The sequence below is a fragment of the Lysinibacillus sp. NPDC093197 genome (assembly GCF_044754025.1).
In the GTDB taxonomy this organism is placed as follows: Bacteria; Bacillota; Bacilli; order Bacillales_A; family Planococcaceae; genus Lysinibacillus.
This window is the reverse complement of record NZ_JBIVOH010000003.1, coordinates 230,686-288,356: the sequence shown is the minus strand read 5'-3', so window position 1 is coordinate 288,356 and position 57,671 is coordinate 230,686. Positions and strand designations below refer to the sequence as shown.

The 57,671-nt window shown below is 37.3% G+C and carries 54 protein-coding genes, 1 riboswitch and 1 other annotated feature (2 of these 56 only partly in view); of the genes, 41 read left to right on the top strand and 13 right to left on the bottom strand.

Annotation, left to right across the window (positions count from 1 at the left end):
* The 17 genes from ACIP9G_RS11350 to ACIP9G_RS11270 all read left to right on the top strand — a co-directional run.
* Window positions 1–309 carry the end of a TetR/AcrR family transcriptional regulator gene (locus ACIP9G_RS11350; protein WP_401019345.1) on the top strand. 342 nt of this gene lie to the left of the window's left edge, so the window shows 309 of its 651 coding nt (coding positions 343–651); its start codon lies off the left edge, out of view; the stop codon is at window positions 307–309.
* A gap of 87 nt (window positions 310–396) precedes the next feature.
* A complete protein-coding gene (locus ACIP9G_RS11345; protein ID WP_401010957.1) occupies window positions 397–1,539 on the top strand; it encodes an acyl-CoA dehydrogenase in 1,143 nt (380 codons plus the stop codon).
* A gap of 33 nt (window positions 1,540–1,572) precedes the next feature.
* Window positions 1,573–3,213 carry an AMP-binding protein gene (locus ACIP9G_RS11340; RefSeq protein WP_401019343.1) on the top strand — a complete coding sequence of 547 codons (1,641 nt, stop codon included), beginning with the start codon at window positions 1,573–1,575 and terminating at the stop codon, window positions 3,211–3,213.
* Window positions 3,214–3,228: 15 nt separating this feature from the next.
* Window positions 3,229–4,587: an acetyl-CoA carboxylase biotin carboxylase subunit gene (locus tag ACIP9G_RS11335; protein ID WP_401019340.1), complete on the top strand. Its 1,359-nt coding sequence runs from the start codon at window positions 3,229–3,231 to the stop codon at window positions 4,585–4,587.
* 202 nt (window positions 4,588–4,789) lie between these two features.
* Window positions 4,790–5,002: an acetyl-CoA carboxylase biotin carboxyl carrier protein subunit gene (locus tag ACIP9G_RS11330; protein WP_139860471.1), complete on the top strand. Its 213-nt coding sequence runs from the start codon at window positions 4,790–4,792 to the stop codon at window positions 5,000–5,002.
* Between the two features lie 12 nt (window positions 5,003–5,014).
* Window positions 5,015–5,932 carry a hydroxymethylglutaryl-CoA lyase gene (locus ACIP9G_RS11325; RefSeq protein WP_401019337.1) on the top strand — a complete coding sequence of 306 codons (918 nt, stop codon included), beginning with the start codon at window positions 5,015–5,017 and terminating at the stop codon, window positions 5,930–5,932.
* The gene (locus ACIP9G_RS11320; protein ID WP_401019334.1) at window positions 5,929–6,714 is read left to right on the top strand and encodes an enoyl-CoA hydratase; all 786 of its coding nucleotides are present in this window, start codon (window positions 5,929–5,931) and stop codon (window positions 6,712–6,714) included. Before ACIP9G_RS11325 ends, ACIP9G_RS11320 begins: the two co-directional genes overlap by 4 nt.
* A 24-nt stretch (window positions 6,715–6,738) precedes the next feature.
* The gene (locus ACIP9G_RS11315) at window positions 6,739–8,277 is read left to right on the top strand and encodes an acyl-CoA carboxylase subunit beta (RefSeq protein WP_401010947.1); all 1,539 of its coding nucleotides are present in this window, start codon (window positions 6,739–6,741) and stop codon (window positions 8,275–8,277) included.
* 132 nt (window positions 8,278–8,409) lie between these two features.
* Window positions 8,410–8,982: a VanZ family protein gene (locus tag ACIP9G_RS11310; protein ID WP_340821084.1), complete on the top strand. Its 573-nt coding sequence runs from the start codon at window positions 8,410–8,412 to the stop codon at window positions 8,980–8,982.
* A 348-nt stretch (window positions 8,983–9,330) separates the two neighbouring features.
* Complete coding sequence (locus tag ACIP9G_RS11305; protein ID WP_401019331.1) at window positions 9,331–10,122, top strand: putative metalloprotease CJM1_0395 family protein; 792 nt, start codon at window positions 9,331–9,333, stop codon at window positions 10,120–10,122.
* Window positions 10,123–10,146: 24 nt separating this feature from the next.
* The gene (ybaK, locus tag ACIP9G_RS11300) at window positions 10,147–10,641 is read left to right on the top strand and encodes a Cys-tRNA(Pro) deacylase (protein ID WP_401019329.1); all 495 of its coding nucleotides are present in this window, start codon (window positions 10,147–10,149) and stop codon (window positions 10,639–10,641) included.
* Window positions 10,642–10,773: 132 nt separating this feature from the next.
* Window positions 10,774–11,406 carry a YczE/YyaS/YitT family protein gene (locus ACIP9G_RS11295; protein WP_401019327.1) on the top strand — a complete coding sequence of 211 codons (633 nt, stop codon included), beginning with the start codon at window positions 10,774–10,776 and terminating at the stop codon, window positions 11,404–11,406.
* A 319-nt stretch (window positions 11,407–11,725) separates the two neighbouring features.
* The gene (locus ACIP9G_RS11290) at window positions 11,726–12,802 is read left to right on the top strand and encodes a nucleotide kinase (RefSeq protein ID WP_340821080.1); all 1,077 of its coding nucleotides are present in this window, start codon (window positions 11,726–11,728) and stop codon (window positions 12,800–12,802) included.
* A 233-nt stretch (window positions 12,803–13,035) separates the two neighbouring features.
* Entirely contained in the window at window positions 13,036–14,235 is a 1,200-nt protein-coding gene (locus ACIP9G_RS11285) for a glycine C-acetyltransferase (protein WP_340826371.1), read from the top strand.
* A gap of 248 nt (window positions 14,236–14,483) precedes the next feature.
* Window positions 14,484–15,494: a methionine ABC transporter ATP-binding protein gene (locus ACIP9G_RS11280; protein WP_401019324.1), complete on the top strand. Its 1,011-nt coding sequence runs from the start codon at window positions 14,484–14,486 to the stop codon at window positions 15,492–15,494.
* Window positions 15,487–16,155 (top strand): methionine ABC transporter permease, encoded by a 669-nt coding sequence (locus tag ACIP9G_RS11275; protein WP_340821078.1) that lies wholly within the window; start codon window positions 15,487–15,489, stop codon window positions 16,153–16,155. The genes ACIP9G_RS11280 and ACIP9G_RS11275 overlap by 8 nt, the downstream gene beginning before the upstream one ends.
* A gap of 20 nt (window positions 16,156–16,175) precedes the next feature.
* Window positions 16,176–17,027 (top strand): MetQ/NlpA family ABC transporter substrate-binding protein, encoded by an 852-nt coding sequence (locus ACIP9G_RS11270; RefSeq protein WP_401019322.1) that lies wholly within the window; start codon window positions 16,176–16,178, stop codon window positions 17,025–17,027.
* Window positions 17,028–17,084: 57 nt separating this feature from the next.
* Here the strand turns inward: ACIP9G_RS11270 and ACIP9G_RS11265 are convergent, their stop codons facing one another.
* From ACIP9G_RS11265 to ACIP9G_RS11250, 4 genes are all read right to left on the bottom strand, one after another.
* The gene (locus ACIP9G_RS11265; RefSeq protein WP_340821076.1) at window positions 17,085–18,254 is read right to left on the bottom strand and encodes a pyridoxal phosphate-dependent aminotransferase; all 1,170 of its coding nucleotides are present in this window, start codon (window positions 18,252–18,254) and stop codon (window positions 17,085–17,087) included.
* A gap of 147 nt (window positions 18,255–18,401) precedes the next feature.
* Complete coding sequence (locus tag ACIP9G_RS11260) at window positions 18,402–18,905, bottom strand: hypothetical protein (protein WP_401019319.1); 504 nt, start codon at window positions 18,903–18,905, stop codon at window positions 18,402–18,404.
* A gap of 53 nt (window positions 18,906–18,958) precedes the next feature.
* Window positions 18,959–19,156, bottom strand: a complete 198-nt coding sequence (locus ACIP9G_RS11255) for a hypothetical protein (protein WP_401019318.1) — start codon at window positions 19,154–19,156, stop codon at window positions 18,959–18,961.
* 74 nt (window positions 19,157–19,230) lie between these two features.
* The gene (locus ACIP9G_RS11250; RefSeq protein ID WP_401019315.1) at window positions 19,231–19,929 is read right to left on the bottom strand and encodes a polysaccharide deacetylase family protein; all 699 of its coding nucleotides are present in this window, start codon (window positions 19,927–19,929) and stop codon (window positions 19,231–19,233) included.
* A 647-nt stretch (window positions 19,930–20,576) separates the two neighbouring features.
* On the opposite strand from ACIP9G_RS11250, the gene ACIP9G_RS11245 reads away from it, so the two are divergent.
* The gene (locus tag ACIP9G_RS11245) at window positions 20,577–21,368 is read left to right on the top strand and encodes a carbon-nitrogen family hydrolase (protein WP_340821073.1); all 792 of its coding nucleotides are present in this window, start codon (window positions 20,577–20,579) and stop codon (window positions 21,366–21,368) included.
* 143 nt (window positions 21,369–21,511) lie between these two features.
* On the opposite strand, the gene ACIP9G_RS11240 is transcribed toward ACIP9G_RS11245, so the two are convergent.
* Complete coding sequence (locus ACIP9G_RS11240) at window positions 21,512–23,083, bottom strand: PucR family transcriptional regulator (protein WP_401019311.1); 1,572 nt, start codon at window positions 23,081–23,083, stop codon at window positions 21,512–21,514.
* A 460-nt stretch (window positions 23,084–23,543) separates the two neighbouring features.
* On the opposite strand from ACIP9G_RS11240, the gene ACIP9G_RS11235 reads away from it, so the two are divergent.
* From ACIP9G_RS11235 to ACIP9G_RS11180, 12 genes are all read left to right on the top strand, one after another.
* On the top strand, window positions 23,544–24,896 hold the full coding sequence (locus tag ACIP9G_RS11235; RefSeq protein WP_401019309.1) for an aspartate aminotransferase family protein: 1,353 nt from the start codon (window positions 23,544–23,546) through the stop codon (window positions 24,894–24,896).
* Window positions 24,897–25,379: 483 nt separating this feature from the next.
* Window positions 25,380–26,963 carry a glutathione ABC transporter substrate-binding protein gene (locus ACIP9G_RS11230; protein WP_340821070.1) on the top strand — a complete coding sequence of 528 codons (1,584 nt, stop codon included), beginning with the start codon at window positions 25,380–25,382 and terminating at the stop codon, window positions 26,961–26,963.
* A gap of 65 nt (window positions 26,964–27,028) precedes the next feature.
* Window positions 27,029–27,952, top strand: a complete 924-nt coding sequence (gene nikB / locus ACIP9G_RS11225; protein WP_340821069.1) for a nickel ABC transporter permease — start codon at window positions 27,029–27,031, stop codon at window positions 27,950–27,952.
* Between the two features lie 13 nt (window positions 27,953–27,965).
* Window positions 27,966–28,862, top strand: a complete 897-nt coding sequence (locus ACIP9G_RS11220; RefSeq protein ID WP_401019305.1) for an ABC transporter permease — start codon at window positions 27,966–27,968, stop codon at window positions 28,860–28,862.
* An 11-nt stretch (window positions 28,863–28,873) separates the two neighbouring features.
* Window positions 28,874–29,866 (top strand): ABC transporter ATP-binding protein, encoded by a 993-nt coding sequence (locus tag ACIP9G_RS11215; protein WP_340821067.1) that lies wholly within the window; start codon window positions 28,874–28,876, stop codon window positions 29,864–29,866.
* Entirely contained in the window at window positions 29,859–30,824 is a 966-nt protein-coding gene (locus ACIP9G_RS11210; protein WP_401019303.1) for an ABC transporter ATP-binding protein, read from the top strand. Before ACIP9G_RS11215 ends, ACIP9G_RS11210 begins: the two co-directional genes overlap by 8 nt.
* An 18-nt stretch (window positions 30,825–30,842) precedes the next feature.
* Window positions 30,843–31,721, top strand: a complete 879-nt coding sequence (locus ACIP9G_RS11205) for a sugar phosphate isomerase/epimerase family protein (RefSeq protein WP_340821065.1) — start codon at window positions 30,843–30,845, stop codon at window positions 31,719–31,721.
* A 12-nt stretch (window positions 31,722–31,733) separates the two neighbouring features.
* Window positions 31,734–32,792, top strand: coding sequence for a Gfo/Idh/MocA family protein (locus tag ACIP9G_RS11200; protein WP_401019299.1), 1,059 nt, complete (start codon window positions 31,734–31,736; stop codon window positions 32,790–32,792).
* Entirely contained in the window at window positions 32,793–33,674 is an 882-nt protein-coding gene (locus ACIP9G_RS11195; RefSeq protein WP_401019296.1) for a sugar phosphate isomerase/epimerase family protein, read from the top strand.
* A gap of 14 nt (window positions 33,675–33,688) precedes the next feature.
* Window positions 33,689–34,837, top strand: a complete 1,149-nt coding sequence (locus tag ACIP9G_RS11190; protein ID WP_401019294.1) for an ROK family transcriptional regulator — start codon at window positions 33,689–33,691, stop codon at window positions 34,835–34,837.
* Between the two features lie 18 nt (window positions 34,838–34,855).
* On the top strand, window positions 34,856–35,857 hold the full coding sequence (locus tag ACIP9G_RS11185) for an asparaginase (RefSeq protein WP_401019292.1): 1,002 nt from the start codon (window positions 34,856–34,858) through the stop codon (window positions 35,855–35,857).
* A 12-nt stretch (window positions 35,858–35,869) separates the two neighbouring features.
* A complete protein-coding gene (locus ACIP9G_RS11180; protein ID WP_401019290.1) occupies window positions 35,870–36,850 on the top strand; it encodes an N-acetylglucosamine kinase in 981 nt (326 codons plus the stop codon).
* Window positions 36,851–36,907: 57 nt separating this feature from the next.
* Here the strand turns inward: ACIP9G_RS11180 and ACIP9G_RS11175 are convergent, their stop codons facing one another.
* On the bottom strand, window positions 36,908–38,080 hold the full coding sequence (locus ACIP9G_RS11175) for an FtsW/RodA/SpoVE family cell cycle protein (RefSeq protein WP_401019287.1): 1,173 nt from the start codon (window positions 38,078–38,080) through the stop codon (window positions 36,908–36,910).
* A gap of 174 nt (window positions 38,081–38,254) precedes the next feature.
* On the opposite strand from ACIP9G_RS11175, the gene ACIP9G_RS11170 reads away from it, so the two are divergent.
* The 3 genes from ACIP9G_RS11170 to ACIP9G_RS11160 all read left to right on the top strand — a co-directional run bounded on the left by ACIP9G_RS11170 (window position 38,255) and on the right by ACIP9G_RS11160 (window position 43,109).
* Window positions 38,255–39,928, top strand: coding sequence for a HAMP domain-containing methyl-accepting chemotaxis protein (locus ACIP9G_RS11170; protein WP_401019284.1), 1,674 nt, complete (start codon window positions 38,255–38,257; stop codon window positions 39,926–39,928).
* 319 nt (window positions 39,929–40,247) lie between these two features.
* Window positions 40,248–41,201 carry an L-threonine 3-dehydrogenase gene (locus ACIP9G_RS11165; RefSeq protein ID WP_401019282.1) on the top strand — a complete coding sequence of 318 codons (954 nt, stop codon included), beginning with the start codon at window positions 40,248–40,250 and terminating at the stop codon, window positions 41,199–41,201.
* Between the two features lie 282 nt (window positions 41,202–41,483).
* The gene (locus ACIP9G_RS11160) at window positions 41,484–43,109 is read left to right on the top strand and encodes a long-chain fatty acid--CoA ligase (RefSeq protein WP_401019281.1); all 1,626 of its coding nucleotides are present in this window, start codon (window positions 41,484–41,486) and stop codon (window positions 43,107–43,109) included.
* Window positions 43,110–43,230: 121 nt separating this feature from the next.
* Here the strand turns inward: ACIP9G_RS11160 and trpB are convergent, their stop codons facing one another.
* On the bottom strand, window positions 43,231–44,394 hold the full coding sequence (trpB, locus tag ACIP9G_RS11155; protein ID WP_340821055.1) for a tryptophan synthase subunit beta: 1,164 nt from the start codon (window positions 44,392–44,394) through the stop codon (window positions 43,231–43,233).
* Window positions 44,395–44,453: 59 nt separating this feature from the next.
* Window positions 44,454–44,652, bottom strand: a binding site (T-box leader).
* Between the two features lie 129 nt (window positions 44,653–44,781).
* Window positions 44,782–45,264 (bottom strand): QueT transporter family protein, encoded by a 483-nt coding sequence (locus ACIP9G_RS11150; RefSeq protein WP_401019278.1) that lies wholly within the window; start codon window positions 45,262–45,264, stop codon window positions 44,782–44,784.
* Between the two features lie 6 nt (window positions 45,265–45,270).
* Window positions 45,271–45,315: riboswitch (PreQ1 riboswitch) on the bottom strand.
* A gap of 377 nt (window positions 45,316–45,692) precedes the next feature.
* Here ACIP9G_RS11150 and ACIP9G_RS11145 point away from each other — a divergent pair.
* The 5 genes from ACIP9G_RS11145 (at window position 45,693) to ACIP9G_RS11125 (ending at window position 51,187) form a co-directional block, all read left to right on the top strand.
* Complete coding sequence (locus ACIP9G_RS11145; protein ID WP_401019275.1) at window positions 45,693–46,214, top strand: hypothetical protein; 522 nt, start codon at window positions 45,693–45,695, stop codon at window positions 46,212–46,214.
* A gap of 356 nt (window positions 46,215–46,570) precedes the next feature.
* Entirely contained in the window at window positions 46,571–47,593 is a 1,023-nt protein-coding gene (locus ACIP9G_RS11140; RefSeq protein WP_401019273.1) for an ABC transporter substrate-binding protein, read from the top strand.
* Window positions 47,594–47,870: 277 nt separating this feature from the next.
* Window positions 47,871–48,899, top strand: a complete 1,029-nt coding sequence (locus tag ACIP9G_RS11135; protein WP_340821051.1) for an ABC transporter permease — start codon at window positions 47,871–47,873, stop codon at window positions 48,897–48,899.
* Window positions 48,892–49,686: an ABC transporter ATP-binding protein gene (locus tag ACIP9G_RS11130; protein ID WP_340821050.1), complete on the top strand. Its 795-nt coding sequence runs from the start codon at window positions 48,892–48,894 to the stop codon at window positions 49,684–49,686. Before ACIP9G_RS11135 ends, ACIP9G_RS11130 begins: the two co-directional genes overlap by 8 nt.
* Before the next feature lie 103 nt (window positions 49,687–49,789).
* Window positions 49,790–51,187, top strand: a complete 1,398-nt coding sequence (locus tag ACIP9G_RS11125) for a DUF1565 domain-containing protein (RefSeq protein WP_401019269.1) — start codon at window positions 49,790–49,792, stop codon at window positions 51,185–51,187.
* A gap of 272 nt (window positions 51,188–51,459) precedes the next feature.
* Here ACIP9G_RS11125 and ilvA read toward each other — a convergent pair whose 3' ends face one another.
* Window positions 51,460–52,722, bottom strand: coding sequence for a threonine ammonia-lyase IlvA (gene ilvA / locus ACIP9G_RS11120; protein ID WP_340821048.1), 1,263 nt, complete (start codon window positions 52,720–52,722; stop codon window positions 51,460–51,462).
* Window positions 52,723–53,009: 287 nt separating this feature from the next.
* On the opposite strand from ilvA, the gene ACIP9G_RS11115 reads away from it, so the two are divergent.
* On the top strand, window positions 53,010–53,756 hold the full coding sequence (locus ACIP9G_RS11115) for a TerC family protein (RefSeq protein WP_401019266.1): 747 nt from the start codon (window positions 53,010–53,012) through the stop codon (window positions 53,754–53,756).
* Between the two features lie 40 nt (window positions 53,757–53,796).
* Here ACIP9G_RS11115 and bshB2 read toward each other — a convergent pair whose 3' ends face one another.
* The 3 genes from bshB2 to ACIP9G_RS11100 form a co-directional block, all read right to left on the bottom strand.
* Entirely contained in the window at window positions 53,797–54,486 is a 690-nt protein-coding gene (bshB2, locus tag ACIP9G_RS11110; RefSeq protein ID WP_401019264.1) for a bacillithiol biosynthesis deacetylase BshB2, read from the bottom strand.
* Between the two features lie 13 nt (window positions 54,487–54,499).
* A complete protein-coding gene (locus tag ACIP9G_RS11105) occupies window positions 54,500–54,850 on the bottom strand; it encodes a YojF family protein (protein ID WP_340821045.1) in 351 nt (116 codons plus the stop codon).
* Between the two features lie 556 nt (window positions 54,851–55,406).
* Window positions 55,407–55,688 carry a hypothetical protein gene (locus tag ACIP9G_RS11100; RefSeq protein ID WP_340821044.1) on the bottom strand — a complete coding sequence of 94 codons (282 nt, stop codon included), beginning with the start codon at window positions 55,686–55,688 and terminating at the stop codon, window positions 55,407–55,409.
* Window positions 55,689–55,861: 173 nt separating this feature from the next.
* On the opposite strand from ACIP9G_RS11100, the gene ACIP9G_RS11095 reads away from it, so the two are divergent.
* The gene (locus tag ACIP9G_RS11095) at window positions 55,862–56,407 is read left to right on the top strand and encodes an acyl-CoA thioesterase (protein WP_337982127.1); all 546 of its coding nucleotides are present in this window, start codon (window positions 55,862–55,864) and stop codon (window positions 56,405–56,407) included.
* Between the two features lie 144 nt (window positions 56,408–56,551).
* Here the strand turns inward: ACIP9G_RS11095 and thiD are convergent, their stop codons facing one another.
* Window positions 56,552–57,382, bottom strand: a complete 831-nt coding sequence (thiD, locus tag ACIP9G_RS11090) for a bifunctional hydroxymethylpyrimidine kinase/phosphomethylpyrimidine kinase (RefSeq protein ID WP_340821043.1) — start codon at window positions 57,380–57,382, stop codon at window positions 56,552–56,554.
* A 174-nt stretch (window positions 57,383–57,556) separates the two neighbouring features.
* Here thiD and ACIP9G_RS11085 point away from each other — a divergent pair, with 174 nt between their 5' ends.
* Window positions 57,557–57,671: the 5' portion of a uracil-DNA glycosylase gene (locus ACIP9G_RS11085; protein ID WP_401019262.1), read on the top strand. The gene runs 563 nt beyond the window's last position; only the first 115 of its 678 coding nucleotides appear in the window; it begins with the start codon at window positions 57,557–57,559; its stop codon lies off the right edge, out of view.

The window sequence follows — 57,671 nt, the reverse complement described above, 5'->3', positions numbered from 1 at the left end:
AGTGCAATAATTCATAAAAAGCGGGACCAATATCGGGAAATATTACAAAAGGTGATTGAAGAAGGGCAGCAAACTAAGGATTTTCGTTCTGAATTACCTTGTACGATTGTAACAATGGCCATTGTGGGGATGATTAACTGGACATATATGTGGTTTAAACAAACCGGTCCGTTGACAATGGAGGAAATTACAGAAGTATTTACGGATATGATATTACGAGCAATTGTTACAGAGCAAGCTATGGAAGAAGCAACTCAATTTATGGTAAAGGTGAAGCCAGAAGAAAATGCTGGTTTTATTAATCTTTAATACAGACCGACTAGTCGGTCTAGATTTGTGTAACTGTCGTCTGAAAGAAATCCGCTATGGCAAATTGGATATTAGGGGGAAATGGGAATGAACTTTGAACTAACGAAAGAGCAAGCGATGATTCGAGACATGGTACGTGATTTTGCAGAGAAAGAGATTAAACCTTACGCTCGTGAAGTCGACGAGACATCAACAATGAGAATAGAAAGCTTTGAAAAAATGGCAGAGCTAGGCTTATTGGGTATCCCGTTTCCTGAGGAATATGGTGGTTCTGGAGGAGATACGGTTTCCTATGCAATTGCTGTTGAGGAAATTGGGCGTGCTTGCGGTGGTACAGGTTTAAGCTATGCAGCAGCAGTGAGCTTAGGCGCGGCTCCAATTTATAACTTTGGAACGGAAGAGCAAAAGCGTGAATGGCTTGTACCTTTGGCAAAGGGAGAAACATTAGGTGCCTTCGGTTTAACGGAGCCAAATGCAGGATCTGATGCTGGCGGAACACGTACAACAGCGGTAGTTGACGGTGATGATTACGTTATTAACGGTGAAAAATGCTGGATTACAAATGCAGGCCATGCACGCCAAATTATTGTTACGGCAGTAACAGGCAAACGTGAAGATGGCAAAAAAATCATCTCATCAATTATTGTGCCAACAAATACACCTGGTGTCACAATCAATTGTAATTACGACAAAATGGGTGTGCGTGGTTCCAATACATGTGAAATCATTTTGCAAAATGTTCGCGTTCCAAAAACGAATTTATTAGGGGACGAAAAACGTGGATTTAGCCAATTTTTAAATACGTTAGATGGAGGACGTATTTCCATAGCGGCTTTATCAGTCGGCATTGCACAGTCTGCTTATGAAAAAGCATTAAAGTTTGCGAACGAACGAGAGCAATTTGGAGCACCAATTTCCAAGTTACAAGCAATACAGTTTAAATTAGCAGATATGGCAATGGAAATAGAGCTTGCTCGTACACTTGTACATAAAGCAGCATGGCTTAAAGACCAGAAAAAACCATTTGCTAAGGAAGCTGCTATGGCGAAATTATTCGCATCTGAGATGGGCTTCCGAACTTGCAATCAAGCCATTCAAATTCATGGTGGTTCAGGTTATATGAAGGAATATGATGTAGAGCGTCATTTACGTGACATTAAATTAATGGAAATCGGTGAAGGTACATCTGAAATTCAACGTCTCGTTATTTCTCGTCTAATTGGCTGTTAAAAACATTATATAGCATATTTAAGGGGGATTTTCATGGCAGAACTTGTGTATCAAACAATTGGTCAATTGCTCGATGAACAGTCTAAAAAATATCCTAAAAATGAAGCGCTAGTGTATGCAGATAGAGACTTACGTATGACTTATGAGGAGTTAAATCATCAAAGTCGTTTAGTTGCGAGAGGATTAATGGCCCTTGGTATTGAAAAGGGAGATCATATCGCAGTGTGGACGACAAATGTTCCTGAATGGGTACAGTTACAGTTTGGCACAGGAAAGATGGGGGCGCCAATTGTTACTGTAAACACAAATTATCGTGCGCATGAATTGGAATATTTACTAAGACAATCCGATGCTAAAACGATAATTTTAATCGAAAATTATCGAGACCATTCTTTTATGAATACACTCCAAGAAATTTGCCCGGAGCTTGAAAATTGTGAACCTGGTAAATTGCAATCGGAGCGACTACCTCTATTGAAAAATGTTATTTTAATTGGCGAAACAAAATATCCGGGAGTACTTAACTGGTCTGATGTACTAGCAGCTGCTGAGCAAGTTACAGAGCAACAATTAGATCAAATACAGGCCTCACTCCATTATGATGATGTCATTAATATTCAATATACTTCTGGAACAACAGGGTTTCCTAAAGGGGTTATGTTAACACATTATAACTTAGTCAATAATGCGGTTAACATCGCGGAATGTATGCGCTTAACGTCGATAGATCGCTTATGTATTCCAGTGCCTTTCTTCCATTGCTTTGGCTGTGTCATCGGTACATTAGCTATTACTACAAGTGGTGGAACAATGGTACCTGTGCAAGAATTCTCCCCTGTGGAAGTGTTACGAACAGTAGAAAAAGAGAAGTGTACTGCATTACACGGAGTACCAACTATGTTTATAAGCGAGTTGAATTTACACAATTTTGCGTCATACGACTTATCGACATTACGTACTGGCGTAATGGCAGGTTCTAACTGTCCTATTGAAGTCATGAAAGCTGTGATCGAGAAAATGGGTATGACTGACGTAACAATTTGTTATGGTCAAACGGAATCTTCTCCTGTCATTACACAAACGAGAGCAGATGATCCATTCCATCTAAAAGTAGAGACTGTAGGTAGAGCATTACCGAATCTAGAAGTTAAAATTGTCGTTCCTGGTACAGATGTAGAAGCTGCAACAAATGAGCAAGGCGAGCTATGTACAAGAGGCTACCATGTGATGAAAGGTTACTATAACAATCCTGAGGAAACACAACTGGCAATCGATCACGATGGCTGGCTTCATACCGGTGATTTGGCAACGATGGATGAAGAGGGTTATGTGAGAGTAACAGGCCGATTGAAGGACATGATTATTCGCGGTGGTGAAAATTTATATCCTCGTGAAATTGAAGAGTTTTTATATACCTTTCCAAAAATCGCAGATGTACAGGTAGCGGGTGTCCCTGATCCTAAGTACGGTGAAGAAGCTGCAGCATGGATTATATTGCGAGAAGGGGAACAGGCGACAGAAGAGGAAATTCGAGCTTTTTGCCGAGATAAAATTTCTAAACATAAAATTCCGCGACATATTTTCTTTATCGATGGCTACCCAATGACTGCCTCAGGAAAAGTGCAGAAGTTTAAACTACGCGAAGATTTTGTGGCAGCAGTGAAGGTGAATTAGGGAGGGGGCAAGACAATGTTCAAGAAAGTATTAATTGCAAATCGTGGTGAAATTGCTAGACGTATTATTCGCACATGTAAGCGACTTAATATTCAAACGGTCGCGGTATATTCTGAGGCGGATGCTGAAAGTTTACATGTCAAAGATGCTGACGAGGCATACTGCGTTGGTAAGCCGCCTGTTGTTCAAAGCTATTTAAATATTGAGCGGATTCTTGAAATTGCAAAAGAAAGCGGGGCTGACGCTGTCCATCCGGGATATGGCTTGCTTTCAGAAAACGCTGATTTTGCAAAACGTTGTACGGAGGCTGGCCTAGTATTTATTGGACCTAGTGCTACAGTGATCGCGTCCATGGGCAGTAAATTAGAAGCGCGAAAGACGATGAAATCTGCAGGAGTACCGATTGTTGAAGGGGTTGAAGCGCCTGTCAAAGATGTTTCAGAAGCAGTTGAAATCGCTTCTCGTTTAGGTTATCCAATTATGCTAAAAGCCTCTGCTGGAGGTGGTGGCATCGGCATGCAACTTGTGTCAGATGCTGAGGAGTTAGAGAAAGCATTTGAAGGTAATCAGAAACGTGCACAATCATTTTTTGGTGATGGCACGATGTACATGGAACGATTCATAGCCAATCCACATCATGTCGAAGTACAGATTATCGCGGATTATGAGGGCAATGTAGTTCCGTTATTTGAACGAGAATGTTCAATTCAACGACGCAATCAAAAAGTGGTGGAAGAGGCCCCGTCTCCATTTATTTCTGAGGAAACGCGAGCGCGAATGCTAGAAGCTTCTGTGCAAGCGGTGAAGCATATCGGTTATGTAAACGCAGGAACGATTGAGTATTTAGTAGATGCAGAGCAAAACTTCTATTTTTTAGAGATGAACACGCGCTTACAAGTAGAGCATCCAGTAACGGAAGAAATAACGAAATTGGATCTTGTAGAAGAACAATTGAAAGTAGCAGCGAGACAGCCATTAAGCTTTACACGCGACAGCATTGACAAGCAGGGGCATGCCATTGAGGTACGAATTTATGCAGAAAACCCTACAACGTTTTTCCCGTCTCCAGGCAAAATTACAGATCTTGTATTGCCAACAGGTGAGGGTATTCGCCATGAATGTGGTGTAGAAGCGGGTTCAACTGTGACACCTTTCTATGATCCAATGATTAGTAAATTAGTAGTGTGGGGAGAAACGCGAGCAATTGCGTGTGAGCGCCTTATACAAGCATTGAAAGAATATAAAATTGAAGGTATTCAAACAAATATACCGATGCTTTTGAAAACGGTAACCCATGAGCAATTTTTAAAAGGGCATACAACAACGAAATTTGTCGAGGAATTTTATTTACCACAATTAACAGAAACAAAATAAGGATAAGTTCATATTATGGACATTCGTAGCAACGAGCTTATAAACAAATGGCTCGTGATTACTAACAGATGTTTTCATACTGAGGAGCTTATGCAAAGCATGTGCGAGTATGCATGCGTTACAAAGTGAAAATATGTGTGTTGTTTTGAGTGATACGTTTGTCACTTGAAACAAATACACCTAACTATTTGGAGGGATTTATATGGCAACAGTAAAAGCGAGCATGGCGGGAACAGTATGGAAAATCGTAGTGGCAGAAGGCGATAAAGTAACAGCAGGGCAAGACGTAGCAATTTTAGAGTCAATGAAAATGGAGATTCCGATTGCTGCAGAAGAGGACGGTGTTGTAACAAAAATTATTGCGAACGAAGGCGATTTCATTAACGTTGACGATGATATTTTAGAAATTGAATAGGGAGGCATTTCTATGCAATTACCAAAGCATGTTACGTTAAAGGAAGTTGGGCCTCGTGATGGTTTGCAAAATGAAAAGGTACACATCGCTACTGCAGATAAAGTAGAGCTAGTAAATTTACTTAGTCGGACGGGATTAAATTATATAGAAGTAACGTCTCTAGTGCATCCGAAGTGGATTCCTCAATTAGCAGATGCAGTAGAAGTGCTGCAAGCTATTAAGCGAGAAAAGGACATAACGTATGCGGCACTTGTGCCAAACATGCGAGGATTAGAACGTGCGTTGCTAGCGGGCATCGATGAAGCAAGCATTTTTATGTCTGCCAGTGAAAGTCATAATCAAAAAAATATCAATAAAACAATCCACGAAACATTTCCAATAATGAAGGAAGTAGTTGAGGGGGCAAAGGCCGCAAATAAGCATGTACGTGGTTATATCTCAACGGTAATCGGATGCCCTTATGAGGGTTACATACACCCAGAAAAAGTTTTACAAGTAACAGATAAATTATTGGAAATGGGCGTTGATGAAATATCGCTAGGAGATACAATCGGCGTTGGAGTTCCGACGCAGGTTGAGCATCTATTAGAAGAGCTGTTAAAGAGATATCCGGCTGAAAAATTTGCGATGCATTTCCATGATACGCGTGGTACAGCACTTGCCAATATTATGAAATCGTTAGAAATGGGTATTACGAAATTTGATAGTGCACTCGGTGGCCTAGGCGGTTGTCCTTATGCAAAAGGAGCAACAGGTAATGTAGCTACAGAGGATTTGTTGTATCTATTAGAAGGAATGGGCATTGAAACAGGCGTTAACATGCAAAGGCTGTTAGAAGCGGTACTATTTATCGAACAAAAGCTAGGGAAGGACGTTGCGTCTAAACAAATGGCCATTGTTCGTAATGAAGGGAGTGCTAATGTCACATGACACAACAACTCGTTCAATTTGATTTGTTACCAGGTAATATAGGGCTCATTACACTATCTAGACCGGAAGCTGCCAATGCCATGTCAGTACAATTATTAAACGACCTTAGTGCTACGCTAGATAAAATAAATGCTGATCCAGCAGTGCGTGTTGTTTTACTAACAGGTGCAGGGGAAAAGGCATTTTGTGCAGGAGCAGATTTAAAAGAGCGTAAAGGGATGTCCGATCAACAAGTAAAGCAAATTGTGCATTTAATCGGAGCAACGATTGCAAAAGTAGAGTCATTAGCTCAACCTGTTATTGCTGTTTTAAACGGCGTTGCATTTGGAGGCGGACTAGAACTCGCTTTAGCTTGCGATTTACGCATAGCAGCCACACATATCAAAGTAGGTCTTACTGAAACCTCACTTGGCATTATTCCAGGAGCAGGTGGAACACAACGCTTACCGCGACTGATTGGAATTGGTAAAGCGAAGGAACTAATTTATACAGCACGTCGAATCGATGCCGAGGAAGCGAAACACCTTGGTATTGTGGAATATGTATATGAAGGGCATGAAGTGCAAGAAAGAGCACAACAGCTTGCACTCGAAATGGCGAAAAATGCGCCGCTATCATTAATTCAGGCGAAAAATGCCATTAATAATGGTGTTGAAGTAGATTTAGCTACAGGCTTGAAAATCGAATCACTTGCATATAGTGCACTTATTCCAACGGAAGATCGCTTGGAGGGCTTACAAGCTTTCCAAGAAAAAAGAACACCGCAATATTCAGGAAAGTAATGGACTGCAAAGGGGGAATTGGACATGAGCAATATATCCACAGAAAATACATCAAATGCGATGAAGGAACAAATTTTAGCAGGGGGTCTGCCGAAATATCACGATAAAAATGCACAACAAGGCAAGCTATTTGTCCGAGAGCGACTAGAATTATTATTAGATGATGGTCTTCAATCGGAAGATGGACTGTATGCAAACTGTTTAGCAGGTGATTTACCAGCAGATGGCGTTATAACAGGTATCGGTAAAATCCATGGTCGTACAGTATGTGTTTTAGCCAATGATTCGACGATTAAAGCCGGGTCTTGGGGAAAACGTACAGTGGAGAAAATGATTCGTATTCAAGAAACGGCGGAGAAGCTAAATTGTCCATTATTTTATTTAGTTGATTCAGCAGGTGCACGTATAACAGATCAGTTAGAAATGTTCCCTGGACGTCGTGGAGCAGGACGTATTTTCTACAATCAAGTAAAACTTTCTGGTAAAGTACCGCAAATTTGCTTGTTGTTTGGTCCTTCTGCAGCGGGAGGCGCATATATTCCTGCATTTTCTGATATTGTGGTGATGGTGGAAGGCAACGCATCAATGTATTTAGGGTCACCACGTATGGCAGAAATGGTCATAGGTGAAAAGGTAGATCTAGAAACAATGGGTGGCGCTAAAATGCATTGTTCAGTATCTGGTTGTGGGGATGTGCTTGTAAAAACAGAGCAGGAAGCTATTGCCTATGCACGCAAATATTTGAGCTATTTCCCGAATAACTATGCTGAGCGTAGTAAAGTGGAAGCGCCAAAGCCACCAGCAACATTTGAAAAATCAATTGAAGAATTAATTCCTAAAAATCAAAACTCGCCTTTTGATATGTATCAATTAATTGATCGGTTGATTGATGAAGATTCTTTCTGTGAAGTAAAAAAATTATTTGCATCAGAATTAATAACTGGGCTTGGACGCATTAACGGACAATCAGTTGGGATTATAGCCAACCAACCACGTGTGAAGGGCGGCGTATTGTTCCACGATTCAGCTGACAAAGCGGCAAAATTTATTTCATTATGTGATGCTTTTAATATTCCACTTATTTTCCTTGTAGACGTTCCAGGCTTTATGATTGGAACACAAGTTGAGAAGGCGGGCATTATTCGCCATGGCGCGAAGATGATCTTTGCAATGAGCGAGGCAACTGTACCTAAACTAACTGTAATTGTACGTAAGGCGTATGGTGCAGGGCTTTATGCAATGGCAGGTCCGGCTTTTGAGCCTGATTGCTGTATTGCGTTATCAAACGCACAAATAGCCGTAATGGGTCCAGAGGCAGCTGTAAATGCAGTATATGCCAATAAAATTGCCGAACTACCAAAAGAAGAACAAGCAAGCTTTATTGCTGAAAAGCGAAAAGAATACCAAGAGGAAATTGACATTTATCGCTTAGCATCTGAGCTAATTATTGATGATGTCATTGAGCCGAATGATTTACGGAAGGCACTGGAAACACGTTTGGACTTGTATATGTCTAAATACTTGTTATTCTCTCAACGGAAGCATGGTGTAAATCCAGTATAAGAAGAAATATTTTATCCGAAAAATGCACCCAGTTTATGCTGGTGTGCATTTTTTGATATATTTCACCCCTTGCATGAGCACGGTCAGACATATTAAAATATGGGATGGATAAGAGGAAGTGGGTGAATTAGCATGGCAAAAAATAATATATCTAGTATCCAAGGTGATGCCAAGCTACCATTACCATTTCGAGCGTGGATTGATACGTATTATATGCAGCTAAAAGTAATAGGCTGGGTGTTTTTTAGTTTTTACACAATTATCGCCTTTTACAAATTAGTGATTAATCGTTTAGTGGATGTTTGTATTATGTTGTTCCGTGGCGATTATTCTTTAAGTGAGATTGGTTTGTTTGATTATAGTAGCTGGCGAGTAACGACTAATTTTATACCGTTTGAAACAATTTTACGTTATATCAATTACTCACAATATTTTAATTTAGATTTGATTGTCGTAAACTTATTAGGCAATTTGTTAATATTTACACCGATGGGCTTTTTGTTACCACTACTGTCAAAGAGGTTTCGAAAGGCATGGGTTATTATTTGTATAGGCTTTTTCTCTAGCCTTGCTGTTGAAACCGTGCAGTTTATTTTTACAGTTGGTTCTGCAGATATTGATGACTTGATTTTAAATACGCTAGGCGCATGGTTTGGATACTTAGCTTATAAATGTGTACTTATCATGCCGAAAAAACGTTCATAAAGTTCGATTATAGAAGAAACAGTCCATTTAATAATGGGCTGTTTTTTTTAGCTATAAACACTATTTTACAAGTGTTTAATGTGATAAATTTCAATGAAAATAAATGAAAAAGTAATAAAGAAATATAATAATAATAAAAACACTCTTATTAACAAGGTGTTTTTACCTATATAAAATTCGGGGTATTGTTTCTTTAGGAGGTTAGTAGTAATTATTGCTTGAATTTAAGAGAGAAAATTCCGATAATAAAAGTACAGAAACCATTCCGTTTGAATAAAAATAGTTAATAGAGAGTTGTTCATATTTACTACTAAACTTGCATATTAAAAAGAAAGTCGAGGTGATGATATGAAACTATCAAACATGATGGAGCAAGAAAGACAATCTGCTCATTATAACCGTAAGAAAATCCTTCAGCGTAAAGAGGCTGGTGATGCTTATCGAAAAAATGCACAGTACTTCCAACCAGAAAAAAATAAAATATTGCTAGAGCTCGAAAATTTATTATTAGGCCGCCAAGATCAAGATTTATATGAGCAACATAAAGAAGAATCTAAGGAAGTAACGCCACAGCAACAGGCTATGATTCAAGATTTACAACAAACTGAAAAAAGTGTAAGAGCTCATGAGCAAGCATATAAAACAATCGGCAGTGATATTGGAGAATCTCCTTCTTCATCACGGCTAAAAGCAACAGATGACCGATATCCAGCATTAGATGATTTGCCTGAAGCAGTAATGGATACGGATACTGAGGCCGCGGACACATTGCAAATTTTACAGCAGGTTCGAAGTGCTGCGCTAACACCAATAGTTCCATCTCCACAAGATTTACGTATAGCGGCTAGTGCAGATGCTCAAATGCAACATATTCAGAATGGTACAGAGCTAGATGAAACAGTGCTTAATGAGCTTGAACCACCTTATGTTACGGAAACAACTGATGTAAAGGTGCCAGAACGATTTTCGAAGGAATTGAATTTGGACCCATTTGCAGATACAATTTTCGGTAAGAGTTATGATGAGGCAATGAAAGCACGGACATTTAAAATAGCGTCTGCAAAATATGCTACGCATATTCAAATGGCAAAAAGCGGCTATCTATATGGAGACAACTCGACGTTTTCAATGACAGCTTAATGGTATAGATTGGGGATTTTAATTGTGGCAAAGGCGAAGCATACGAAAACAAATGCAATTAGACTATTAGAGCAACAAAAAATACAATTTGACGTTTTAGAATACGAGACAGGTGACGGTCAAGTAGATGGGGTGTCAGTAGCTGGGAAAATCGGGCATCCTGTATCATCTGTATTTAAAACATTAGTGGCAAAGGCGAGCGCCCAAAAGCTTTTTGTTTTTGTCATACCGGTTGCGGAAGAACTTGATTTAAAAGCTGCGGCTAAAGTCGTTGGTGAGAAAAAGATTGAGATGCTAGCAGTTAAGGAGCTACTTGGTTATACAGGCTATGTCCGTGGTGGATGCTCACCAGTCGGCATGAAAAAGCTGTATCCTACGGTTGTTGATGCATCTGCAAGTGCGCAAGGAAGTATTATTGTTAGTGCAGGGAAAATTGGTATGCAAATGCACATTCAACTTGATGATTTACTTGCAGTGACTAAGGCACAACTTGCTCCAATCACAACTATCCAAGAATAATCCTTGGGTAGTTTTTTATTTGGAGAAATTTTATGTTCAGATTATTTTAAATTATTAACGAAAACTGAGATTTCGGAGTAGAAATGATGATAAAGTTAGAGCAATATCATACATAGAGAGAAGGATAGTGAAATGCGAAAAGTCACAGGATGGCGCTGGGTGTTTTTTGTGGTGGGAATGATGATTATGTCATTAGGTATTACGATGTCAATCAAGGGGAAAATTATAGGAACAAGCCCATGGGATGTGTTACATGTAGGGTTATTTCAAAATTTCGGCTTAACAATAGGAACTTGGTCTATTTTAACAGGGTTTTTAATCGTCGTATCAACCTCGATTGTATTAAGGCAGTGGCCTAAAATAGGTACATGGCTAAATATGTTACTTATCGGCTCATTTATTGATGTGTTTAATTGGCTGTTGCCTTCAACTGATATTTATGGCTTACAAATAACCTATTTTGTATTAGGTTTATTTGTTTTAAGTTTCGGCTGTGGAATGTATATTGCACCAAATATGGGGGCAGGTCCACGTGATACTTTAATGATGATACTCGTTGAAAGGTTTGGAGGGACGATTAAAACAGCACGTATGGGCATTGAAGTTCTCGTAACCATTCTCGGATGGTTGCTCGGTGGCCCTGTTGGTGTTGGTACTGTCGTTATTGCACTAACATCCGGCTATATTGTGCAATTTTCCTTACCGTATTGTCGGAAAGTTTTAATGAAATGTATCGGAAGCATGGAAGGCATCAAACCATTTTAAGTTTTGGTGTCAGGCACTCAAACAATTCTGAAATTTTTAGTAATATATATCGAAGTAATATCCACGAAAATGCGTGCGGGAACGCCCGTAACTTAAGATGCAACAAACTGTGTTAGTGACAGATGGGGCTTACATTGTGCCTGCGGAGAGAGAAGTGGATTTTTACTACAATGCAGGGAGCCTGTATTATGTCAGGTGTCCATGCCAAGTGCCAGGTACGCACACAATTAGTGTCAGGCACTCAAACAATTTGCCCCCCTTTCATCTTTTGGTGTGATAGTTCATATAATGTCATGGCATAAAAAAAGGGGGAGCGACATTGAACGGAAATGTGACCTATTACTTTGGACACGCACTTACTGGGCAAGGAATTAAACATTTATATAAAGAAATGATGGATGAAGCGGAACTAGTTTACGTTCTGCAAGGCCCATCAACATATAAAGGATCAGAACTTCTGAAGGAGCTCGGCTATTATTATGTAAAACAGGGCTTTGCGGTAGAGTGGTTTCAACATGCATTGTTAGAGAACGTAATAGAGGGAGTATTTATTCGAGGCTGTAATCGACTCTATGTTTGGTCATCACAGTGGGGGATTGAACCAACTTTATTTGGTACGAAGCATCGTGTGCTGTCCTTTTATGATTGCTTAGAAGAAGACCGACTTGAAGAGATTGGCGAAAAGCTAGCCGTTGCAATAAAAGAGCGAGAATTGTGGCGCGAGAAGTGTATTACAATGCTTGAAATCGCAAAAAAAATACATGATGACTGGGAGATTGTTACACAAAGTTGCATGGACTGGCAAGCGTTAGATGAACAAGTTACCAACTTAAAGTCGAATATTTTTCAATCCATCGTTTTAAATAAAACAGGCAGACGGACACATCGACTATTAGGAACACTTACACCTCGTGGTGCAGAAAATACAGTAGATAGCATGACGAAAAATTTAGCGAAAAGATTGATGATAAAAGGCAAGCCAGGTACAGGGAAATCCTCATTAATGAAAGGATTAGCTGACGAGGCAAATGCAAGAGGGCTAGATGCGCAAATTGTTTGGTGTGGCTTAGATGCTGGTTCAGTGGATATGGTCATCGTTCCAGAATTAAACTTTTGCATATTTGATAGTACAGAACCACATGTATTTGAGCCACAGGATGGAAGATTAGGGGATGAAATTTTCGATATGGGGCAACATTGTATTTTGTCCGAGGAAGCGGAAGCTCAAATTGAAGAAATCCGCGTGAACTATAAAAGTGCAATGCAAGATGCAATCGGCTATACGACGCGTTATGCAGAAGCGGAGAAAACAATTCGCCAGCTAATGGATCAATGTTTATCGACTGCAATTTGGCGTGAAAAAACGGCTCCTTTATTTGAAAGATTAGCAAAGTAATTTATTCTAATTGGTTGCTTATGCTACACTATGAGTAGACTAGTCGATCTTTATTCAATAGCTACTTGCTAATGCGAAATTGATGCAAATGACCCCTTATTTGCATGAATGTCAAAAGCAAGCTGAATGAAGACAATGCCTCTGGCAGAAGCCGTGGATTTTGAATTGTAGGATGCATGCATAAATTAAAATCCGAATATTATGACGCCGAGACAAAACTAATCGTAGAAAGGATGATACTCTTGTCAAAAGTACTAAATGCATTTTTAGATGAAAACTTACAAGCCTTACGTGATCAAGGCTTATACAATGAAATTGACGCAGTAGAAGGCGCAAATGGGCCAGTTATTCAAGTTCGAGGTCAGAATCTTATTAATCTTTCCTCTAATAACTATCTTGGCTTAGCAACAAATGAGCAATTAAAGCAAATTGCTAAAGAAGCAACAGAAAAATATGGTGTAGGTGCAGGTGCTGTTCGTACAATTAACGGCACACTTGATTTGCATGTTAAATTAGAAGAAAAGCTTGCCGAATTTAAAGGAACAGAAGCAGCTATTTCCTATCAATCAGGTTTTAACTGTAATATGGCGGCTATTTCAGCTGTTATGGATAAAAACGATGCAATTTTATCAGACCAATTAAACCATGCATCCATTATTGATGGATGTCGCTTATCGCGTGCAAAAATCATTGCGTACAATCACTCAGATATGGACGATTTACGCGCAAAAGCAAAAGAAGCTACAGAATCAGGTTTGTATAATAAAGTGATGGTAATTACAGATGGTGTCTTCTCAATGGATGGGGATATCGCCAAACTACCGGAAATCGTCGAAATTGCGAAAGAGTTTGATTTAATTACTTATGTCGATGATGCACATGGATCAGGTGTTACAGGTAAAGGGAAGGGCACTGTAAAACATTTCGGTCTAGAAAAAGAAATCGACTTCCAAATCGGTACACTTTCAAAGGCAATTGGTGTAGTCGGTGGTTATGTTGCCGGCAAGAAAAATCTAATTGACTGGTTGAAAGTCCGTTCTCGTCCATTTTTATTCTCAACAGCGTTGCCGCCAGGTGATGTAGCTGCTATTACTGCAGCAGTACAAATGCTTATTGATTCAACAGAACTACATGATAAGCTATGGGACAATGGCGATTACTTAAAAGCAGGGTTAGCGAAATTAGGCTTTAATATCGGTGAATCTGAAACACCTATTACACCATGTATTATTGGTGATGAAAAGCTGACACAAGCGTTTTCCCGTCGCTTATTTGAGGAAGGCGTTTATGCAAAATCAATCGTTTTCCCAACAGTACCAAAAGGCACTGGCCGTGTTCGTAATATGCCAACAGCAGCTCATACAAAGGAAATGCTAGATAATGCATTGGCGATTTATGAAAAAGTAGGTCGTGAATTAGGCGTAATTCAATAAGGAATATAAGGCACTTTTTGTTCAATTTGAACAGAAAGTGCCTTCTTTTATTTTTATATTACGTATAGTTTTACTGCGAAAATTCGAGATATTGCTAAAGTTATAACCATTTAATCGGAATTTAAATAATCGGTGATATGATAGATTGTCAAAAGAGATTGACAAATAACATAATTCGAACTATTCTATAAAGCATATTGAAATAGTAGGTTATAATTGTTATTGAATAATTGATTAAGGAGAACAAAATGCTCGAATTTCGTAATGTATCAAAAGTTTATAGCTCAAAGAAAAAAGAGGTTATTGGTGTAGATGATGTATCCTTAACAATTAATCGTGGCGATATTTTCGGAATAGTAGGTTATTCGGGAGCTGGCAAAAGCTCGCTTTTACGTTGTATAAATTTACTCGAACGACCTACTAGCGGTGAAATATTAATTAATGGTAAGGATTTAACAAAGCTATCACGAAATGAACTACGTTTAGCTCGCTTAAAAATTGGAATGATATTTCAACACTTCTATTTAATAAGCCAAAAAACAGTAGGCGAAAATATAGCCTTTGCCCTAAAGGCAGCGAATATGCCAGCAGCTGATATTCCTGCAAGAGTGGATGAATTGCTTAAAATGGTCGATTTAGCAGAAAAAAGGGATGTTTATCCTGCGCAGCTAAGTGGTGGTCAAAAGCAAAGAGTAGGAATTGCAAGAGCTTTAGCAAACAATCCAGCGATGTTGCTCTGTGATGAAGCTACATCCGCACTCGATCCTAAAACAACCGTGTCAATTTTACGACTGTTAAAGGAAATTAATATTAAGTTAGGTATTACGATTGTTCTAATTACACATGAAATGGATGTAGTGAAGGAAATTTGCAATCGTATGGCTGTTATGCAAGATGGTAAAGTCATAGAGGAAGGCGAAGTATATGATATTTTCGCTAGCCCTCAAAAAGTATTAACGCAGGAATTTATTAGTAGTGTTGTATCGTTTGATATTCCGGAAACGATTTTAAAAGATGTACATGGTCAAATCGTCAAAATTTTATTTAAAGGAAATGTAGCAGGTGAAGGCGTTATTGCAGACACAATGCAACGTTTTTACGTTAAAGGGAATTTCCTTCATGGCACAATCGAATACATACAAGAACGACCACTTGGTATTTTTTTAATGGAGCTACAAGGTGAGCAGAGTGAGTTACAGAAAGCTGTTGCTTATATGACCGAACGTGGTGCGATTGTGGAGGTGGTTCAGCATGTTTGATGTAACGCATTTTATGGAGATGATTCCGGATATATTGAAAGCCTTTCAGGAGACAATTATTATGATTGGCATCTCGCTAACTGTGTCAATCGTGGTAGGTTTACCGCTTGGTATTTTATTATTTGTCACGGATAAGGGGCTATTTTGGGAAAATCGTTTAATTAAAAGTGTGTTCGGCTTTGCGGTGAACTTTATTCGATCGATTCCATACATCATTTTATTAGTCGCGTTATTCCCATTAACGAAATTACTTGTTGGACAAACAATTGGGCCGATTGCTGCGAGTGTATCCTTATCGGTTGCAGCCATTCCATTTTTTGCACGATTAGTGGAAACGTCATTACGTGAAATTGATAAAGGTGTTATTGAAGCGTCAATAGCGGTAGGAGCTACACCGTGGATGATTATTAAAGATGTTTTAATTCCCGAAGCAAAATCAAGCATCATTCAAGCAATGACAGTTACGGTAATTAGTTTAGTTGCTTTCTCTGCGATGGCAGGTGTAGTAGGTGGCGGAGGGATCGGTGATTTAGCTATCCGATTCGGCTACTATCGTTATGATAATACAATTATGATTGCTACCGTTGCGATATTAATTTTGCTCGTGCAAGCGATACAAATTGCTGGCGACTGGTTTGCAAAATCAATTGATAAAAGATAAGAAGAGGAGAGAAAGAAAAGATGAGAAAATCATTACTGGCATTTTTAACAATCATTCTTGCTGTCGTTTTAGCAGCATGTGGTTCAAGCGACAAAGGATCCGATTCAAAAAAGGGTTCAGATGCAGCAGGGGAAAGCAAATCTATTAAACTAGGTGCAACAGCAGGTCCTTATAGTGATATGCTTAAAAAAGCAATTATTCCACAGCTTGAAGAAAAAGGTTACAAAGTTGAATTAGTAGAATTCAGTGATTATGTGCAACCAAACAAAGCTTTAGATAATGGCGATATTGATGCAAACTTATTCCAGCATACGAAATACTTAGAAAACTTCGAAGAGCAGAACAACATGGATTTAGAAGCATTAATTATTGTACCAACAGCACCAATGGGCTTTTTCTCAAACAAATATAAATCAATCGATGAAATTCCAGATGGCGCAACAGTGGCAATTGCCAACGATCCTTCAAATGCAGCACGTACATTATTATCATTGCAGGAGCAAGGCTTAATCGAGATTGACCCTAGCATTGAAGAATTAAAAGCATCAGAAAAAGATGTTGTGAAAAATGACAAAAATTTAGTATTCCAACCGATTGAGGCAGCTGCACTTCCGCGTACAGTAGAAAGTGTTGATTTAGCTGGCGTACCTGGTAACTTTGCTTTAGCAGCGGGGCTAGATTTACTAAATGCAGTATTTTTAGAAAACATGCCTGATCAATTCCGAAACGTTATTGCGGTGAAGGCTGATAACAAAGATTCACAATTATCAAAGGATCTAGTTGAAATTGTAGAATCGGCTAAATTTGAAGAAGTAATTGATGCAGACTTCAAAGGCTTTGGTAAACCAGAGTGGATGGAAAATCGTAAATAATAAAGAAATAAGAAGCACTCGTCATATGGCGAGTGCTTCTTACTTTATATTAGTAAATTATCGTTTAAATAGATTAAGCTTTTCAATTCGGCCAATAGCTTCACGTAAGCGTTCTTCACTAACAAGTAAGCCGACACGTACATAGCCTTCACCGAACTGTCCAAAGCCATTGCCAGCAGCTACTGCAATATCAGCTTTATCAAGTAATAAATCGGCAAATTGTTCACTTGTGTAACCTAATGGAACAGGGAGCCATGCAAAAAATGAACCTTTTGGAGCTGTTACTTGCCAACCAATACGATGAGCTTCTTCAATTAGGACGTTTCGACGGCGCTCATATGTCGCGTTAAGTTCCTGAGCACAAGTTTGTGAAGAAGTTAAAGCGACAGCTGCTGCCTGCTGAATCGCGGGAAATTGGCTACAAAATAAATGATCTTGAATAAGATTAATAGCTTCTATAATTTGAGCATTTCCAACTGCGAAACCGATGCGCCAGCCAGCCATATTATAGGTTTTTGATAAAGTATACAGTTCAATGCCGACATCTTTAGCACCGTCTGCCTGCAAGAAACTCACTGGTTTATTGCCATCAAAGCCAATCGCACCGTAGGCGAAATCGTGTGCTATGATAATTTGATGCTCTTTAGCAAACCTTACTGTTTCTTCGAAAAATTCAAGTGTTGCTGTTCCACCAGTAGGATTGTTCGGGTAATTCAAGTAAAGAAGCTTAGCTCTTTCTTTTACTTCATCAGACAATGCATCATAGTCAGGTAAGAAATCATTTTCTGCAAAAAGTGGCATCACATCATATTGGACTTCACCTAATACAACACCAGATAAATAATCTGGATAACCGGGATCGGGTAATAGCATTGTGTCACCAGGATTTAAAACGGCCATTGGTAGTTCCACAAGTCCAATTTTCGTTCCACCTAAAATGGCTACTTCTGTATCAGGATTAATATCCACATTGTATTCACGTTTATAAAACGCAGCTGCAGCTTGACGTAATTCAGTAATACCACGGAACGGGGAGTATTTATGATGCTGAGGGTTTTCCGCTGCCTCTTGAAGCGCTTTAATAATGTGTGGGGGCGTCGGTTGGTCGGGATTGCCCTGTCCAAGATTAATAATGTCGCGCCCTTCCGCTAGTGCCGCATTGACCTTTTGTACAAGTGCTGCAAAAAATTGAGTTGGGAGTTGCTGTAGTTTTTTCGATAATTCCATGTATGCTCACCTTTTTCAGAATATAATAATTATTATAGATATGTTGCAAATACTATTACTTTTTCAATAGATTGTCTATAGTCTTTCTTTATCAAGGGTAAAAAACGTAAGAAGAAGACTAAAAAGAGTGGGTTTAAAGGATTTTATCTAATCTAATGCGGTTTCAAGTTGATTAACAGTTTTTGAATCTAGTACTTCTTCTCTCGTTTCTTTATCAATAATGTACTTAATTCTAATATAGCGATTATTACTTTTTGTTATACTAGACTTCGTATTGATTTTTAATATTAGCTTAAGCATATTATCTTTATTAATAATAGAGTTTTCTGCTGGTATTACATCGCCACCAATTCTTTCTAAGTTTTTATGAACACCTATACGTGAATACTTATCCCCTATAAAAAAAGAATAATTAAATTCATCTATTAATATGTATTCGTCAATTACTTCGTCAGCTTTTACAATTTCAATTTTCTCAATTATTGCAGACTTTTCTCCTAAATACTCTAAATCTGAAACAATGTAATAATCATTATTTTTACTAAATTTACTTGTGGAAATACTTGTAGCAATAAATAAGTTTTCATTTGATTGATTAGAACAACCTATAAGGAATGTTAATAATAAAAATATAGATATTAATTTTTTCATTTAGATTCTCCCTATTGTAATTTATTTTGTGAGAATTATTTTTAAAAATACATCTAATTGTTGCCTTGGTCTTTTTTGTACTTATGAGGATGGAGTTGTCTATGTAATATATCAACTCCAATGAAAACAAAGAATGCACCAAGTATTCTTAAAAGAATATTCTTAATCAGAACATCATCTATGGTGATAGCAATGAGCATACTACCAAAAGTCATCATTATGAATCCTAAAAACCCTTTTATATATTTCATTTTACCTCCTAAAAATGCCACTCGAATGAGTGACATTAGTTTAAATTTAGTCTCTTTAAGCCATCTCACATGTTTTATAAATCCTGAAGTTCATTTACAGTAACAAATGTATAGCCCTCATTTGACAGCTCTTGTAAAATGCCTTCAATTGTATCAAGTACTTTATCGGTTTTATCATACATTGGATGGATTAAAATAATCGAACCAGGTGTAACATTCTCTTTCACATAATTCACTTTGTCTGAAGCCGAGTCGTAAAAGCTGTCTGGCTCGAGATTCCAAGTTATCGTGTCTCGTTTATGTTTACTTAAGTAATACGGGAAGCCTATAAGTTTTTTTCCGTTAGGGGGCCGAACATCAATTTCGCCTTTAAATCCAGCATTTCGAATTAATTGATCTGTTTTTTCAATTTCATCCTTATAGTAGGAAAGGGTTTTGAAAACCATTCGATTATGAGAATACGTGTGATTGCCAATTTGATGTCCTTCTTCTGCAATTTTTTTTGCTTCTTCTGGATGTTTTTCAAGTTCTTCACCAATTAGAAAAAAGGTCGCTTTGGCATGATACTTTTCTAATAGTGGCAAAATCATTTTTACGTTATCTGTTGGTCCATCATCAAAAGTTAACGCAATCACTTTTTGAGTTGTTTCTACTTTATTCGTTATATTCCCAAACAACTGATACGCTCTCGAATTCATTAATTTATATGTGCCAAATAATAGGAGAAAAACTAACAGAAATCCTGTCGCAATGATTGTTACTTTCTTTTTCATAACAAACCTTCTTTCCGTTTGGAAGTTTTAATACAGTTTATAATTCAATTCGAATGCCGCTTTCCCTCTAGTCCAAGAGAGTTAATCGAAAAAATAAAAAAGATGGGAATTCCCATCTTTTTTTAGCGCTTATCTAACTTATCAGAAATACTTTTAAGGATTTGTATTTGCTCTTGTTGGTTTTTAAGAAATTTAAGGAGAAACCAAATGATAAAAAAAACTGGAGCTATGTAGATTAATAAGCTTAAGAGAGGTAAAAAAGCGAGAAATGCGCTGTCCATAAATGATAATACCTTCCTTCTTGATTAAGATTCTTATAAAGTTAAAAAGGTCTGCCTAGAAAACGATTTTTATTCATTCTATGTATGTAATAAGTATATCAGTATTGATTACTATTGTCATTAAACGATAAATATGTATATTTATAGTGTTCTAAGTGATTAATAAGACATTAAATGATGGACATTGTGCGAAATCGATTATAGTGCAAGGTTTCCTTCATATCATCGACAAGCTAAGATCGCTCAATGATATAATGGGGTATAGAAAAATGTAATGTAATAAGTTAAATGCTTTTGGAAGCGTTTGGAATTACTTGTATCTTGAATTATTAAACTATTTTTTAACTAATGGACGGGGGAATGAAAATGAAAATAGGTTGTATTCAATTAAACGTAAGATTTGGCAAAGTAGAAGAAAACTTCGCGAGAGCTGAAGAAAAAATACGCGAAGCGGCAAGTTTAGGTGCGGAAATTATTGTACTTCCCGAAATGTGGAATACTGGCTACGCGCTTGAAAAATTAGCTGAACTTGCAGATACAGACGGAGAGCGAGCAAAGGCGTTTCTACAAGGCTTAGCAATCGAACTTGGTGTACATATTGTGGGGGGCTCTGTCGCAACGAAGAAGGGCGATAAATTTTACAATACGATGTATACGTTTGATAAGGAAGGAAAGCAAGTTGGCGAATATAGTAAAGCACATTTATTCCGTTTGATGGATGAACATCTATATTTAGAAGCCGGTGATGAAATGAACCGCTTTGCATTAGGGGATATTGAAGCGGCGGGTGTTATTTGCTATGATATTCGCTTTCCAGAATGGTTACGGGCGCATGCATTAGATGGAGCAAAGGTTCTATTCGTACCAGCACAATGGCCAACACCTCGTATTGACCATTGGAAAACATTGTTACAGGCACGTGCAATTGAAAATCAATGCTTTGTCATTGCTGTTAATCGAATTGCCAACAAGGTAGAAAACTTCAATGGACAATCCATGGTTATTCAACCTTGGGGAGAAGTATTATGGGTTGGTGCAGACGATGAGGAAGTAGCAGTTATTGATGTTGATTTTTCAATTGTCGATGAAGTACGTGGAAGAATTCCAGTTTATGATGACCGTAGACCTGGATTGTATAGCGGCGTTGTTGAGAAATAAGTGCCAGGCACACAAACAATTCTGAATTCTATATCCAAGTAAAAATCCACGAAGACTCCTGCGGCTAACAAAATGCTGCGCGGAAAATCAAAGTGGATTTTTACGTTAAGTGCCAGGCACTCAAACAATTTTAGGATGCTTACTCAATTTTGCGTTTTATCTTCAATTAGTGAACTGGCAAGTAACATAAACTCAAGTGTAATACGATTGTGACCCTTCATAAAATTTTCACCTAGCAAACTTTCAAGCTTCTTTAGACGATGATAAAGTGTTTGCCGTACAATAAACAATTGATTGGCAGTTTGTTGTTTTGAGCCATTCGTTTGTAAATAAACTCTGAGTGTTTCTAGCAGTTTACTGTTGTATTTTTTATCATATTCAATAACAGGCTGTAAATAATCTTGAATGACTTCTTGCAAATCCACTTGCATTTGTAATTTGTAAATAAGGTGATACAAGTGCAAGTCATCATAAAAAAACGATGTCGTTTGAACTTTGCGACAAATATATAATGTTTCCAAAGCTGTTTGATAGCTCTTTGGAATTTCCACGACATCCGAAACAACCTTACCGATCGCTAGCTGATACCCTTGCGACAATTGCTTTTTATAAAAATCCGTTTTTTGGAGCGTAGAAAATAGCGTATTTAATAATTCGCGACTTGCTTTACAATCTTTTGTGTGGAGTAGGATGAATATAACATAGCTCTTCCTTTCGAATAAAAAGGGGATAAAGCCATTTTGTTCAAATAGATTTCGATAATAAAGCTTGCTATACACAATATCCTCTTGTACCTTCATGATTGTATAAGGTGAAGATAAAATAAACACCGCGCTACTATAATAAGTAAAGTTAGAATGATGGGACACGATAAATTTATAGATTTCCTCTTTCGTCAGCTTGTGATCAATCCAATCTGCTAAAATCGTTGCATCCTCAATATCTCTTTTCTCTTCTATATAAAATTCACGCATTAAAAGCTGTGCTAGTGCCGTCGCTGTACGGTCTAAAATAAGTAATTCAAATTCTGAGAATAAGCCATCTGCTCGATAAAGGGATAAATCCGCATAATGCTGATCGACAATAAAAATGGGCTCATGTTTAAGTTGTGATGCTGATTTTGGCATCTTTAATAAATGCTGTCTTTTCGCTAGGGACATATTTGGGAAAAAGATAGCATCCCGACCTTTAATAGAAAAAATGATTTGTGTACGCAACGCTTCATAAAGGGATTGCAAAATGTCATCCACTGTTTGTCCTAAAAGAGCGTTTTTGTTTAAAGTCTGGGAGTAAGTTTCTAATGAAGAAATCATAAAATATTGTTGATTCATGATCTGGTTATGTAAATCTTGTGTAATCCGAACAAAAGGCACTGTCTCATGAAAAACGATGATTGGGAAGTCATGGCGGTTAGCTAGTGAAAGAATAGATTCTGGTATTGTTTGTAAATAGGTGCCGTATTCTATGCAAAGTGCTGCACAGTTTTTTTCAATTAGAGACTCTACGAAAAAGGTAAAGTCCTCAATATGCTGTAAACTAATCCCCGTCGTTAAAACCAATTCGTCCCCTGCTAGGAAATTATCAACTTGTACAATTTCAATAACATGTGCCCACTTTACAATGCGTAATAACCCATCCTTGCCTGCAACGACCTCGGCGCTTTTAAAGTGTGCATTCTCTAATACATCCTTTACCTGAAGCTTATATTGACTCATCGTAGCCCTCCAATCAAAGTTCGTATTGTATATGGGAATTATGGACTCATAAGTGAAAAGTGATAATTTAGCTAGTAATTTACGTCATATACTTTTTAAAAACTATTTATTCTATTTTACATTATGTTTAAAACAAAATCATAGAATTATACAGAGTGTCTATTACATTCCTTTTTTAGAAGATGTAAAATTTTTGTAAGAAACAATTCAATCAAATGGGGTGACACAAATAATAACCATGCTTGGAAATGGAGTTTTGATGTTTACAGGAAGTGGAATGCAGCGCAAAAAGTCAAAGTAACCGACTGACTAAATAACATCCATTTTTGAACGTTGGAAGATGAAACATCAAACAGGTTCGTTTGCCTTTCCAAGTAATAGCGATACCAAATTACATTAGGTGGAACAGTTCAAGCTGCTTCAATAATAGAACTTAATATAATTAAAGGGGTGCATGTAAATGGTTCAAACAAATCTTAAGAGCGATGTATTAAAAAAAGATGAACAGTATGTCTGGCATTCAATGAAGCCCTATAATCCGCAAGCCACATATGTTGTAGAAAAATCGGATGGTGCAAGAATCGTTGATACAGAAGGTAATGAATACATTGACGCAATGGCAGGGTTATGGTGTGTAAATGTAGGCTACGGGCGTAAAGAATTAGCGGATGTTGCACATGAGCAAATGATGAAAAATGCTTATGCGCCTCTGTCACAAGGCCATTTACCCGCTGTTGAATTAGCAGAAAAGATTAACCAAATGCTTGGCGGTGATTATGTCGTTTTCTTTTCGAATAGCGGCTCTGAAGCAAATGAAACGGCATTTAAAATAGCGCGTCAATACCATCAACAAAAAGGGGAAAGTACGCGCTATAAAATTGTCTCACGTTATCGGGCATATCATGGAAACTCGTTTGGGGCTTTAGCTGCGACTGGGCAAGCAGAACGAAAATATAAATATGAACCGCTATCACCAGGCTTTATTCATGTAGCGCCACCAGATCAATATCGTGAACCAGAAAATGACTCGATAGCACCAACTGACTTAGCGAGTGTAAAAGCCGTCGATAAAATGATGACTTGGGAACTCGGCGATACTATTGCCGCAATGATATTAGAACCTATTATTACAGGTGGTGGTGTTATCATGCCTCCAGAAAATTATATGAAGGGCATTGAGGCAGTCTGTAAAAAACATGGGGCTTTAATGATTGTCGATGAAGTAATATGCGGGTTTGGACGTACAGGGAAGCCGTTTGGTTTTATGAACTATGATGTGAAGCCTGATATTATAACGATGGCTAAAGGTATTACAAGTGCTTATTTACCTCTGTCAGCAACTGCAGTGAAACGAGAAATTTATGAGGCATTTACAGGAACAGATGCATACGGTTATTTCCGCCATGTCAACACATTTGGTGGCTCTCCTGTAGCCTGTGCTGTCGCTTTGAAAAATATTGAAATTCTTGAGCGAGAAGCGTTATTTGAGCGATCTAAGGAAGTGGGAGCTAAAACACTACAAACGCTTCAAAATGCTTTAAACACGCATCCAAATGTAGGAGATGTGCGAGGTAAAGGCTTATTGATTGGGATTGAATTAGTTGTAGATAAAGTTACCAAAGAACCTTTACCATTGGAAAAAGTCAATGCTGTCATTGCAGCATGTAAAGGGCAAGGTGTCATCATTGGAAAAAATGGAGCTACCGTAGCAGGGTTTAATAACGTCTTAACGTTATCACCTCCACTTAATATTGTACAAGAAGATCTAGACCGCATATTAAATGTGGTTGTCGATAGTATAAATACGCTATAGACTATTCATGAAAGTTCTAAAAGCCGTGTAATAAAGGCTTTTAGAACTTTTATTGTGGCATTTTGTAGCATAAATGAACTTTGGGTTAATTATTATAGCCTAATAATAATAAATTAAAAATTCTGAATTTTATTAAAAAAACACTGGAAATATTAGATTTCATAGTTTATAGTTGTAAAAAATAATTAATTTTCTGATAATTAAAACGATGTCCTGGAAGGGAATATTTTTTTAATCACTTATTTTCAGCAGTGGAATAAATACATCTTGTTATTTGAACTATATTTTCTGATTAAAAGCAATTGTGATAGTTGAGGAAGCACGTCTTTCCTGAATTGAATTGTCTAATCGTAAGAAAATATAGTTTTATTTTTTGTCTATTTATTTTCAGCAGTGGAGAAAATAAATGTTTTTAGTAATTATATTTCTTATTTTAAGTTATAAGAAATATTTTTATATATTTTTACAAAGGGGGAAGATGAGATGAATTATGTAAAAAAGTTGGTTTTTGTCATACTATGTACGTTTCTTTTAGCAGCATGCGCAGAGAAAGACAATTCTAACGCATCAAATACTGGGGATAAGTCTACTACAGAATCAGGCGCAGCTAGTTCAAAAAATGAACTTGTCATCGCTGTAAATGAAAATTTTATTTCAATGGATCCGCATAACACAGGGGATACTAATTCGAATTCTGTACAGGAGACGATGCTAGAAGGATTGTTAGGCTTCGATGCAGATGGACAAATTATTAAGGTTTTAGCAGATGATTATTCAATAAGTGAAGACGCTCTTGTATATACGTTCAAACTTAAAGAAGGGGTTACTTTCCATGACGGGGAACCGTTTAATGCTGAGGCTGTAAAGGCCAACATTGAACGAATCATGAATGATGAAAGCTTACGCTTGTATTCTCGTGGTTTTAGCTTAATCAGTAATGTTGAAATTCTAGGTGACTATGAAATTAAAGTTACTTTAAAAGAACCATATGGACCAATGATTACTCGCTTCGGGGTTGCCAAAATGATTAGTCCAAAAATGATTAAAGATAATTTAGCAGATATACCTAAAAAACCTGTCGGCACAGGTCCTTATAAATTTGTTGAATGGGTACAAGGGGACCATTTAACAATTGAAAATTTTGATGGCTATTGGGGTGGCGGAGAACGTGTTTCTAAAATCACCTATAAACCAGTACCGGAAAACGGATCACGAGTGGCGATGCTAAAAGCGGGTGATGCACAGGTTATCTATCCAGTGCCATCTCAAAATATTGATGAACTTTCTAAAAGTAAAGATGTAGAAGTTAATAAAGTTCCTTCTACAATTGCACACTACGTTTCATTAAACACCTATAAAAAACCATTGAATGATATTAAAGTTCGACAAGCCTTTAACTATGCGGTGGACAAAGATGCTTATATTAAAGTGGTTAATGCGGGGCTAGGTTTACCATTAGACTCCATTATTCCTTCTAAAACGGTTTATTATAAGCAACAAAAAATGTATGAACACAATATTGAAAAGGCAAAAGAATTATTGGCTGAGGCTGGCTATCCTGATGGCTTCGATATTGAAATCTGGGGGAACACAAACTCAGATACGATGAAAGGTATGCAGTTTATTCAACAACAGTTAGGTCAAATCGGTGTAAAAGTAGAAATTAAATCAATGGAAGAAGGCACTTTATCAGATGAAATCTATGGTGCACAAACACCAGATGACGCGAAATTACAAATGTGGTATGTGAGTTGGTCAGCATATGCTTCGGATATAACGAATGCGACAAAGCCACTTTTCCATAGCGTATCATTCCCACCAAATGGTGCAAATACAGCTTACTATAATAACACGGAGGCAGATCAATTAATGGATGAAGCTAACTCCATTTCAGATGTAGATCGCCAAGCTGAACTATATGAAAAATTGCAGGAAATCGTATATCAAGATACACCTTGGATTTTCTTAGGGGTGGATGAGGTTGTATATGGTGTTCGTTCAAATGTCAGTGGTGTGTTAGTAAACCCTACAGGTGGACTTGATGTGAAGAACGCCAAAGTGGAGTAATGCACAGTAAAAGGAATTGATGCTAGTCAATTCCTTTTCTAAAAAATAGAAAGGAGGAAGGTGCCGTGTGGAAATATGTAGCAAGAAGAACTGTTGAAATGATACCGATTTTAATTGTCATTTCTGTATTAACATTTTTATTTATTCATTTCATACCAGGTGACCCTGCGCGATTAGTAGCTGGTAAGGATGCCACGCTAGAAGATGTTGAAAATGTAAGACATGAGATGGGTCTAGATAAACCCATTCTTAAACAATATGTAGATTATATGAAAAATCTTGTGACGGGTGAGCTTGGAACATCTTTAACAACAGGACTACCTGTCATTGATATGTTTAAAACAAGGTTTATGCCTTCTCTGCAACTTACTTTCCTTTCCATGTTTTGGGCTACATTGATGGGTTTGGCGATTGGTGTTTTTTCTGCCATCAATAAAAACAAATGGCCTGATTATTTTGGAATGGTAACGGCTGTATCGGGCATTTCGATTCCAGGTTTTTGGCTGGGCTTATTATTGATTCAATTATTTTCAGTGCAACTAGGGTTATTTCCGACAGGTGGATTAGATGGCTTTTCTAGTTATATTTTACCTTCCTTGACTTTAGGGGCTGGCATTATGTCAATGATTGCTAGATTTACTCGATCTTCTATGCTTGAAACGTTACAAGCAGATTATATAAGAACAGGGAGAGCAAAGGGATTGAAAGAGCGCTCCGTTATTGTGACACATGCTTTAAGAAATTCCTTGATTTCGGTGGTAACAGTGGCAGGCTTGCAATTTGGATTTCTATTAGGAGGATCGGTGGTAGTCGAGACCGTGTTTAGTTTTCCAGGAATGGGACGACTTTTAATCGATTCTATCGCATTTCGAGATTATCCCGTTATTCAATCAGCACTGCTGTTATTTGCATTAGAATTTATTTTAGTGAATTTAGCCGTAGATGTGCTTTATACAGTGTTAAATCCAAAAATTCAATTAGATTCTTAAGGGAGGGAATAACATGACTTCACCAACTGCTGTGCAAAATAGCGAAGTGCAAAATACACAAAGAAAATACTCTCCTCTTAAAGAATTTTGGAAGTCTTTTAAAAAACAAAAGGCTGCATTAGTAGCAAGTATCTTTATAGGATTGTTAATTGTAGTCGCTATGATTGGTCCTTATATCGCGCCGTACGATCCTTTCGAACCAAATTATGATGCTTTATTAGAGGGACCAAGTTCAAGTCATTTGGCAGGAACGGACGAGTATGGTCGAGATATTTTTAGTCGTCTAATAGTGGGGGCAAAAATATCCTTGATGGTGAGTTTTAGTGCCGTATTTTTAGGTTTAATACTAGGGACAATTTTAGGTTTAATTAGCGGTTACTTTGGTGGATGGATTGACAAATTGATTATGCGTAGTTGTGATGTATTATTTTCATTCCCTGATTTATTGTTAGCCATTGCCATTGTAGCCTTATTAGGTCCCGGTATTAATAATGTCATTATTGCTGTGATGATTTTTAGTGTACCCTCTTTTGCCCGTTTAGTAAGAGGCGCTACATTGAATGCGAAAGAGAATGTATACGTAGAGGCAGCTCAATCAATGGGAGCTTCGCATGTTAGAGTGCTGTGGAAACATATTTTCCCTGAAACGATGAATGAATTAATCATTTTTGTCACAATGCGAATAGGAACAGCCATTTTAGCAGCTTCTGGTTTAAGTTTTTTAGGCTTAGGTGCCAGCCCTGAAATGCCTGAGTGGGGGGTAATGCTAAGTAGCGGGCGTGACTATTTAGGAACATCTTCACACGTCGTCATCATGCCAGGCATTGCTATATTTTTAACCGTACTAGCATTTAACTTAATAGGTGATGGATTACGAGATGTATTAGATCCAAAAATAAAAAATAATTAAGGAGAATGCCTATGTCAGAACATGTATTGCAAGTAACTGACTTAGAAACGTCCTTTACACGTGATAAAAAGGAAATCAAGATTTTAAGGGGTGTCAATTTTTCCATCCGTAAAGGAGAAATATTAGGCTTAGTGGGAGAATCGGGTAGTGGGAAAAGCTTAACATCGTTATCCATTATGCAATTATTCCATGGTACTACAGGCAAAATTGTTAATGGCTCTATACATTTTAATGGACATGACTTGACGAAAATGTCCGAATCAGAAATTCGGAAGATTCGTGGCAAGCAAATGGCGATGATTTTTCAAGAGCCTATGACATCTTTAAATCCTGTCTTAAAAATTGGCAAGCAGTTAATGGAAGCAATTGAGATGCATTTGAAGCTGCCAAAGAACGAAAGCAAGCATCATGCAATCCAAATGTTAAAAAGTGTAGGTATAGGAAGAGCCGAGGAAATCATTTATGAATATCCACATCAGCTATCAGGAGGAATGCGCCAGCGAGTAATGATTGCTATGGCTATGGCCTGTCATCCTAAATTACTCATTGCTGACGAACCAACTACTGCGCTTGATGTCACGATACAAGCCCAAATTTTAGAGCTAATGAAAAAGCTAAAGGAAGAAAATGAGACAGCTATTTTATTAATCACACATGATTTAGGTGTTGTTGCTGAAATGTGCGATAAGGTAGTTGTAATGTATGCAGGGCAGGTTGTAGAGGAAGCAGATGTCTTTGAGTTATTTGCTAGCCCAAAGCATCCTTATACAAAAGGTTTAATTGCATCTGTACCGAAAATTGGTGATAACAAAGAAATATTAGATTCCATCAATGGGCAAGTGCCATCCCCGCAAAATATGCCAAATGGTTGTAAATTTGCTCCACGATGTAATGAAGCAATGTCCATATGCCATCAGGAGAGTCCACCGACAGTGGAAATTTCAGCTACACGGCAATGTAGCTGCTGGCTATACGCGAAAAAGGATGTGAAAGTAAATGCCTAACACGATTTTAAAAGTGGAGAATCTAAAAAAAAGCTTTCAAACAGCAGGTGGATTATTTCAAAAAAAGCAATTTGTTAACGCGGTCATAGATGTTTCCTTTGAAATAGAAGAAGGTACGACATTTAGTCTAGTTGGGGAAAGTGGTTGTGGAAAATCTACTACAGGCAGGTTAATCACTAGATTAATAGAACCAACAAATGGAAGTATTGTTGTAGGCGGAAAAGAAGTAGCTACTGCAAAGCAATCCGAATTAAAGCATTTAAGGCAAACTGTTCAAATGATTTTTCAAGATCCATATGCCTCATTGAATCCAAGAATGAAGGTAAAGGAGCTTGTTGGAGAGCCTTTAGAAATTCATTCAAAACTTTCAAAAGCTGAGCGTGAAAAACTAGTTCTTGAAATGCTTGAAGTCGTTGGATTAAATGCTGAACATGCCGACCGCTATGCACATGAGTTTAGTGGTGGACAAAGACAGCGTTTAGGTATTGCACGCGCATTAATAACAAAACCAAAATTAATTATTGCTGATGAACCTGTGTCGGCGTTGGATGTATCTATACAATCGCAAATTTTAAATCTATTAAAGCAATTGCAGCAAGAATATAAAATATCTTTTCTTTTTATTTCTCACGATTTAAGTGTTGTAGAACATATTAGCCATTATATAGGTGTTATGTATTTAGGGTCCATTGTAGAAATTGGGCGAAAAGAAACTATATTTAATGAACCTAAGCATCCTTATACACAAGCACTCATTGCCTCTGTGCCGATAGCAGACCCAACATTACGAAAAAAGAAAATCGTTTTAACTGGTGATATTCCGAATCCTAAAAACCCGCCAAGTGGTTGTACCTTCCACACAAGGTGTCCCCTTGCATCAGATATATGTAAGCAAGCTATTCCAGAAATGAAAAAAATTAACGAAGAGCAAAGTGTTGCATGTCACTTTGTCAACTAATAGAGAGGGTGTTCATAAATGAAAATAGGGTTAAGCACATACAGTATGGTCAAAAAAATGAGGCAGGGGGAAATGAATGTTCTGGATGTTTTGCAATGGGTGGCAGACAACGGAGGACAGCATGTAGAATTAGTGCCTTATGAATTTACTGTTGTAGATAACTATGAACTTGCAACACAAATTAAAGAAAAAGCAGCGGAGCTAGGACTAGCGTTATCAGCCTACTCATTACCAGCAAACTTTATTCAGGATACGGAGGAAGCTTTTCTAGAAGAAGTTGAGCGCTTAAAGAAACATGTTGATGTAGTACATCATATGGGCATTAACATTATGCGCCATGACGTTACACTTTTTACTTTACCAAAGGAGCTAACAACTATTCATTATTACAATGAGCATTTTGAAGAAATGGTTAGAGGTTGTCAGTTGATTGCAGATTACGCAAAACAATTTGATATTACGACAACGATTGAAAATCACGGCTTTAATGTGCAAACAAGTGATCGTGTACAACAATTAATTCATGCGGTAAATAGAGATAACTTTAAAACAACTTTAGATATCGGAAATTTTTTATGTATTGATGAACAACCTTTAATTGGTGTGATGAAAAACATTCCATATGCTGCTACAGTGCATTTCAAAGATTTTTATATTCGACCTTACTATGAAAATCCAGGAGAGGGCGAATGGTACCGTACAGTTCATAACAATTACATCAGAGGAGCTATTGTCGGACATGGCGATATAAATATTCGAGAAATTATTAAGCTCGTAAAAGGCAGTGGATATGATGGCTATATTACAGTGGAATTTGAAGGCATGGAAGATTGTCAAGTTGGTTCAAAAATAGGGATGGATAATGTACGTCGCTTATGGGACGAATGCAAGCTCTAAAGGGGGAAGAATATGAATAAATTAAAAGTTTGTGTAATCGGTACAGGTTCTATTTCCGATTATCATTTAGGCTCCTATATGAAAAATCCTGCGGTTGAGTTATATGGCGTATATGATGCCTCTATTGAACGAGGCAAGGCAAAAGCAGCTCAATTTGGCGCAACTCATGTTTTTTCTTCTAAGGAAGCGTTATTCGCAGACAAAAATATAGATGCAGTAAGTATTTGTACATGGAATAATACGCATGCCGAATTGGCAATTCTTGCATTAGAAAATGACTTACATGTGCTGATTGAAAAGCCTTTATCCATGACCTATGCGGAGGCTTTAAACATTCAAAAGATTGCCCAAAAGCATCAGAAAGTATTTCAAGTGGGCTATGTTAGGCGGTTTGCAACAAATACTAAAGTGCTGAAAAGCTTCATCGACGATAACAAACTAGGGGATATTTATTATGCGAAAGCTTCATGTCTAAGAAGATTAGGTAATCCAGGCGGCTGGTTTGCAGAAATAGATAAGTCTGGTGGCGGCCCTTTAATTGATTTAGGCGTACATGTGATTGATATTTGCTGGTATTTAATGGGTAGACCAAAGGTGAAACGTATAACAGGTCATACGTACAATCAATTAGGAAATAGAAATCATGTTGAAAATTTATCCTTTTATAAGGCAGCAGACTATGATGCTACTAAAAATACAGTAGAAGACTTAGCAAATGCCCTTATTACATTTGAGAATGGCGCGTCGTTAATGGTAGACGTTTCCTATACACTACATGCTATTAAAGATGAAATCAGTATTAAGTTATACGGCACGAACGGTGGAGCAGAGCTAGAGCCTGAGTTAAAAATTGTTAGTGAAGAGCATAATACGATTTTAAATATTCATCCTCAAATTAACGATTTAACATTTGATTTTGCGAAAGCCTTTCAAAATGAAATCAATTCATTTGTTGACTGCTGCCTTCATCAATATGATTCAGTTGCACCGGTGGAGGATGGGGTAGAAATTATGAAAATTTTAGAGGGCATTTATATATCTGCAACTGAAGGAAAGGAAGTTGTTTATTAAATGGTGAAATTGGACAATAAAATCGGTGTGATAGTAGATAGCTTTCGTTTGCCTATTCGTGAAGGTTTATTAAAGGCGAAAGAAGTTGGTGCCCAAGGAGTACAAATGTATGCAGTTTCAGGTGAGTTGGACCCAGATAATTTAAATGCTGCACAAAGAGCAGAATTGAAGCAGTACATTTCAGAGTTAGGTCTAGAAATCTCCGCATTGTGTGGAGATTTAGGAGGACATGGCTTTCAAGATAAAACAGAAAATGTTTGGAAAATAAAAAAATCGAAAGAAATTATGCAATTAGCCAAGGATTTGGGAACATCCATTGTTACAACCCATATTGGTATTATTCCTGAAGATGAAAATGATCCAATTTATCAAACAATGCTGGAAGCCTGTGAAGAATTAGGCCAATATGCTACGTCATTAGATGCGTACTTTGCGATTGAAACGGGTCCAGAAACGAGTAAAACATTAAAGGGTTTTTTAGATAAACTATCGACAAATGGTGTATCGGTTAATTTTGATCCTGCCAATATGGTGATGGTAACGAATGATGACCCTGTAGCTGGCGTTAAACTTTTAAAGAATTATATCGTACATACACATGTAAAAGATGGTATTCAACTGCAGCCAACAAACCCCAAAGATGTGTATGGGTACTTAGGATACGATTCTGGAACATCTCATGATAAAATAGAAGAAATGGTGGAAAATGGAGAGTTTTTTAGAGAACTTCCATTAGGACAAGGAGATGTCCATTTCGAGCTTTATTTTTTAGCTTTGCAGGAAATCGGCTACAATGGCTATTTAACTATTGAACGAGAAGTGAGATTAAATCCTGAAAAAGACATCAAAGAAGCTGTTCATTTTATAGAAAAGTTTAAATAGGGGTTGAATCAATTTTGAAAAAGCAAGATCAAGTTCAGATGCGAAAGCAAAATAAATATATTGTGCTTGACGCAATAAGACAGATGGCGCCAATTTCAAGAATTCAATTATCAAAATATACAAAAATGAGTCCTACGACCATTACTCGTATTGTGCAGGAACTAGAAGCGGAAGGCTTTATTCAAGAAGGGGTATCGGAAGAAACAGCCATTGGTAGACGTCCTACGTTAATTCATATGCGTGAAGATGCTTTATATACTATCGGGATAGAAATTGATTGCTTTACTATTCGGATAGGTATATTAGATTTCTTAGGGAAGCTGATTGCCTTTCAGGAAGTCAAATGTAGCATTAGGCATCAATATGAAGAAGCTTTACATCTACTGAAACAGTCTATCGATAATATCATGACGGAATATCAGATTGTTCAAGATAAATTACTAGGCATTGGGATAGGAATTCCAGGAGTAATCAATAACGAGGAAGGAATAGTCGTTTCCTCTGAGCAATTGAAGTGGGAAAACTGCCACATAAAAGAAGATTTAAATTGTATTTTTGGTTGTGAAGTCATCGTAGATAATGAATTAAAAATGCAAATCAATGCTGAAATTGGTGATATTTATACACCAATGTATTCAAATTGTATTTTAGTCGGAATTGGAACGGGCATAGGTGCATCTATACTATTAAATGGAGAAGTCTATCGTGGCATTCAAAATAAAGCGGGAGAAATAAGCCATATCACGATTAATCCCTTTGGTGAAATATGTCATTGTGGTAAAAGAGGATGCTTATCCATGTATGTTTCTGAAGTAGCGTTGTTAAAAAGAACGCCTAAAAATCTTAATATTCAATCAATAGAAGAGGTTTTGCATTGTGTTGATCATGGTGAGCAATGGGCAATTGATATTCAACAAGATGTAGCTACATTTTTAGCTATTGCCATCAATAATCTAGTTTGTTTATATGAACCGGAGGCTGTCATAGTCAGTGGAGAGATTATTGAGCATAATGTAACATTTCAAAAATTACTTAGTGAAAAGTGTAGACAGTATATATGGAAGGAATTACAACCCTTTGATTTGCAGTTTTCAAATCAATTAAAAGAAGGGGTTGTTAAAGGAGCGGCATTACAAGCACAAAAGCAGTTGCTGTCTGTTTAAAGAAAGGTTGGTTCATTCGTGGCTTACTCAGAATTTTTAAAAGAGTATCGTTCAGGATTAATGGAAAATGTGCATTATGGACAAATGAGTGCTGTGAATCTAACGAAGGAAGAATTCGTCTCTGTAGGTCAAGATTATGAGCCTGTGTATTTTCGTTCTGCAGCAAAACCATTTCAAGCCATTCCCATTTTTATGACCGATTTTATAGAAAAGTACGGGATTACTTCAAAAGAAAGTGCATTATTTCTGGCTTCACAAAGAGGTGAAATTTATCATCAAGAGGCGTTAGTCTCTTTGTTAGAAAAAATACCTATTAATGAAAATGAGTTAATTTGTGCTGCATCCTATCCATTAAATGAGGAACCTAAAACACAGTATATTCAACAGGGCTTTGAAAAGAGAAAACTATTTCATAATTGTGCGGGCAAGCATTTAGGATTTTTAACTGCCTGTCTAGCAAATGGCTATGATGTGAAGCAATATTGCCATCCAGATCATCCACTGCAGCAGATGATAAAAAAATACATTGCTTATTTAAGTGAATATGATGTGGAGAAAATTCATACAGGGATTGATGGCTGTGGTGCGCCGGTCTTTGCGATTCCACTAAAAAATATGGCATTAGCCTATTTAAAGCTAGCACGACCAGAATTAATTGATGATCAACAGATTCGTGAAGCAGTAATAAAGCTTACTGAAGTAATGAATCAACATAATCAGATCATTGCATCTCAAAACTTTATTTGTACGGCATTATTGAAGGATTCTAATATTGTGGCGAAGGGCGGGGCACAGGGCGTATACTGTTTTGCTCTAAGGAAAGAAGGGGTAAGTTTCGCTTTGAAAATTATGAATGGCTCAGAAAGTCCATGGCCACATGTAATTGCTTCTGTATTGGAACAAATTCAATATACAAATCGAGAAACAATTGAGCGTATTAAAGCTTTATCTCCTTCATTTGTGCGTAATGACGCAGGGGTTGAGGTAGGAGAAATTGTTTCTACAATTAAAATTGTATAGAGGTGAAGGCACTTGTATGTTTTGGCAATTGACGGTGGTGGAACAAAAACAATTGCAACAATCTCAACATGTCATGGCCAAATTTTGGCGCTAGCAGAAACGGGTAAAAGTAACCCCACATCCATGAGTATGGAGCAATTTACAGAGACGATAACAGAACTAATAAATGATTTAAAAAGACAGGGACTTCACGAATTTCAACATATTACAAAGTGCCATGCGGGTCTATCGGGAGTAACAGAAAATAATAATGAGAAAATTACCCGTGAATTATTATCCTCGCTTTTACCTAAAGACTGTCAACTATCACTATCGAATGATGGAGTGAACGCGTTATATGCGGGAACATTGGGCCAGCCTGGCATTGTACAGATTTCTGGTACAGGTGCGATTACACTCAGTATAGATTCGTCTGGAAAAATTGAGCGTACAGCAGGATGGGGTTATATTTTTGATGATGAGGGCAGTGGCTATGATATTGGCATTCGCACATTAAAAGCGGTATTTAAAGCATTTGATAAAAGAGGTCCTGAAACGCTCCTAACAGCAGCAGTATTAGAATATTTTCAATTACAATCCGTTCCGCAGATAATTGAAGTAGTGTATGGTGAAGGACATCCACGTGATACAATATCCCCACTAAGTAAGATAGCAATCGAATGCGCTAAACGTGGTGATGGAGAAGCCAAAACAATTATTGATCAGGTATGCCATGTTTTTTATCAAAGTATAGACGCTTGTTACAAAAAAAATTCGTTTGCAAATAAGCGTGTCAAAGTAGTGCTAGCTGGAGGAGTTTTTAATGAGTTAAGGCTATTTATTGAAAAATTAGTCGCAATTGATAAAAAGAATAGTAATCAGTATGACTTCATGGGTACCTATAGCTTACCAGTGGGCGGTGCCGCTTTAGCTGCATTAAAATTATCTAGTGATGAAGCTAAAATTTTTATCGATCAATATAATGCAAGTATGAAAAGGTTTTTAACTAATTAATCCCCCTTTAACTTAGCAAGTAGAGAATGGTATGTACTAATCTCTACTTGCATTTTGTTAATCCCCTACTTTAAACATATATCCCTTATAAGAGTTATGGATAATCATGACGATACCCATTAACATGAAATTTGAAAGTAGTGAGCTCCCTCCATAGCTTAGAAACGGTAACGTTACTCCTGTTACAGGTAAAAGTCCAATCGTCATACCAATATTTTGCGTAATTTGGAATGCTAATAAACTGGAGATGCCTGCACCCATAAGTGTCATAAATGGATCCTTTGCTTGAACGGTAATTAGGACAATACGGTAAATAACAAAAAATAATAGCGCAATAACAAAAGCCCCTCCAATAAAACCTACTTCTTCAGCGATAGCAGAAAAAATGAAATCGGTATGCTTTTCTGGGACATAGACATTATTGTGTAAATAGCCTTTCCCAATGAACTCTCCTGAACCTATGGCCATAAAGCCTTGTCTAGTCTGAAAAGATGAATCAGTATATTCATAAGGTTGTAGCCACCCATATATACGAGAAACCTGATGCCCAGATAATTTACTTAATAGTTTTTCTGTAAAAAAATCATTAAACTTTATATAAAGAGTAGCAATAACAGTCACGATTGAAACTGGGATGGCTGTAAAGATTACGAGTAATTTAGTTTGAATGCCTGAGAAGTAAATCATTGGTATAATCATCGCCATGTATAACATAACCATGCCTGTATCAGGTTGCTTATAGACAGCAAGTGTCGGTGGAAGAGTAATAATGCCAATCGTAAATAGTAGGCGCATATCTGATAGAAAGGAAGGGCGTACATATTTTGCTTGATGGGCGACAATGACTTTACTGACAACAATTAAAAATGCAAATTTCAAAAACTCTGATGGCTGAAATGATCCTAATAGTGGAACTTGGTACCAAGATTTCGCCTCATTTATCGTTCGAGCGATGCTCTCTGGAGCAATAAATAAGCCAAATGTGAGGACTACGATCATCCAATAAAATGGCCAGCCTATTTTTTTAAGTTGCTCAATATCAAGTGTTGCAACGCCGTACATAATTAAAAATCCAAGGCTAAAATAAATAAATTGCTTTACAATAAACAAGCTTGCATACTGTTCAAATGCGATACTGCTAGAATGTACGAAAAGACAACTAATAATTCCTAGCAATAATAGACTAATTGCTAAACTATTATCTAATTTTTTTAGCTGCAACAGTTTCACCTCCTTTCGTTTTTGGAAAAACCAACTAGTAATAGGGAACGAATGGAATTAAAGAAGGTTCCGTAAGAGCATATGATAATTTCTTCAGATTTCTAGAAAATTTTACAAAAACATAACACTGGCTTTATATCTCCATACTATGATTAATGGTAAGAGTTGGAGAAGGAGCCGAAGATGATGCAATTTTTTCGTTATATTAAGGTAAAAGATAAGCTGCTTGTACTCATGATTGTTTGTGTACTATCAAATATCCTAATCGGTATATTTAGTGTAGATTATTTACGGAAAATGTCGTGGCATGCAAGTGAGAGTTATACCGAGGGGCTTGTACCAATTGGATGGCTAAATGAGTTAGAAGAAGCACAAAGACAATTGGATTTTTTAGTGGATTCCAGTGGTGATTACCAAGAGATGGCGGCTATTCTAAATAATATTGAACAGCCTTTAGGTCATTTAGAAAAATTAACGATTGATAAAAAGATGAATCATCAGGTAAAGAAGTATAATACAATATTCACGCAGCAGGTAGAGTTAGTTGAAAACTATCAGCAGTTAAATTCGGAAGAACGTCAGCAATTTTATGAGCTGTCCTATTTCCCTGTAAGCCAACATAGCCATTCAATTTTAGAAGAAACACAGAGCTACTTAGTGCAAAGAGCAGAGGAACAGCAGCAGGCTTACCAAAAGGATGTACAATTTGGTTATTGGTTATTAGGTAGCGTCTGTATGTTTGTGGTACTATTAGTTATTTTCATTGGTTTAGTTGCAACGAAAGCAGTCAATATACCAACTCGGCAATTAAAATCACTATTAAAACGAGCGGAACAAGGAGATTTTACAGCCAATGCGAGCTATGTGGCACATGATGAGCTAGGGGATGTTATACTGTCTTATAATCAGATGGCAACAGAAGTAAAGCAATTACTACATACGGTTACAAATAGTGCGCAAGAAGTAGAAGGTATGACAGAAAATTTGCAACAATCCTCTGAGCAATCTTCTACAACTACGCTTAAAATTGCCGAAGATGTGCAAAATATTGCGGAGTTAACTACTGCGTCAACTACTAAATTAGCGTCCAATTCAGCTTCATTAGAAGAAGTACTAAATGGTGTACAGATTATATTAGAAAAGGTGCAGCTTGTAGAGAGTTTTGCACATGACACTGCACACGAAGCAGAGAGTGGTACAGAAATTGTGCAGGCAAACTTAACACAAATTCAAGCTATTAAACAAGCGGTAGAAAAATCAAATACAGCTATTTTTAATTTAGTTGAACGTGCCGCTACAATTGATCAAATGGTTGAAGTAATCGAAAAAATAACAGCACAAACAAATTTACTTGCTTTGAATGCGTCCATCGAAGCTGCTAGAGCTGGCACGCATGGGCAAGGGTTTGCAGTCGTTGCGAATGAGGTGCGCAAGCTAGCGGAGCAAACAGTTCATTCAACTAATACGATTACGTCTATTGTGCAAAACATCCATACAGATTCTCACTATGCTGTTAAGATGATGGAAGGTGTATTAATTGCTACCGAAAAGGGTGTAAATGTAACTTCAGAAACAGCAACAAGCTTCAATCAAATATTAGAAAAAGTGAATAATATCCAGCCTTATATAGTTGAGGTATCGTCGACAGTTCAAGAAATAGCTGAGCATACGAAAAAGGTTAACGAAGATGCCGTCATGTTAACATCTCTTTCAGATACGAATGCTGCCTCGACCAAACATGTGGCTAAGTTAACTGCAGATCAATTAAATGCACAGCAACAATTTCATAATTATATAAAAGAATTACGAAAAGTTTCAAAGGTATTGCAAATTGCTGTGAAACGCTTTTCAATCTAATGAAAAAATAAGAATTAAGAACCTCTTGACATTAAAAGGTCAAAGAGGTTCTTTTATTATGTGAAAAAATAGATAATTGTATTTATGGAAAGTACAAATGTATTTTTAATGAATGCATCAGAACACTTTTAATACAATATCATATACTGGTAACAAGGCGTTTTATGTTCTTTTTTAGAAAATTGCACATATTATTGTTGTATTTTTAATATGAACACTTTATAATAAAATTCATCAAAAGTGTTATTAAATCAATGTTTTAGTATAAAATATTGTACTTCTCAGGAGTACAATTGTTCATATGTGGAGGTTTGGAGAAATGGAAAAGATTATGGTTACAGGTGCTCTTGGTCAAATTGGCTCTGAGCTAGTAGAAAAACTTCGTAGTATTTATGGAGAGGACAATATATTGGCGACGGATATACGAAAGCTTGAACATACTAAGGGTCCATTCGAAGTACTGGACGTAACAGATGGACAAAGGATGCATGTTTTAGCTAAGGATTTTGGGGCAGATACGATGATGCATTTGGCAGCATTATTATCTGCAACAGCGGAAAAAAATCCGTTACTTGCCTGGAATTTAAACATGGGTGGTCTGATGAATGCGTTAGAAGTTTCCCGTGAGTTAAATTTACAATTTTTCACACCAAGTTCAATCGGTGCATTTGGACCATCTACACCTAAGGATGATACACCACAAGATACGTTACAGCGCCCAACAACTATGTATGGTGTTAACAAAGTAGCCGGTGAATTATTATGTGACTATTATTTTAATCGTTTTGGTGTAGATACACGTGGGGTACGTTTCCCAGGTTTAATTTCTTATGTAACTCCTCCTGGAGGCGGTACGACAGACTATGCGGTTGAAATATTTTATGAAGCAATTCAGCAAGGGAAGTATACATCGTATATTCAAGAAGGAACTTACATGGATATGATGTATATGCCGGATGCATTACAAGCTATTGTAGATTTAATGGAAGCTGACAGTAGCAAGTTAATTCACCGCAATGCATTTAATATTACTGCGATGAGTTTTGAACCATCTCAAATAGCGGCTGAAATTAAAAAGCATTTGCCACAATTCCGTATGGATTATAAAGTAGATCCAGTGCGTCAGGCGATTGCTGACAGTTGGCCAAACTCTATAAATACAGAGGCAGCTAAAAATGAATGGGGCTTCAAAGCGGAATATGACTTAGCTAAAATGACGGTTGATATGTTAGAGAAATTAAAAATTAAGCTGCAAAAAAAGGCTATTTCTTAAAAAATATATATTAAACCAGAAGTTTGTACTATAAAGCAGGTGAGGAAAACAATTTTGTTTTCTTTGCCTGTTTTTTTGTCGAGAAAAGATATGAATGGATGTATTGAAAAAGATGGATAGGAAAGAAAAAGTGAGCATGAAAAAGAAAATTTTTGGAATATATAGCATCGTAATTAATTTTTTAATATAATCATATTCAGAATATTAATATTATTCTGTTAAAATTGATGTTAATATTCTACAAAGTTTGGGGGAATTCACAAGAAGAAGGGATGATGTTTTATGATGCAAGCACCGTTAGTATTAACAAATTTTTTTAAGCGAGCAGAAAGTTATTTTGCTAGAAAGACAATCGTGTCACGTACAAGCCCACATAAAATTCACCGTTTAACATATGGAGAATGGGCGAAGAGAACCCGTCGATTAGCAGATGCGCTTACAAAGCTGGGGATGGAAAAGGGAAAGAAGATTGGTTCCTTCGCTTGGAATCAGCATCGCCACTTAGAGGCGTATTTTGCGGTGCCATGTGCTGGTGCTATATTGCATATGGTCAATATTCGATTATCAGAAGAACATTTAATTTATATTATTAACCATGCGGAAGATGAAATTTTAATGATTGATGAAGATCTTGTCCCTATCATTGAAAATATTGCATCTGAGTTAAAGACAGTAAAACACTATATTATTATGACAGATGAAGATACTCTACCAGAGACAACATTACCGAATGCTTTGTCTTATGAGGAATTATTAGCATCTGCGGATGAAAACTTCGAATTTCCGGATGATTTAGAAGAAGAAGCACCAGCAGGTATGTGTTATACAAGTGCAACGACAGGGAATCCAAAAGGAGTTGTTTATTCTCATCGTGGCTTAGTGCTACACAGTATGATGCTTAGCATGTCCGATTCCATGGGTATTGCTGAACGTGATGTGGTAATGCCGATTGTGCCGATGTTCCATGCGAATGCATGGGGTTTACCATTTGCGAGTGTTAATGTGGGAGCAAGTCAAGTATTGCCAGGCCCTCAATTTACATCTGATTTAATTTTAGATTTAGTAGAGCAAGAAAAGGTAACATTGACGGCAGGTGTACCGACAATTTGGATTGGTGCATTACAGGAACAGGAGAAGCGTGAGCGAGATATTAGTTCACTACGTGCGATTTGTTGTGGTGGTTCGGCATCACCAACACGTTTAATTCGTACTTTTGAAGAAAAGTACGGTATTCCGTATATCGTTGTCTATGGGATGACAGAGACGACACCAATCGTTGCATTATCGAATTATATGTCATGGATGGATGAATGGTCGATTGAAAAACGAATTGAAGCGCGTGCTATGCAAGGTATGACGATGGCTGGTATTGAGTCTAGTATTGTCAATGATAATGGAGAGGTGCCGTGGGATGGTGAGACGATGGGGGAATTACGTCTACGTGGTCCTTGGATTTCACATGAATACTATCGTGACGAGCGTACGAAAGATGCATATCGAGATGGTTGGTTATTTACGGGAGATATTGCGGTACGAACGGCGGATGGCTTTATTAAAATTACCGATCGCACAAAAGATTTAATTAAATCTGGTGGGGAATGGATTTCATCCGTAGATTTAGAAAATGCATTAATGACACATGACGCTATTTTTGAAGCAGCAGTAATTGCAATTCCACATGCCAAATGGCAAGAACGTCCGCTTGCTTGCGTAGTTTTAAAGGAAGGGATGTCAGCAACGGAAGAAGAATTGTTAGCATTTTTAGAAAGTCAATTTGCGAAATGGTGGGTGCCGGACGATATTGTATTTCTAGATGAAATACCAAAAACGTCTGTCGGCAAATTCTTAAAAGCTAAGTTACGTGACAATGTGACGGAAATTTATCCGAAATTAAGTACGCTTGTGTAACATGATATAAGGCATCGAGAATACATTTCTCGATGCCTTTGTCTTTTTCAGCCTTATAATTGTAGCCGTTGATTGGAGTGGAACGCATCCACATAACGAAAATCAACCGCTTTTGGAGCTATTATTTATTCAACATATTGAAAACTTGTTCAACGTCTTTATCTCCGCGACCTGAAATATTAATGATAATACTCTCTTCAGGTGATAAAGTTGGAGCTAATTTGAATGCATGTGCAACAGCATGCGAGCTTTCCAATGCAGGAATAATTCCTTCAACTTTAGAAAGTATTTGGAATGCTTCAAGTACTTCTTCGTTTGAAACTGTTACATACTCACCGCGACCGATTGTTTTTAAATAACTATGTTCAGGACCTGCGCCAGGGTAGTCAAGACCAGCAGCGATAGAATACGTTGGCAGTGGATTACCTTGTGCATCTTGCAGTAGTAAGCATTTGAAACCATGTAATTCACCTGGAGTACCTTCATTCAATGTCGCTGCTTTATCGGGCTCAATGCCGATTAAGCGAACTCCTTCATCAGCGATATATTCTGCAAATGCACCGATTGCATTACTGCCACCACCAACACAAGCAAGCACGGCTGCTGGGAGCTTACCTTCTTTTTCTAAAATTTGTTCACGACTCTCACGGCTAATTACCGATTGGAAATGCTTCACCATTGAAGGGAAAGGATGTGGTCCTACCGCAGAGCCTAATAAATAGAAAGTTGTTTCATAGTTTTCTACTAAATCAGCAAATGCCTCGTCTACTGCATCTTTTAAACGCCCTTGCCCTTTATCAACCGCAACGACTTTCGCACCGAGTAGCTCCATACGGAATACGTTTAATGCTTGACGCTTTGTATCTTCTAGCCCCATGTAGACTGTGCAATCCATGCCAAACATTGCACAAGCTGTTGCTGTGGCAACACCGTGTTGACCTGCACCTGTTTCTGCTATTACACGATTAGCACCCATACGTTTTGCAAGTAATATTTGACCTAGTACATTATTAATTTTATGAGAACCAGTATGATTAAGATCTTCACGCTTTAAATAAATTTTAGCGCCACCTAGTTGCTTTGTTAAGTTCTCAGCAAAATATAGTGGCGATTTACGACCTACATATTCACGGAAATAATAATCTAGTTCATTATTAAAATCTGCATCATCCTTATATTTTTGGAAATTCTCATCTAAAATATTTAAAACATTTTGAAGTTCTTCAGGAACGAAGCTACCTCCAAATTCACCAAAATATCCTTTTTGCTCGACTGTTGTACTCATCTGTTCTCGACTCCTCTATTCTAATTTTCCATAAAAAAAAGCCACTTCAATCCCTCTATAAAAAGGACGAGTAACCGTGGTGCCACCTTTATTCGCAAAATTGCGCGCTTGTGTACTCCTGTAACGGGGAGTTAGTTCGGCCTCATTTTACTGAGGCTGCTCCAAAGTCCATTCACAAGTTCATACTACTGATTTTCACCAGCCATCAGCTCTCTAAAAGTACAAGTTCTTGCTACTATTCTTTTTCTTAGCATTTATTATTGAAAAATTTTAAAGTATTTTCAAAATAGTGTCAAGAGAAAGAAAATGGATTTTTGATGCAAGGATTAACGAAGTCACAAAAGCTTAGAGAGGACAAAAAAAGACGAATCTAAAAAGACTCGTCTGTTAAATCAAGTTTTTGAAATTTAAGCGCTTATTAAGGATATACATAATTGGCGCACCGACTGCTAATACAACAAATTCACCTGCTGCGACTGTTAGCCATGTCCAAAAGAATGGTAATTCCAGTGCTAAGTTCAGTTCGAAGGCGATGATAAACATCGTGCAAGTAAATAAAAAGGTGTTAATAATTAACCGTGCCCATATATTTTTTACAAATTTACAAATAACAATAAATAGGCCAAGCGTAATCATTGTCTGCCCAACGCCGAAAACTAAATCGTAAGCACCGAGTGGTGAAAATAAATTGGAAATAAAGACACCCATAATAATCCCAACGGCAAAGCGAGGGTTAAAGGCAACTAAATGATTAAAAATTTCCGAAACGCGGAATTGCACCTCTGTAAAACCGAATGGTGCGACTAGCAAAGTAACAGCAATATAAAGCGCGGCAATAATGCCACTTGCTGCTAAAAATTTAACTTTCATATTCATTTCTCCTTAGTTTTTTTTCGTGGGATGGTTACGAACCACGTAGAGCAAGTGCTATCATATCAGTGTTCATGAGGGTTTGTAAATAGCTATGTGTTAAATACAAGACAACCAGAATATTCGCAGTATTGTATCTATTTTTCAATTACTAAAATTGCTAAATATACAGGTATAAAGATTTGGTGTGCTGACAAGAAAATGTCGGTTGAAATGGCGGGAAAGCCTCAACTATAATTAGTTTTAATTAGAGAATAAGTGAATTTGTAAAGTCACTATAACAGATAACGACATCAACTACAGGAACTACTGGTGTCACTTATTTAGTTGCCATAACGAGTAATTATTACACACAAAACGGGAAGTGTTAGGTATTAGTGAGAAACATTATAATATCAACTATCTTTAGTGTAATTGGAGGTGTAGCTTTGAAGAAAATCTTACCACTGTTATTCGGGATGTTGATTCTACTAGTTGGTTGTAGTAATAAGGAAAAAGAATATAATGTATATACAGGAAAAGATTTAAAGATCGGTGTAATTGGTACAATTCCTGCAATAAGAGAAGAAAATATTATCTTTCAAAAAACTACCTTTGAGGATTTGAAAAATAAAACGGAATATCTTTCTAAAGAATTAGATGCAATTATGATTATGAAAGAATTTCTAAGTGAAGCAGCTGATGATCAATATGTGCTTTCTTATAAGACGTTAAAAGTTCCGATATTTTTCATGCAATCTACGAAAGCTCATGTACCATTTGTCAATGAAGGTGTTCAGTATGACGATGTTATTGATATTCAACCTTCAAGTTATGCAACTGGGTTCTTATATTTAGGAACAGATCAAGAATATAAGGACAATACATGGAGATATGAGTTAAAAAAAAAGAGAGTATTCAAGATGTATTTTCGCGTATTTTTTCTACAATTGAATCTGTTAAGCTTTTAATTTATAACTAAGTTTTAAGATCGGGTTATGTTAGCTCGATCTTTTTTTGTGCCATGAAAAAGAGGCTTAACCAGTTTTACGCACAACAACATATGGAGGCGCACTTTAACTTTCGAAAAATTGCCATACAATTATTTATTATATTACAAAAGAATTATAGTACTAGAAATGTAGCAGTTTAGCGGTTTAAAGCGCCAAATTGAACGAAAAAGTAAAATATTTTGTCAAATATAAAAGTCAGAACATTCATAATGTTGTTGACGAATATCAATAATAACGATAATATAGCGATACATTCACACTTTGCTAGAGTGAAGTGTGATAGATAATAGAGATATTAGTCGGGGGGATTAATTGTGAAGCGCAATATGACAAAGCTTTCGTTCCTATTATTTGGATTAGTATTACTGCTTGCTGCTTGTGGTAGCGGGGGTTCTAGTTCATCTGATTCAAAAGGCGACGAAAAGAATAATGCAAGTGAGAGCGGTAGTGTAGATCAAAAAACATATAAAATCGGGATTACGCAAATTGTTGAGCATCCATCTTTAAATGCGGCAACAGAAGGCTTTAAAAAAGCGATTGAGGATTCTGGCTTAAAAGTGGAATACGATCCACAAATCGCACAAGGTGATAACAGTCTGAATACGACAATTGCCAATAACCTAGTAAGTGCAAACGTAGATTTAATTTTTGCTAACTCTACACCTTCTGCACAAGCGGCAGCGACTGCTACAAGCGATATTCCAATTATCTTTACTTCGGTAACAGATGCAGTTGGTGCGCAACTAATTGAATCAATGGAGAAACCAGGGAAAAATGTAACAGGTACGATTGATTTACATCCTGAAACGATTTCTAAAACGGTAGCATTCTTAAAAGAGCTAGGTGCTAAAAATGTAGGTATGGTCTACAATGCTGGTGAGCAAAATTCGGTAGCACAAGTAACAGAAGTGAAAAAGGTAATGGCCGAGCAAGGGCTTGAAGTAAAAGAAGCTTCAGCTGCAACTTCAGCAGATGTAAAACAAGCTGCTGAATCATTAATTGGTAAAGTAGATGCATTCTATATCATTACAGATAATACAGTAGTTTCTGCATTAGAATCTGTCATTGATGTTGCTAATGCAAATAAATTACCGCTTATTGTAGGAGAACTTGATTCTGTGGAGCGTGGTGGCTTAGCGGCATTCGGCTTTGAGTACTATGATATCGGTTATGAGGCTGGTCAAATGGCTGTGAAAATTTTAAAAGGTGAGGCTACGGCAGCTGATACACCAGCTCAATATCCTCAAAACTTAAAATTAGTAGTGAACAAAAAAGTAGCTGATGATTTAGGAATCGAAATTAAAGATTCTTGGGGCGCAGAGCTTTTAGAGAAATAATGCATAAGTGAAGTCAATTTTAAGCTGAAGCGGGGGAGGATTAACCCCGCTTTATCTTCATTTTAATTTGCTTCCGAAGAAGTCTATTGCTCCTATAGTGGGGAATGAATGCCAAAGTGCTACCAATGCAGTGGGGTTTAAAACCTAGCTTAGCCGAGAAAAAGCCCACGGCGGATGTTATAGATTATGAGGTACTTTTCAAGCAAACTCGAAAAAATAAAGACGCGATTACAACGAGACGTGAATGATACGATAATTTTTAGGAGATGATTCAACGATGTTTACAGCAATATTTGGCTCAGTGGAGCAAGGAATCATCTATGCAATTATGGCACTCGGTGTGTACTTAACATTCCGTGTGTTAGATTTTCCGGATTTAACGGTTGATGGAAGCTTTGTAACAGGGGCGGCAACAGCAGCGACAATGATTCTGCTTGGCTACCACCCAATCTTAGCGACTTTAGTGGCAATTGTTGCTGGATTTATTGCAGGATGTATGACAGGAATTCTTCACACAAAAGGGAAGATCAATCCGCTATTATCAGGGATTTTAATGATGATTGCCTTGTATTCTATTAACCTACGTATCATGGGGTTAACTGCAGAAAGTACGATAGGTCGTCCGAATATTCCATTGTTAAACTCTGAAACATTGTTTTCAAAGTTTCAAACATTTTGGAGTAATTTAGGTATCGATGATGCATTAAATAACGTATTAGAAAGCATCGGCATTCAGCAAGTACCGTCAACTTGGGGTACGTTGATTGTAGTTTTACTCATCACGATTTTAATTAAATTTATTGCGGACTGGTTCTTAAAAACAGAAGTCGGGCTTGCTATCCGAGCAACAGGAGATAATAAACGAATGATTCGTAGTTTCTCTGCGAATACAGATACACTTATTATTCTTGGGCTAGGTCTTTCAAATGCACTTGTCGCATTTTCTGGAGCTTTAATCGCACAATATTCGAAGTTCTCAGATGTTAGTATGGGGATCGGTATGATTGTGATCGGCCTTGCTTCTGTCATTATAGGTGAAGCAATCTTTGGCACAAAAACAATTATGCGAACTACTTTAGCTGTAATCGCAGGTGCTATTATTTACCGCATTATTTTAGCGTTAGCATTACGCGTTGATTTCCTTGATTCAGGCGATATGAAATTAATCACGGCGATTATCGTTATTTTAGCGCTTGTCGTACCGCAATTTGTCGATAAAAATAAAGAACGAAAGCGCAAAGCAAAGCGTGCAGCAGAACGTACTCAAGTAAAACCGGTAGAGCAGGGGGGAAAAGGCCTTGCTTAAATTAGACGGCATTAACAAAATTTTCAATGAAGGTACACCTGATGAAAAAATTGCACTTGCTGAAATAAACCTGCATTTAAAACCAGGTGATTTCGTTACAATAATCGGTAGTAATGGTGCCGGTAAATCAACGATGATGAATATGATTTCTGGCGCGTTAACACCTGACTTCGGTTCTGTTTTAATAGACGGTAATAACGTGACGGGGTTGCCTGAATATAAACGCTCGCATTTTATTGGGCGAGTGTTTCAGGACCCTATGGCGGGTACAGCACCAACAATGACGATTGAAGAAAATTTAGCACTAGCGTATTCTAGAAATAAGAGTCGGGGATTGCATATTGGTGTGGATAAGAAGCGCCGACAAGTTTTTAAGGAATCATTAGAGATGCTTGGCTTAAACTTGGAAAATCGTCTATCGGCAAAGGTTGGTCTTCTTTCTGGTGGTGAGCGTCAGGCGTTATCACTTCTCATGGCCACGTTTACGAAGCCATCGATTTTATTGCTAGATGAGCATACAGCAGCACTTGACCCTTCGCGTGCTGAGCTTATTACGCGCATTACGAAGCATTTAGTTGAAAAGGATAACCTTACAACGCTGATGGTAACACACAATATGCAACAAGCATTGGATTTAGGAAATCGCCTCATTATGATGGATAAAGGTCAAATCATTTTGGAAGTCGGTGAGGATCGTAAACACGAACTAACAATTCCTGATTTAATGGCTGAATTTGAACGCATCCGTGGAGAGAAAATGAATTCAGACCGTGCGTTGCTAGGATAAAGATTAAACGCCCCTACATGAGTATGGGCGTTTTTAATGTTCTAGTGAAAATTCAGAATTGTTTGGGTGCCTGGCACTTTAATATACAATAAGGAATGATTTAATGAAAAAAATTTATTTTATCCTCTTGGTTGCAGTTGCTATAGTGATTGTCTTTGTTTTAAACAATAATGAGGATAAGCAGGATCAAGCTATTTACGTCGCGACAAATGGAAATGATCAAAATGATGGTACAAAATCAAAGCCATTTCGCACATTAAAAAAAGCGTCTTCAGAAGCAGATGCCGGTACTACCGTCCTCATACGAAAAGGAAATTATCATGAAAAACTTGTCGTAAAACAAAGTGGCACCAAGTCAAAACCAATTACATTTAAAGCTTACAACAAGGAGAAAGTTGTTCTTAGTGGAAAGGACTTGAAGGATGTTGAAGAGGATACAGCCTTAGTGGTGATAAATAATAAAAATTACGTGACCATCAGTGGACTAACTATTCAGGATTTATCTACTCATTTAGCGGACGAAACAGTAATGGGGATTTATGTAACAGGTTCTAGCAGCCATATTACACTAGAAAATAATCATGTGCAGCGCATTGAAACCTATGCAGATGATGGGAACGGCCATGGAATTGCTATATACGGAACTGGCACAATGCAAGATATACATATTTTAAATAATACATTAGAAGACTTGAAACTAGGGGCAAGTGAATCTCTTGTTCTAAATGGAAATATTGACGGTTTTAAAGTAGAAAATAATATAGTTCGCCGTAGTGATAATATCGGGATTGATCTAATTGGTTATGAAGGCATTTCAAATGATATAAAAGTGGACTTTGTGCGGAATGGCATCGTAAAGAATAATATAGTTTATGACATATCCTCTTACGGCAATCCAGCTTATGGGGAGGAGTATGCTGCTGGCGGAATTTATGTAGATGGTGGGAAAAATATAACCATTGAAAAGAATACCGTTTATAAAAGTGATATTGGAATAGAAGCAACCTCTGAGCATGCTAAAAAATACGCTGATAACATTAAAATAATAAACAATATTATTTATGAAAACTTTTACACTGGGATAGCAATTGGTGGGTATGATGAAGATCGGGGAGGTACGATCAATTCGACTATCTCTCAAAATATTCTTTATCGAAATGACACGAAGGGGCTTGATGGGGGACAGCTATTATTACAATATGATACAAAAAACAATGTGATAGAAAGAAATGTTTTAACCGCTGGACCATCGCGGATTTTTATCTCCAACTATTTTACAACCAATCAAAAAAATAAACTACAAAAGAATGTATTCCATAAAGAAAAAGGAGAAACGGGTATTTGGATATGGAAAGAGGAAGAATATACATCTTTTTCTAAATTTCGAAAAGCCTCAAAAAGTGATGAGAAGTCAAGCTATATAGACCCGAAATATCAAAATGCTAACAAATATGATTTTCGGTTAAAAGAGGATTCGCCTGCCCAAAAAATTGTATACTAATTTTTCTTCTTTGTAGTGTGGGTCTATGCTATGTTCTTGGGGAGCATCCTACTGGCAGAATTCAGAATTGTTTGGGTGCCTGACACCTAATCCACTACGCCTTCCGCGGGCAAAATGTAAGACGCAACCGTCGCTGTCGCGCTGACTGTTGCGTCTTACATTTTGTTCAGTTCCCGCAGGAGTCTATGTGGATTTTTACTTGGTGATTAAAAAATATGCTACTGGTAGAATTCAGAATTGTTTGAGTGCCTGGCACTACCAGAAAGAAGAACTTATACGAGTAATCCAAATAATTGGATATCATTATTTACTTCTTTGTAGTTGAAGCCAAACTCTTTCATCCGTCTTAGTAAGCCATCATAGTCATCACGATTACCGAGCTCAATGCCTACTAAGGCTGGACCGCTTTCTTTGTTGTTTTTCTTTGTATATTCAAAAGTAGTAATATCATCATTTGGCCCTACAACACTTGTAAGGAATTGGCGTAGTGCACCTGCACGTTGAGGGAAACTTACGATGAAGTAGTATAGTAAGCCTTCATGAATTAAAGATTTTTCTTTAATTTCTTGCATACGCCCAATATCATTATTACCACCGCTAATAATAACGACGACAGATTTGCCTTTAATTTCTTCTTTATAGCTGTCGAGAGCAGCGACTGATAATGCGCCAGCTGGTTCAGCGATAATAGCATGTTTATTGTACAAATCCAATATTGTTGTACATACTTTTCCTTCGGGTACGAGTACGATATCGTCTAAGTATCGGCGACAAACATCATATGTGTGGTGACCGACGCATTTTACGGCAGCGCCATCAACGAATTTGTCAATCCAATCAAGAGCCACTGCACCGCCCTCTGCAAACGCGGCTTTCATACTGCCTGCGCCAGCTGGCTCTACACCGATAATTTTACTGTTGGGGGAGAGGTTTTTCACATAAGCTGAAACACCTGACATTAATCCGCCACCGCCGATACTACCGAATACATAGTCGATTGGTTCTTCCATGTCATTCATTATTTCAACAGCGACAGTTCCTTGTCCAGCGATGACGTCGAAATCATCGAAAGGATGGATAAAGATTTTACTTTGTTCCTCGCAGTAGACCATTGCACTTTCAGCAGCATCATCAAACGTATCTCCTGCTAAAATAATTTCAACATAATCGCGGCCAAACATTCGGACTTGGTCGATTTTTTGTTTAGGGGTAGTTTGAGGCATAAAAATGCTAGCTTGAATCTTTAGTTGTGCACAGGCATAGGCAACACCTTGTGCATGATTGCCGGCACTTGCACAAACAACACCTGCTTCGCGAGCTTCTTCCTCAATTTTTTTAATTTTATAGTAAGCACCACGTAGTTTAAAAGAGCGAACATGTTGTAAATCTTCACGTTTGAAATAAATGTGGGCTCCGTATTTCTCCGATAAATAATCGTTTTTCTGCAGTGGCGTATGCACCACTACATCTTTTAAAAAGTGATGTGCAATTAAAATATTTTCTACTTGCACAGTTTTAGTATCAGCTACTTCCATAGTATTCATCCTCCGTTTTACGTATAAAACATTCATCTATGATAGCATATTTTTCTCGACTTTTGTTATAAATTTTTAGTAAATTCTAAATTTTCGGTGTCTATTTTTATCATAGCGTTTTATTGAGGTAGCATAATCTGTTATGTTCGAGAAAAAACGTCTATTATTCGAGTTTAATAGTAATTAAATTGTTTAGAATTTTTTAAAAATGATAAGTGGGTGACACCTCATAACGATGATTGACGAGCATATACTAGATTAGTTTAGGACAAGTAGGGGGGAAGCAGTTGGACATTATTCATGGAATACTATCTACATATATGCAATTTTTCGATTGGGACATGTGGAAAAAAGTATTGGCAGATCCAGTATCGTGGGGATTAATTTCATCGCTTATTGTAATTGAGGGATTACTATCAGCAGATAATGCCCTCGTACTAGCGGTACTTGTCAAACATTTACCGGATAAGCAACGTAAACGGGCATTAATGTATGGTATGCTTGGCGCTTATTTTTTCCGTTTTATATTTATTGGAATTGGTGTATATCTAGTAGAATTTTGGTTTATTAAAGTGTTGGGGGCTTTGTATTTAGGGTGGATTAGTATCGCTCATTTTTTACAACTAGGACAAGAGGATAGTGTTAAAGAGGTAAAAAAGTCTGGATTGATGGTACGTGTTTTTGGCGTGTTTTGGGCAACGGTTATTTCTGTTGAGTTAATGGATATTGCCTTTTCGATTGATTCAATATTTGCTGCCTTTGCGATATCTGATCAAGTTTGGGTACTATTAATAGGCGGAATGTTAGGTATTTTAATGATGCGAACAATAGCAGGTTTATTTTTAATTATAATTGAAAAAATACCAGAGCTAGAGGCGACTGCTTTTATCATTATTGGCATCATTGCACTTAAGATGTTAGTAACTGTATTTGGAATATATGTGCCTCATTATTTGTTTTTTGTTATTTTAGTGATTGCATTTGTTTTAACGATGATTGTACATGTAATCAATAAATTGAAAGTAGCTAAATAAAAACGGTTGTGACCTCTTTAGGGCACAACCGCTTTTTGTATTATTTTATATAATTGTCAGGGTTAACAATGTAGAACTTTTCAACATTAAGCCAGCTTTCGCTCATTGGCTCGCCGTCGTCAATACGTTTTTCAGTTTCTTGCATCATCCAACCTGTTTGAGAAGCATGAGCTTGTAATGCTTTTAATTTATCCATTTTCATTTCGCGAATATCGATTTGAACGTGTGGCTCGCCGTTTTTAGCGAGTGTATCATTGGCGAAGGCACATCCGAAAATTTGAGGTCGCGCTGCTTTAGGCATGCGGCGAACAGCCTCAACAACAGCACGTGCTGTTGCTTCATGGTCAGGATGCACTGCAAAGCCTGGAAGGAAAGTGAAAATAAGCGATGGCATTAATTCTTCAATCAAGCCTTCCATGAGCTTGACCATTTTTTCATCGGCTTCAAATTCAATTGTCTTATCCCGTAGGCCAAGCATACGTAAATCTTGAATACCCATAGCATCCGCTGCATCAACTAGCTCCTTGCGGCGTATTTCTGGCAACGATTCACGCGTAGCAAAAGGTGGATTTCCTAAATTACGACCCATTTCACCCAATGTTAAGCAGGCATATGTAACAGGTGTATTCATCTTCTTTGTATAATAAGCAATCGTTCCAGCAACTGAAAAAGCCTCATCGTCTGGGTGAGGGTAAACAATTAAAATATGACGTTGTGGTTGTAAATTCAAAAAGTTGTCCCCCTTAGTAAGTAAACGGCGTTTCGCTAATTTCAAGTGCTATCGCCAATTTACCTGAATAGTCTAGTCCAGCCATTAATAAACGGCCTAATTCATCTAATTCATAATGTGTAATACCTTGAGCATAAACCCAACCATGTGCCATTTTTAAGCCAACACGATGTGGAGAGGCATCTACCACTTTAGCCAGTTCGTAATTAATTTTTGCATTACGTATGAATGCACCGGCATTAAAAAACTTTTCATCATAGTGTGCTGCGTAAGAACCGTTTGTCGTCTCAAGATGGATATAAACGTCTTTGTTGGCGAAAGAATTTAGTAATTCTTGCAACGTCTCTACTTGTACTTCTTGCATCTTAACACTCCTCTCGATTATTTCTTTCTTAAGTATAGTCAAAAAAGGTCACAAAGGGAAATTGAATGACCTTTTTATGACAAATTTTTGTTGAGGTAAATGTTCATATTTTAAAATTGGGTAAAATAGTGAAATCGCAAAAGTTTATGATTCACTTGTTATTTTTTTAAGCAAAATCCTTGAAAAAGTTATTGTAATGTATCAATATATAGAGTGTGAAAGCAAATATGTACAAAAAGTGTCGCTTGAATTTGTATGCGGTTTCACAAAATAAAAAGATGTTGCATATTTGACTTCTCTCACGTAGAGTGACAGTTTACCATGCAGAAGGGGATTTTAAGTAAGACAAAAACGATTTCTATCTTGGTACAATAGATGACGTCCTTCTACATAATTTGGTTTAAAGCTGTAGCGTGAAGAGAAGACATGAAAGCTCATTATCATAGTATAGTAAAAAAGCCACCATTCTCTTTATGACGGAGAATTGTGGTTTTTTTACATGTATGCGCATCAAAAATAAGACTACTCATAGCGGAGCGAATAGGATATGTACCTTTTAATAACGATTGAGCTTCTTTTCAATGGAATCTAAACGACTATTAACGGATTGTAATTGTTTGTACATTTGTTTAAATTGTTGATTTTGATCTTGTGAATTGGAAGCAAGTAATTGTGCATCCTCCTCCTCCTCCTGTAACGCTAATATCGTGGCAAGGGTGGATAGTGAGTAACCGAGAGTTAATATAATTGATGCGATTACTTCAACTTTAGAAGAAGTTATTTCTCCAGCTAACAAGCGTGATTCTTCAGTTGTTTCCTCAGATTTTTGTTTTTTCATACGTCTCCCTCCCATATACAGCTAATATATGGCATATGCAGCGATACGGTATCTTGTCCTATTTTATTGTGTAAATGTAAAAATTTTTAATTTTCAGATAATAATATTGATTTTTCAATTAAAATATTGCATTATAATAGGAACAAAAAATAAGTAATGGGGGAATTGATGGGATGAAGGATTATAAGTTTTGTAAAGAATCTAGAGTTATGCGGACAAGTCGTGTTTTTCCGAATGATGTAAACAATCATAATACTCTTTTTGGTGGTCGCTTAATGAGTGATATCGATCAAGTCGCATCAATTTCTGCAGCCAAACATAGTAGAAGAGATTGTGTCACCGCTTCAACAGATTCGGTCGATTTCTTACAACCAATTCGGCCTACTGACTCTGTCTATTTTGAGTCCTATGTGACATGGACAGGGACTTCTTCGATGGAGGTATTTGTGAAAGTTATTTCCGAAAATCTCAAAACAGGGGAGCGAAAAGTTGCCGCAACAGCATTATTAACCTTTGTCGCACTTGATGAACATAATCAGCCTACTGCAGTTCCGCGCGTTATACCTGAAACAGTAGAGGAAACAAAATTGCATGAGACTGCTTCTGAACGAGCAAAAGCACGTGCGGAGCGTAAAAAAGAAAGTAAAGCATTAGCTAGTTTTATCTCCATGAACGATCCATGGGATTATCGGCTCGAACTAATGGTTAACTATATGTAAAAAAAGGTATCTAATTAGAAAAAACCTGACCTGTAGGCAAGATGTGTAGGTCAGTTCTAATTAGATACCTTTTTATATTCTATAGGGGATGAGAGCACTTTAATTAGTGCTCTATCTACTATATTAAATGTACTTTTACATTCATTAAACTTCAGTTACAGTCACTTCTGGTGCTCCAAAGCGAGATTTTGCACCGTGCATTACGGGTCCAACATAGTCGTTTAACGCCCAACCATGAGCGATGGCAGCTGATACAAATTCCTTTGCTTCAATAACAGCTTCTTTTACAGATAGACCATTAGCTAAATTTGCTGTTACAGATGCAGCGAATGTGCAGCCTGCACCATGGTTATAGGTAGAAGCTACTTTTTCTGACTCTAACAAGTAGAATGTTTCACCATCAAAAAATAAGTCTGTAGCTTTTTCTGTTGCTAACGCTTTGCCACCTTTAATGACAACGGCTTTTGCACCTAGCTCATGAATTTTACGCGCTGCTGTTTTCATCTCATCAATTGACTTAGGTGTACCTGTACCAGCTAATTGACCAGCTTCAAAAAGGTTTGGTGTTGTAACTGCAGCTAGTGGTAGAAGATATTGAATCATAGCATCAGTGTTTCCAGGATTTAATACTTCATCATCACCTTTACATACCATAACAGGATCAATGACAACATTAGAAGTACCAGATTTTGCGATTGCTTCACCAGCTATGCGAATGATTTCCTCTGTTGAAAGCATACCTGTTTTAACTGCATCAATGCCTGTAGATAATGCTGTATCAATTTGTTTTTGAAGAAGCTCCGTTGGTAATGGTGTTACATTATGTGTCCAACCATTAGGATCCATTGTAACAACTACTGTTAGTGCCACCATACCGTATGTGCCATGTTCTTGGAATGTTTTAAGGTCTGCTTGCATGCCAGCGCCGCCAGATGTATCTGAGCCTGCAATAGTTAAAGTTTTTTTAAGAGCCATGTTAAAGATCTCCTTCGTTTTTGAATAGTTTAATCTACCGTTAAGTATAGTCCTATTCTGATTCTGTAAAAATAGTCAGAAATCAATATTTTTATAAGGTCAGTTTAAATTGAAACTTGAATAACGCATTATTTTTTTGTACCGTTGTAAGAAAGAAAGGGGCTTGTAATTTCAATGAAAGAAGTATTCCCAAATGATTGGCAAACAATACTAGCAGATGAATTAGAAAAAACATACTATCAACAGTTACGTCAATTTGTGGCACATGAATATTCGACACAGACGATTT

What these genes read in the sequence shown, in the direction of transcription:
- ACIP9G_RS11325 (WP_401019337.1), top strand. Translation starts at nt 5,015, where the DNA reads ATGCAATTACCAAAGCATGTTACGTTAAAGGAAGTTGGGCCTCGTGAT.
- ACIP9G_RS11105 (WP_340821045.1), bottom strand. Translation starts at nt 54,850, where the DNA reads ATGCAAGAAGTACAAGTAGAGACGTTGCAAGAATTACTAAATTCTTTC.
- trpB (WP_340821055.1), bottom strand. Translation starts at nt 44,394, where the DNA reads ATGAGTACAACAGTCGAGCAAAAAGGATATTTTGGTGAATTTGGAGGT.
- ACIP9G_RS11135 (WP_340821051.1), top strand. Translation starts at nt 47,871, where the DNA reads ATGTTTACAGCAATATTTGGCTCAGTGGAGCAAGGAATCATCTATGCA.
- ACIP9G_RS11270 (WP_401019322.1), top strand. Translation starts at nt 16,176, where the DNA reads ATGAGAAAATCATTACTGGCATTTTTAACAATCATTCTTGCTGTCGTT.
- ilvA (WP_340821048.1), bottom strand. Translation starts at nt 52,722, where the DNA reads ATGGAAGTAGCTGATACTAAAACTGTGCAAGTAGAAAATATTTTAATT.
- ACIP9G_RS11240 (WP_401019311.1), bottom strand. Translation starts at nt 23,083, where the DNA reads ATGAGTCAATATAAGCTTCAGGTAAAGGATGTATTAGAGAATGCACAC.
- ACIP9G_RS11215 (WP_340821067.1), top strand. Translation starts at nt 28,874, where the DNA reads ATGTCAGAACATGTATTGCAAGTAACTGACTTAGAAACGTCCTTTACA.
- ACIP9G_RS11315 (WP_401010947.1), top strand. Translation starts at nt 6,739, where the DNA reads ATGAGCAATATATCCACAGAAAATACATCAAATGCGATGAAGGAACAA.
- ACIP9G_RS11150 (WP_401019278.1), bottom strand. Translation starts at nt 45,264, where the DNA reads ATGAAAGTTAAATTTTTAGCAGCAAGTGGCATTATTGCCGCGCTTTAT.
- ACIP9G_RS11250 (WP_401019315.1), bottom strand. Translation starts at nt 19,929, where the DNA reads ATGAAAAAGAAAGTAACAATCATTGCGACAGGATTTCTGTTAGTTTTT.
- ACIP9G_RS11095 (WP_337982127.1), top strand. Translation starts at nt 55,862, where the DNA reads ATGAAGGATTATAAGTTTTGTAAAGAATCTAGAGTTATGCGGACAAGT.
- ACIP9G_RS11205 (WP_340821065.1), top strand. Translation starts at nt 30,843, where the DNA reads ATGAAAATAGGGTTAAGCACATACAGTATGGTCAAAAAAATGAGGCAG.
- ACIP9G_RS11340 (WP_401019343.1), top strand. Translation starts at nt 1,573, where the DNA reads ATGGCAGAACTTGTGTATCAAACAATTGGTCAATTGCTCGATGAACAG.
- ACIP9G_RS11170 (WP_401019284.1), top strand. Translation starts at nt 38,255, where the DNA reads ATGATGCAATTTTTTCGTTATATTAAGGTAAAAGATAAGCTGCTTGTA.
- ACIP9G_RS11305 (WP_401019331.1), top strand. Translation starts at nt 9,331, where the DNA reads ATGAAACTATCAAACATGATGGAGCAAGAAAGACAATCTGCTCATTAT.
- ACIP9G_RS11280 (WP_401019324.1), top strand. Translation starts at nt 14,484, where the DNA reads ATGCTCGAATTTCGTAATGTATCAAAAGTTTATAGCTCAAAGAAAAAA.
- ACIP9G_RS11295 (WP_401019327.1), top strand. Translation starts at nt 10,774, where the DNA reads ATGCGAAAAGTCACAGGATGGCGCTGGGTGTTTTTTGTGGTGGGAATG.
- ACIP9G_RS11285 (WP_340826371.1), top strand. Translation starts at nt 13,036, where the DNA reads ATGATACTCTTGTCAAAAGTACTAAATGCATTTTTAGATGAAAACTTA.
- ACIP9G_RS11200 (WP_401019299.1), top strand. Translation starts at nt 31,734, where the DNA reads ATGAATAAATTAAAAGTTTGTGTAATCGGTACAGGTTCTATTTCCGAT.
- ACIP9G_RS11245 (WP_340821073.1), top strand. Translation starts at nt 20,577, where the DNA reads ATGAAAATAGGTTGTATTCAATTAAACGTAAGATTTGGCAAAGTAGAA.
- ACIP9G_RS11125 (WP_401019269.1), top strand. Translation starts at nt 49,790, where the DNA reads ATGAAAAAAATTTATTTTATCCTCTTGGTTGCAGTTGCTATAGTGATT.
- ACIP9G_RS11210 (WP_401019303.1), top strand. Translation starts at nt 29,859, where the DNA reads ATGCCTAACACGATTTTAAAAGTGGAGAATCTAAAAAAAAGCTTTCAA.
- ACIP9G_RS11220 (WP_401019305.1), top strand. Translation starts at nt 27,966, where the DNA reads ATGACTTCACCAACTGCTGTGCAAAATAGCGAAGTGCAAAATACACAA.
- ACIP9G_RS11230 (WP_340821070.1), top strand. Translation starts at nt 25,380, where the DNA reads ATGAATTATGTAAAAAAGTTGGTTTTTGTCATACTATGTACGTTTCTT.
- thiD (WP_340821043.1), bottom strand. Translation starts at nt 57,382, where the DNA reads ATGGCTCTTAAAAAAACTTTAACTATTGCAGGCTCAGATACATCTGGC.
- ACIP9G_RS11165 (WP_401019282.1), top strand. Translation starts at nt 40,248, where the DNA reads ATGGAAAAGATTATGGTTACAGGTGCTCTTGGTCAAATTGGCTCTGAG.
- ACIP9G_RS11310 (WP_340821084.1), top strand. Translation starts at nt 8,410, where the DNA reads ATGGCAAAAAATAATATATCTAGTATCCAAGGTGATGCCAAGCTACCA.
- ACIP9G_RS11320 (WP_401019334.1), top strand. Translation starts at nt 5,929, where the DNA reads ATGACACAACAACTCGTTCAATTTGATTTGTTACCAGGTAATATAGGG.
- ACIP9G_RS11260 (WP_401019319.1), bottom strand. Translation starts at nt 18,905, where the DNA reads ATGAAAAAATTAATATCTATATTTTTATTATTAACATTCCTTATAGGT.
- ACIP9G_RS11330 (WP_139860471.1), top strand. Translation starts at nt 4,790, where the DNA reads ATGGCAACAGTAAAAGCGAGCATGGCGGGAACAGTATGGAAAATCGTA.
- ACIP9G_RS11160 (WP_401019281.1), top strand. Translation starts at nt 41,484, where the DNA reads ATGATGCAAGCACCGTTAGTATTAACAAATTTTTTTAAGCGAGCAGAA.
- ACIP9G_RS11265 (WP_340821076.1), bottom strand. Translation starts at nt 18,254, where the DNA reads ATGGAATTATCGAAAAAACTACAGCAACTCCCAACTCAATTTTTTGCA.
- ACIP9G_RS11275 (WP_340821078.1), top strand. Translation starts at nt 15,487, where the DNA reads ATGTTTGATGTAACGCATTTTATGGAGATGATTCCGGATATATTGAAA.
- ACIP9G_RS11335 (WP_401019340.1), top strand. Translation starts at nt 3,229, where the DNA reads ATGTTCAAGAAAGTATTAATTGCAAATCGTGGTGAAATTGCTAGACGT.
- ACIP9G_RS11345 (WP_401010957.1), top strand. Translation starts at nt 397, where the DNA reads ATGAACTTTGAACTAACGAAAGAGCAAGCGATGATTCGAGACATGGTA.
- ACIP9G_RS11100 (WP_340821044.1), bottom strand. Translation starts at nt 55,688, where the DNA reads ATGAAAAAACAAAAATCTGAGGAAACAACTGAAGAATCACGCTTGTTA.
- ACIP9G_RS11255 (WP_401019318.1), bottom strand. Translation starts at nt 19,156, where the DNA reads ATGAAATATATAAAAGGGTTTTTAGGATTCATAATGATGACTTTTGGT.
- ACIP9G_RS11235 (WP_401019309.1), top strand. Translation starts at nt 23,544, where the DNA reads ATGGTTCAAACAAATCTTAAGAGCGATGTATTAAAAAAAGATGAACAG.
- ACIP9G_RS11195 (WP_401019296.1), top strand. Translation starts at nt 32,793, where the DNA reads ATGGTGAAATTGGACAATAAAATCGGTGTGATAGTAGATAGCTTTCGT.